This is a genomic window from Gimesia sp., from assembly GCF_048260065.1.
Classification (GTDB): domain Bacteria; phylum Planctomycetota; class Planctomycetia; order Planctomycetales; family Planctomycetaceae; genus Gimesia.
On sequence record NZ_JBLXHC010000025.1, the window covers coordinates 1 to 57671 of the forward strand.

Consider the following 57671-nt stretch of genomic DNA (forward strand, 5'->3'; position numbering starts at 1 on the left):
AATAGATGATTGAGCGTACCGCTTGATTAAGTCTCAGAAAGGTACCCATGCGCGAAGAATAAAACCACTTGACAAGATGCTCTTCATAGATAAGCCCGAATATAATTCGGGCCGAGCGTAGCGAGCAGGAGGTCGCAGCTCCCGCGTTCAATCAACACCAGTCCGTCCCATCCCAAAACTCAATCAGCCGCAGAGCGTTAGCTCCGGTTGTCTCCGAGATCTCCGTGAACCGCGGCTAACGCCGTACGGCTAATACAATAAAAAAGGGTGCCCCGGATGTAATCCGGGGTTGTCGCAGACAACAGGAAACTGTCAGAGCCATCCCACAATCCAGGGCTACACTTCCCCCGCACACCTCACCATTTTCCCACTGAAACCTACGAACTGCCCACTCGATCCGTTATCATATCCCCAGAGATACTCATGGATTCACATACCTGAATCCGCCACACTTTGACCACCAGAAAACAGAATACGACCATGAATCGAATCCTTTCCGCGGCCTGGCTCACCATCACAGTCCTATCGACCTTTCCAGCTTCTGCCGCAAATCCGGAAGCCACAGATACACCTAGTCGCCTCTACGACGCCGGCGTTCCCGAGACCGGCTACCTGACGCTCAAGACAGACAACTACACTGTGCCCCTCGACGCCGCCAGTGGCTGGACCATCGAGAAGATGCTGTTTCGCGGGCAGGAGTTCGGGCTGAACAACGGCCACTACGGCACCGTGCTGCGTCCCAAAGGGGAACAGTGGTGGGGCACCGGCCACCAAGAGGGGGGCCGCGAAGTCGTCCATCGCCTGCAGCTGTTCGTGGACGGCACAAAAACTCCTATCACAAAAACCGATGAAACCATCACCGGCAAACAGATCAGATTCATCAAGGAATCCACGATCTGGAAATTCATCGTCCGCGCCGAGATCATCCTGACCGACTCAGAGATTTATGAACGCACACAGATGGTGGCTCAGGCAGAAGTCGACCTCGACCTGCTTTATTACTTCATGCACTGCTTCCCGCCCACCTCAACAGAGTGGATGGCCCAGCTCCCCGACGGCACCATCGAAACCGGTCCCCTCTCCCATTCCAAGAAGATGGCGATCAGCAAAAATACAACCTGGGTTGCCCAGTTCAATCCGGAACAGCAGCTCAGTTCGCTCTGTTACACGCCCCGCGTGATCCGAGGCGAAGGCAGCACCAGTATGATCTGGGACCTCGACCGTTACCACAAATACTACCTCCGCCACAACAACGGCCAGTCCTTCAAAAAAGGGGACCAGCTCGACTTCACAGTGATCGTCAAAGCCGTCCCCGACGAAACCGGCAACTGGCAAGCCACAAAAAAAGCCGCCGCGGAATTAATGAAACAGTTCCCGGCGGAAAAACAAACACGTGAAATAAAACCATCTTCATCTGCCAAATGAATTGATTGGGTTCCTGACACTTTATTCTCCTCGATTTCTGATCCCCCTGATAATCTATGAAAGTGTAAGAGATGATTGAAGGTATCGAACGGTTTTATCAAGAAATTGCAGAATCAATTCAGGATGCAATCCCGGAAGAATGGGCAACAGCCAGGATGGATGCAGTATTCTACCCTGATGGGAGTCGATACTTTGGAGAATTTACTCGCAAAGCAGACGGAGTAGCACGAAGCTTTACTACAAACCGTCAAGGGGAACGTGCTTTTCGAGAAATTAGGAAGCTGTTTAAGAATGCAGGACAACCTCTATGGAGCAAAGCAAGCTTTGAGCTTAATGCTGAGGGTAAGTTTGATATGAAATGGGAGTATGATGATAGTGATGAAAATGGGTACGCCATTTTTGATGAAGAAAGGGAGAAAAAAGAATTCGAGGAGCGATACAAACGCCTCACAAGATAGTACAGCAATCAGGGAATAAAAAGAGGGCGGAACTCTTTTTATAATGAGACCTGGCACTTATTTCCCTTAAAAATAATAGAATAATTGGCCTTCTACCATGGCGATTGAGATCGAGATAATCCCCACTGTTAAACATTATTTAACGTGGAGTACGCTAAAAAGTCGGCTTATTGATTTACGACCTGACTTGTTTTCAACAATATCTGGCAAATCTCTGAAACTGTTTCAAATAGAGAATGGTATTGAGCACGAAGTATTTGGCGATGAATTGATTTGTCCTTCTAAAAGTTACCGTTTTGATATAAACAAAAAATATGGCTTGTTTCTCGGCGTATATTCAAATGTTGCAACATATACCAATGAAGAAGAATATATTGACGACTTTAGTTGTAATCTTAATGAATGTATGCAAATAGAACTTGCCGAAAAATGGAGAACTGCAGGATACAGTTTTGATGTAGTTTTGCGAGGAATACAGTTTAACCCAACCTTAGATGATTTTATTGTGATAGCAGTAGCTGCAGCACAATTATGTGATGGTTATATACTTTTAAAAGACAAAAACATTTTTGATATCCCGCCAGGAGCTTATTTACCAGGAGAATTTATTTTAGCTAAGTCTCGCTTTGTATGATTCATTGTGGAATCAGAAAAAGGTATCAGAGAAGTTAAAGGAGTCAGGTACCTTCAAATATATGGTTCCCGACACCTTTTAACTCCAAAGTAATCTTTTTCTACTAATAAAATAATTTTAAGATGAGTCTGACTGGAAGGTGGACCTGGGGCAATATTTCCCAATCCAGTCAATCAGGGTTTATGCCTACTCCTGGCAGTTGATTAATAATTTGTCTATTTCTGAGGAGAAAAACATGCATCAAGGATGGTATGCAGGCAGCAATCAATTGACTTCGCAAGCTCGATCAGTCCAATTTAAGTTGCCGATTTTTCTCATTTTCGGATTCGTTGCCGTCATGTTCTCTCCGCTTTCAAAAAGTTGGGGGCAGCCGTGGAAAGACAGTCTTCGTTCGCATCAGATCAGTCCTGAAAAAAAAGAGACTTCTAATCGAACTTCGTCGGTGACTACTGCTGGTGGTTCTGCCCTCACCCTGCCAGCGAAAGTCAAATATATTAAATATTCTCAGGCCAAGGTTCCCGGCGAAGTTGATGGCTCCATAAAGTCAATTGATGATCTTCCGCCAGAGAAAAGAAAGCAGTTTGATCAGGCTTACGAAAACTGGCAATCGGCCCTGAAACATGAGCGTGAGTTGGAGCATAAAATTCTGGAAGAGAATCCACTTCCTGAAACAGCTGTCATAATACTGAATGGCGAATTATCGACGAGAGAAGCTCAGCTCAAACAGGAGATAAGGAAGTTGCCCGCCGGCTGGAACACCATTCTTCAGCGAAAGAATTCTCCAGAGAGACAGCGATGGGTGATTGCATTCCATCAAGCCAATCTGAGTAAGTGTTACCAGGAATCAGCAGAAGATAAGCAGTTTCGACCGTTGCTTGCCTGGTGGGCCAAATTCGTATTCACCAATGAGAATCTGAAATCATTTGTATTTGAAGAAGACCTCAAAGGTTCGATTCTTGAGAAGAGAAAAAACGATTCCACTCTCACAAACGAAGCATATTTAAAAGAACTTTTGGCAATGTATGCACGGCACAGCAATCGCTATCAGGAAGAGTTGCATGCTGCTCAAAAAGACTTACAGGTCCCAGACGAGTTACCGAAGTTGCTGACGGATTTAACCAGAATCGATATACAGCATCTGGTTTGTTCCACTTACAAACGGCTGAGTGTTCAACCACCTGAGCTGGTTACTGCCAGACAGAACAGGGAACAGGCCTCTCAGGAACTAACACAAATCTGGCCTCATTGGCATCTCTATCACAAAGAAAGATCAGAGCGCTTATCAGTAGAACGTGATAAAAAAAATCAGCGAACAGCAAGAGAAAATCAATATAAGAAATAGCTGTCAGGAACCTTAATTGGAATCGCCGCGGAATTGATGAAACAGTTTCCGGCGGAGAAATGAAATGGTAAATATTCGGAGCAGGATTAACGCGAAAATTTTCAAAGATGGCACGCATACAAGATGAATTCTTAGACAAGAGCGTGATAGACGGGTTCCCCCCCATTCTGAATCCTGAGGATGCGATAGCCCTCGTTCGAAGCTGTCGAACAAGCAAGGCGAAGGTATTGGGAATCGATGGCTTTCATATTATTGACAGCAAAATGCAACCTGATATGGCAGAAAGTATCGACTTCTCTACTAATCGAAAGCTTGTAAATGACTGCCGGACTGAGGCAGAGCAGTTTCTACAAGCACGTATCAAGAGCGAATTGGTTTTTGAAGTCGTTGTCGATGAGTAGAGGGGCTGCGAAATGCCAGAAAAAGAGTCCAGGCAACTTTTTTCTCTTCAAGTCCGGGCAAGTATATCGGGACGCATTGCTGGACGAACTCTATCAGCTTAGGAGAGAGATTCTGAACGGCGATTTGGGCGACTTGTTGCGAGCACCCGCATCACAGGCTGACGTTAGAGGAAACTTTTAGGATGCATTACTATCAACTTGTGATGGCAACCGACGACCGTTGGACCCTCTCGATTTGCCGAGAGTTCCCCGATGGTTCACCGGTGGATAAATGGGCGTATACACGCTGCCAGACATTGGCATCGCCTTCACCTGTCCCCTTTCAAGTGCGGGTGCAAGGAGATGCCGTTGACTACAATTCAACTGCATTTGGGTGCTTAGTCGTGTCCACTCGAATGGGACAAATCATCGAAGAGATTTCGCCGGACGAAATCCAACGAATCCCTGCGTTGGTGGACGCCGAGGGTGACTGGGAAGTGCTTAACCTACTTCACTGCGTGGACTGTATCGACTTTGAGCGATCAGATATTCAGTTCTACCCCGACGATCACCCAGAGAAGGCTGGTAAGCCGAGAGGAGTGAAGAAGCTCCGAATCAGCGGAGCTTCAGTAGGAAGCTGCCACATTTTTCGTCCCCGAGATTGGACGGTTGCAGAAATCGTCTCTGAGAAGGTCAAACAGGCACTTGAAGGAAATGGAATTAAGGGAATCGAGTATTGGCCGGTTACGGAGTGAATTCCCTTTGCAACTCTCAGCTACTATGATTTTGTTCTACAATTCAGAAGATAAATACCATGAGTTACTCCATAGAAATCGCAAATTGCCTCTGTACAGTTTTTGACAAAGCGTCTACGTTGGAGGCAGCAGATCTGGCAGGATATAGAGAGAACATACTGTTCTGGGATAATGAATACATACATTGCATGGAGGTATTAAAAGGATACAGCAGACGGTTCCAGACTATGAAAGAGGGAATTAATAATTTCCAGCAGACCAGGGGACTGATTTCCGATTCATTAGAGCATGGAAGAGGTCTCTGGAGCGAAGCATCATTGAACCCTAAGAAACCATTAAAAAAAGCAATTAAGAATTCACAAATAAAAGATTCAATCTCAGCCCTTTCGAACGCTTATGAGCGTTTTTTAAATCGACTGGAAAAAGAAGAACTTTTAAGTACAAACGAAAGAAACGGCTTACCCAGTTGTACTCAGGAATAATAAAAAGTGGGCGAGTATTTTTTTAGTGAAACCTGACCTCTATTAGTCCCCCCTGTTTGTGAAGAATGCCACGATAATGAATTCTTTTCCAAGAGGCTAAAAGATGAATAGAAAAATATTCGCCGCAATGTGTGTGGTTTATACTCTAGTCGGGTTCTTCGGGTGTGAAGGGATAACGGAAATTTCAGGACGAATCACTGATTCTCGTAATATTCCAATTAAGGATGCACAAATTGAGCTATGGTCCGGAACAAAAGGAGACTCTTTTTCGTCAAGTGATAGTGAACTATCAGATGAAAAAGGAAACTATTCAATCTACTTGACTCATGCTCCGACTAGAGATGTACTCAATCTTAAGGTCTCAAAAGATGGGTATAAAAGTCACAATGATAAGATCAAGGCAGGTACTAATGACAAATCATTGAATATAACTTTAGAATCCGAAAAGTAATTCTTGGGGGGAGGAGAAAAAGTGATGCGTATGCACATATGCCGCTTTCTATTATTTTTTGTATTCATCGGAGGTAGATTGCAGGCAGAAGACTATCTGCTTCGTGTGCAGCCTGTTTCTACTGTTAAAACGGTGGCAACAAAAATGAATGGTACACTCGAATTCAGTGTGACCCCAGAGCGACCGTTTTTTGTGAGATCGACACTCGGCGGGGACTCTCAGATTATTTTCAAAGGTAAGCTTCACAAAATCGATAACAGCACATTTGAAATCGAGTATGATGGCCAGATCACAGAACTGCGGGCCGATCCGAATCCACGGCTGACCCGAAAGGGTAAAGTCAAGGTTGAAGTCTATGGTGAGGAAAACCTGATCTCAAAACTGTCGTCTGCAAAGGATTCGTCACCACTCGATTTTATTATCTCGCTTAAGCCTCTACGTTCATTTGGAGCAATGGAGAAGACATCTGGCTTTGCGGTTCGTCTTGTTGACCCCTCTGGCAAGCCGGTTGCGGACGCCCATGCAGGGTTGTACGGGCCAATGTCTGAATCCCCCTGGGAGTCCGTGATTAAGGGAAGGACCGATGCAGACGGAATCATTAAATTCACAGAAGGAAGAGAAGATCTCCCGACACGGATATTCTATGCAGAGCATAAGGGACGGAAGTTATATGCAGCAGAAAATCTCAATGTCGATAAGATTCGTGCAAAAGATTTTAAATACTTCACCATCACGATGACGGATCAGTTTATACTATGGAAGAAGCCCCAAGAAAATAATTAACCTGAAAAAAAGAAACCTGATCCCTGCTTACTCAGCCATCACATGAACCATGCACTGGAACAACGTCTTAAGCTTCTCGTGGTGTCTGACACGTCATTACAGTTTGTAATCGAAGAACTGCGCCAGATGAAGAGCGAGGGCTTTCAGCAGGAAGTCGTTCGAAAGACTTTGGAAGAACTTCGACTAGAGTGTAAAACCGAAAAGGAAGAAGATCGCACACTCGAAGTGTTGGACTTCGTTTCAGGATTTTGCGCACCTGATAATCAAGTCTGGGAAAACTGATCCCGCATCAGATGATTCGTGCGCTGGAAATTTGCATGGACCACCCGTGGACTGTTTCACTTTCGCTTTCTGAGATTACGATCTGAACGATACAGTCATTTGCTTTCAGGATTCGCACAACCGGCGTGGTGCTCACCTTACTTAATCAGTTCTGAAATCACTTCCACATAATCATGAATAATCATCCTACAGACGTTGATGGAACTCAGGCATTTGATCCATGGCCGGACACTCAGGTTCACATTGAATGGGGGGTCCCCGGTGCGGCATTAGCTATGGAACGAGGAGATTATGTCGTACTGGTCGATATCCTGTCTTTTTCGACCAGTGTTTCGATCGCTTGCAGTCGAGGGGCTCGCGTGCTTGTCTATTCGCTTGAAGAGATTGAGTCGATGGGAGGGAGAGAACAGACCACGAAACTCCTGAATGCTGATATTGTGACGAAATCTCGGCACGCTTTACCTGGAAGATATTCGCTTTCCCCTGCCTCCCTGATGGATTGTAAACAGAATGAGCGTCTGATTGTGACTTCTCTGAATGGCGCCCAATGTGTCGCAGCTGCTGGAAGTGCCGGCCGCAGTATTATTGGGTGCTTTCGAAATCGTCGTGCCACTGCCGATTATCTCTCTCAGATTCTTAAGTCCAACCCATCTGACAACAAAAGGATTACGCTTGTTCCGTGCGGTGAAATGTGGTCATCCATCGCCAGTCACGTCGGATGGCGTCCCAGCATTGAAGACTGGCTGGGAGCGGGAGCAATCGCGGAGCGTCTCGTCGAACAGGGGTTAACCTCATCCACCGAAACTAACGCAGCGATCGCCGCATTTGTTTCGTGCTCTTCAGATATCCATGACGCATTGTTAAATTGCGTGAGCGGCAGGGAGCTCATCACCAGATCCTTCTCCAAAGACGTCAAGCTTGCTGCGGAGATTGACGTTGAAGCTTCGACGGTTGTCGAATGCAGGGAAGGAACGCGAGAGTTTCAGAGCCACCAATAAAATCCGTTTCAAGGCTGGAAAAAGGTACCAGAAACAGTAATTTGACCTGTGTAAGTTCGAGAGCAGGAAAAGCCAAAATGCAGATAGCAGACGTTGTAAGTTTTTGGATCTGAAATGAGTGGAACCGGTTAATTTTCAGCGAGCTACTTTAAAAGCAGTAAAAAGTTCCTGACACGAATGGTACTGTCGAGTTGTAACATGTTCCGGCAGTTTCTGCTGTCGTCGATGTATCCCATGGCCGCCGACTGGCGAGCGCACTATTGTTTTGCACTGGGTATCGCCATGCAAGACAAGCTTCCCAACCGACCGGGACGCAAATATCTAAGTGAAGCGTATCGACATCGTACCAAGTCAACTCACTTCAAAAAACGCGAAAAAAGATCAGATGCATAAGCAGAATGAAGTAAGTGCTATTTGGATTGCCCCCCTCATTATATTTACTTGTTTCGAATTCTATAATCAGGGTTTCTTTTACTCACCTGGGTAAATAGAATTTAACGCACTCACCCAGCTCTGCATTCATGTGTGCTGATTATATGTAATCAAGAGAGCGAGCACCGCGGTTGCCCGGCGCCAGCAACCCTGTCCTGAGGTCCATTCTTCAATGAACAGTCAAGAACCGTCTGATACTTTTAATCCTTATCACGTGTGGCTGGGAATTCCACAGCAAAAATGTCCGCCAACGTTTTATGAGCTGTTGGGAATCTCTCTGAATGAAGACGACCGCTTTGTCATCGAATCTGCGGCAGAGCGACAGCGGTCGCATGTGGAACAGTACCTGGGAACGAAGTGGAATCAATTTGCCAATCAGCTCATCAGCCAGATTGACGAAGCCGAGATCACTCTGTTAAGCCCTGAGTTGCGGCGCGAATACGATCGCAAGGTGAATCTGTTTAAAAAACGGCGGAAGAATCGGCAGATCGATCCGACTGCAGCTCCCGGTGCCCTGATGCCGGGGGGCACCCGGTCTGTCGGCGAAGGAAGTGGTCTGGCCCGTGAATATGCGGGGATTGTTTCGGTGCTGGCGATCGCGTTTATCGCCATGGCGGCGAGTTCCTTCTTTTTGCCCTGGAAAAAGCTTCTGCCTGACCCCGAACAGAAACAGCAGGCCGAAGAACAAACCGCGGTTGCTGAAAACAGTCGCCCTGAAGAACCAGGAACAGTAGAGAACAACAACACAGAAACGACGTCTGCTGCAATGCAGTCAGAGGAATCCGGGGAACCTCTCCTGGGAGTCGGCATCCAATTCAAACGGCTTCCCGGCGGCACATTCACGATGGGCGCAGCCAACGAGCGAGGCAGCAGTAGTCCTCCCCACTCCGTCACCATCACGAAGCCATTCGAAATCGGCATTCATGAAGTCACACAAAAACAGTACGAAGCCGTCATGGGGACGAATCCGAGTGTGTACGCAGGCGAGAACCATCCGGTAGACAGCCTCAATTGGAATCAAGCCACGGAATTCTGCCGGAAGCTGTCAGCCATGCCGGCTGAAAAAGCGGCCGGGCATGTCTATCGTCTGCCGACGGAAGCGGAATGGGAGTACGCGTGCCGGGCGGGAACGTCCTCGAAATTCTGTTGCGGCGACGATGAGTCAGAACTGGAGGACTATGCCTGGTTCAAGAATAACGCACTCACAACGACACATCCTGTGGGACAAAAGAAACCCAATCTCTGGGGGCTCTACGATATGCACGGCAATGTTTACGAGTGGTGCCAGGATTTTTATACGCGTTATCAGGAAGGGGCCGTTACCGATCCCCAGGGGGGTGAGACAGGACCGGGCCGGGTGGTTCGAGGAGGCGGCATGAGCAACATTGCCGACTACTGCCGTTCTTCAGAACGTGCCTATGTTTCTGCGGAAACCAACAGACACTCCTACGGCCTGCGGGTGGTACGCGAGATTGCTTTACCAGCGGGGGAATAAGAAACTGTCCCCTTAATTCTACTTGCTTGAAGCACGAAATGATGCACAATTATTTTCTACGATGTTAGAATCTGATGGCAGACGCAATATAAAGAATCTTCGTCAGGGATCATTGTGCAAATGGACTATCAGGAGGTAAAAGGCAACAGGACTTTGCACCTTTTAAGCCTCTCAAACGCTGCCAGACCCTCCATGCTGAGCCTGAATCCATCTTGTCAGATGAAAACAAATTCTTAAAATCAAACCAGCTGGCTGTTGGTGTTGAGAGAACCAGTCCCGTTCTGTTTCTGATATGAGGAAGCGAGTTCCCAAATGCAAATGAGGCATATTCCATTGATGGCATTCGCATTATGTATATTGACCATCACATCTCTATCAGCGATGCAGAAGCAGCCCCCCCGGTCAATCCGGGCAGGACAGAATATCAACGAAGCGATCCAGGTCATGGCACAGGCAGGTTTGAAAGAGGGCATGGGGGTGGAGATAGCGACTTTCAATAAAAATATAGAATTGACAGGGTGGCCTGTTACGAATGGTCATCTGGTAGCGGCTTTTTCCAACGTTGATGGTCGTATTAAATCCTTAACTTTATATATGGATCAGGATCGCCCTAAATCAGAACGCACGAATGACCTGGTTTTCGAAGTGAATGCGTATGCTCCTGCTACCGGACAGACTTTAATGATCGTTCCTAATTCAGGAATGAAGGTGCGACAACAGACCACTACAGGCAAAGGGAAAAAATAAGGCTGCCAATCTCTATACAAAGCCGCTGGGGCTTCCTGCAACTTAAAAATCCTGGCTTCTATCGTAGTAAGAAACAGTGCTTATGAAACTACTGGAAACCAGTAATCCTTCTGTCGCCAGAATTTTATTTCTCAGTCTGATATTGGGATTGAATGGTTGCGGAACGGAGCAGAAAGAGAAAACTGCCGGTGCAGTTGAAGAACACGATTCGCCTCCGGAGACGCCCATTGATCTTTCTCAGATGGAATGGAACGATGAACTGGCGAAATATCGAGGAAAGCCGGTCAGTCTCGTAGGGACGGCTCAATCTTCCAAAGCTTCAACCCGGGTCAACGGCGTGGAAATCTGGTCGAGGGAGGGTTACATCTGGCCCGAAGATGTGGTCGGACAAACGGTGAAGGTGGTTGGCATCCTGGACTATCACAATTTCGATCAGGAAAGAAAACGGATCAAAGAACTGCAGTCACGTGTGGGGATAATTCAGCACCGTGGCTTCCCCGAGGGCGTTGCTGGAACCTATGTGATTCGAGGTCAGTACTGGTGTCTCCAGGCGGACGTTCTCCCGCATACAAAACGGCTGTTCGAAACGGATCCGCTCTCGGATCTGGAACACAAAGCTGTCTGGGGAGAGGCGCTCCCTGCTCACGAATAATAAAAGGTGTCAGGTTAATGAATCTTGAACGCTTATCCGCCATCATCATGAAAAAGTAAATTGAAATGCGTTTACAGGGTAAAATCAGGGACTGGGATGATGCAAAAGGCTTTGGCTTTATCTCATCTCAAGACAACGGCAGTTCGGTCTTTGTGCACATCAGTGCCTTCCCTCGTTCGGCACGACGGCCGCAGGCAGGCGATCCGGTTTCGTTCGAAACGGTCCATGAAGAGAACGGGAAAGTCAGAGCGGAGAACGTCCGTTTTTCAGATCAAACCGTGGGCAAACGTCTGCGCAGCGCGCCCGCGGTTTCATTTACCGTACTGTTTGTCGGTTTTTTACTGGTCTCTGTCTATTTCCACCGCATCCCCTGGCTGGTGCTGGCGGGATACTTCGTCGCGAGCTGTGTGACCTTCATCGCCTACGCCTGGGATAAATCCGCAGCACAACGGGGAAAGTGGCGGACTGCAGAATCGAACTTACACGTCCTGGCACTGCTGGGAGGCTGGCCCGGCGCACTGGCGGCACAACGCCTGCTGCGACATAAATCCAGCAAGCAGAAATTCCTGATTGTATATTGGCTGACCGTATTCCTGAACGTGGCGGCAGTGAGCTATTTTGTGTGGCGTGGTGATACAGGTTTGTTTAATGAACTGATGAATGTGTTTGAAAAAAGAGAATATATTCCATGAGTCGATTAAGTTATTTTTTGACACCTGAATCAGCATTCGAGGCTTTGAGAAAGGCGAAACTTTCTGAGGGGAGTCGTCTCATAATCCGCCGATTTTCAAAAGATGAAAAATATGCTGGTATGAAAACCCTGGATCTGGATGATAAAAATAATGCATTAACTTATATGAGTGGAAATTATTGTGAATACTATTTAACCCTGGGTAGCGTTCCTCTCACAAGTAGTGACTGGGATTTTACTGATCGTGCTAAAGCGGAACTATTAGTGTTTGACGGCGGACGCCTTGTTCAAAATGATTTGGAAATTACAGATCTCAGAATATTCTCAAAATTCAGTCAGGCAAAAAAGAATTTCAGGGCAGTTAAGAAAGCAATCCTTGACATGTGTGACAAAAAAGGGGTTGTGACTTTATCTGGAGAGCATGATCCCGGTATTTATCTTCCAACGACATTAGAAAAAAAATACCGACTTCGATTTTCACTCAATAAAGAAACAGACAATTTCATCTGTCGACCGTCTTAAATCTGCAAACAGAAATTTACATCAGACATGGAATCAAAATATTCAATCTTCTTGACAGACTTCAAGACAGTTGCCGATACCTTTTCGTCCAACCTGTATTAGACCCGAGGGCTGGGTGATGTTAAGCTATAGAGTGGAGTTTTCTGGAGCAATTCCACGCTCCTGTCATTTCAGCCCCATTGGGAAATTCACGATTACCACAAAAAGGATGCGAGCTAAATGAACACGCCTGGTTTAATTTACGATCTTCGACAGTCCCTTCAGAGTAGATTGAAACTGGTGCTTACAGTTCTCTGCGTCAGCTTTTTGCTGCAGCCGGCTGCGATGGCTGAAGAGAATGCAGCAGAAAGTTTTTCTGTAGTACTGCTGCCCGACACACAACTCTATTCCGAAAAATTTCCCGAAATCTATCAGGCACAAACGGAATGGATCAAGGCGAACGTCGAAAAGCGTAATATCAAATTCGTCATTCACCTGGGCGATATTGTTCAGAATGCAACGATCAGAGAATTTATCGTTGCCGACAAAGCCCATGCCGTCCTTGATGACGTGGTCCCCTACAGCATGGTTCCGGGAAATCACGACATGAAGACAGTCAACAAACGCTTGACGCGCGACACTACCAACTACAACAAATATTTCCCACCATCCCGCTACAAACATCAGAGTTGGTACGGCGGAAATAAAGGCGAAACCAACGACAACAACTATTGTTTCTTTGAAGTGGGCGATTTGAAATTCATGGTCGTCAGTCTGGAGTTTGCACCTACTGACGAAACCATCGACTGGGCGCGGAATATTATCTCACAGCATAAAAACCGACGGGTGATTGTCGCAACGCATTGCTATATGCGCCCGACCATGCGTGATACATCATCGCCACGCAGATATGGCATTGAAGGGAACAGTGGCGAAGAACTGTTTCAGAAACTGATCCGCAAACATGATAACATCGATATGGTCATGTGCGGTCATGTATTGGGCGTTGGATTATTGAAAAGCAAAAACGATTTCGGCAACGAGGTGATTGAGATGCTTACCGATTACCAGGGACTACCCAACGGCGGCAATGGCTGGCTGCGGATCCTTAAATTTGTTCCCGGCGAGAACCGTATTGATGTCGAAACCTATTCTCCCTTGCTGAAGAAAATCAACTCAAGCGAAAAACACACCTATCAACTCGACTACCAGATGCAGCCTCAGAAAACGGATGTTAAATAAAAAATCTCTCAGTTCGTGCCTACCTGAAGGTGTCAAGAACAGATGGCACTGCCTGCTGTGGTGAAACCGTTTCAAAATGTATCGCTCATTGTCCTGACGGTTTTTTCAAATCAACCTCTCGCGTCGAGATTTCACTGAACAGGGTAAAGCAGGTACGCCGCGGTGCCCAGGAGTGGTTACTTCCACCATAGAAAGTCTGAAATAAAATACTGTCAACCAATATCTTATCAGTCCGCCGCCACTCCATGTCATCACGGGCAACGACGTGTTGGAATTGCTCTGTAGTACGATCTCCAATCCAGACATCAAGTCGTCCATCCGTCCGACCTGGTGTATTCATAGCCACCCGGATGCGTACCAGAATCGGCTTGCCAGTTTGAAATCGAAAGTCGGACGGGAACGAAAAACTCTCTCCGTACTTTTGGGGTTGATTCATGTGATACACGTATGCTTCGCCACGACCATCGGCCCGCCACATCAGCCGGGCGGAGAATCCATTTTTTCCATTGGCAGGATTACCACCCGTCACGGACTCGGGGCCTCCACACAAGCCCGGCAACTTCCCTCCTTTGACCCAGTCAAAATTTTCACTGAAGGTCACCTGATAAGCCAGTTCCACGGAATCCGCAGGTTGAATGGGTGAGCGCCAGCCGATGCCTCCCTTTTCCGGACCGATCTCACCGACAACATAATCAATCCGAAGAGCGGCCCCTCCGGGAGCCTTCACGATCGACAGATGCCCTTCTCGCACACCATCCTCATACTGACAACCGGGCCAGTCACGTTTCCATTGACTGACAGTACAAACGCCATACGGGGGTCGGATTTGAATCGTCCGCACCTCTTGTGCAGATAAACGATGCGTAACCAGCAACACCAGGAAGCTGAATAGAAACAGCCCGGCTCTGGTTCTATTTTGGGAAATACTCTTTTTACTGCTTACTTTCATCCTGATGATCCCAGATTCAGTAAAAAAGCTGTGTTGAATCATAATCTGGTTGAGTAACAGGTATCAGGATAGCTTAAATATATGGTTCCTGACACCTGTTATTGCTTTATTTCTACTCATATGATCTACACCTTCTGTAGCTACTCTTTTTCATTGTCAGCAGGTTTGATTGCAATCAGCGAAACAAGTGCGAGAACAAGGCCAATCAAACACGATGCAATGACATGCCAAAACAGCATCAGGAGAGTATTGTCAGAGATGATCAACTTTGGAGTCTCCCCAAAGAAAACCCGCCTGATTTCCAATTCATACCAGGTACCCAATGGGCAACCGATAGTTCCAAGACCCGATGGAAACGAACCATAAATATGGTATGAAAACCACAGAATGCAAAAAGGGACCAATGAACACAATATCCAAACCACGCGAAAACGTCTGGTTTTGATTGCCATCAGCGTAACAGGTGCGAGAACAAGGCCAATTAAACACGATGCACTGACATGCCAAAACAGCATCAGGCGAGTACTATAAGAGGCGATCGGCATTGGAGTACCCCCATAGAGAACACGCCTGAATTCCAATTCATACCATTCACCCAATGTGCACCAGATATAGTAAAGGCCCAATGTGCCATCGACAGTTTTATACTCCGATGGAAACGATGCACTAATCTTGTATGAATACAACAGAATGCAAAAAGTGATCAATGAACACAATAGCCAAACCACGCGAAAACGCTTGGTTTCGATAGCCATCAGCGCAACAAGTGCGAGAACAAGGCCAGATAAACACGCTGCACTGACATGCCAGAACAGGCTCAGGCGAGTATCATCAAAGGCGCGCATCAATTGTGTATCCCCAAAGAGGATCGGCCTTATTTCCAATGCATACAAAGTGATCAATGAATACAATATCCAGACCACGCGAAAACGTTTGGTTTTAATGAGACTCAAAATTATCTGCACGCCGCTCTTGTTAATGAGAACTGCTCCCTTTTTTAATTCCAAGGACTTGAAGAAGAATGAACACTTCCGATTATGATGACTGGCGAATCACCGGACAGGAAAAATACCTTAAGGACGCCATTTTGGAATTGCGTGAGTATTCCCCACCGAGTTCTGAATGGGAGCACGACCATTGCGAGTTCTGCTGGTCCAAGTTTTGCCGATCTGATGGGCCAGAGTGTCTACACGAAGGGTATGTCACTGAAGATGGTAGACATTGGATTTGTACTAGCTGCTTCCATCATTTTAAAGACCGATTTCGATTCTCTCTAAAATAAATTTAGTCCACCAGACTATGAATTTAAAGCACGAGATCCTGATAAGTTACAAGAAGGCATAAAAGGGGGTGTGGCAGATCGCTTGAAGCATTGGATCTGCCCCCTTAATTTATTACTTGAAGCAAAACCAACCGCCGTCAGATCAGTTCCCGAATCGGTGCCTGCTGTTCCAGCAGATATTGGGGACGACCGTTGTTGTCCGGGATGGTTGTCGTGGCGGCATCGATGCCCAGGTTATGGTATAGCGTGGCGAAGACTTCCTGCATATGCACGGGGCGGTCGACCGCGGCTTCGGCCCATTTATCTGTTGAACCAATCACCTGCCCGGCCTGCATTCCCCCGCCTGCCAGCAGGCCCGCATGCACGCGCGACCAATGATCGCGGCCTGCTTTCTCATTGATTTTGGGAGTCCGACCAAACTCACCCCACACGATAACCGTCACGTCCTGATCGAGGCCGCGTTCATGCAGATCTTCCACCAGCGCCGCCACGCCCTGATCCAGTAACGGAATCACTTTGCGGCCTCTGCCAAAGTTATCGCTGTGGTAATCGAAATCAGCGAAACTGCAGGTCACCATGCGGGCTCCCGCTTCCACTGCCCGCCGCGCCTGCAGGAAGCGGGACATCAGCGCCTGGTATCCCATCTTAGGATCAAAGCCGAGTACTTTGGGATCGTCGATTCCGTACCGGGCCCGCACTTGCGGGTCGACTTTTTCCAGGTCGAGCGCTTCCACCAGCCGGGATGACGTTAACACCCCTAAAGCCTGTTCGGTAAATTGATCGCTGGTTTCGCTGGCCAGTTTCTGATCGACGTTCCGCCGGTAGGTATCGAGTTCTTCCAGCAGTCGGGTCCGCTCGCGCAAGCGAATGGGGGTAATCTGATTCAGCGTCATGTTGCTCATCACTTCGCCATCAGGGCGAAACGGTGAATGTGCCATCCCCAGAAAACCGGGTCCTTTGATGTTGTAGGGATCATGGGCCATCTTCTGCGACAGATCGATATAAGGGGGCACAGCAGAATCAACGGGGCCCTGCAGTTTAGAGAGCGCCGAGCCCATGGACGGCCAGCCCCCCTGCGGTTTGGGATCTCGAAACTGATGTCCGGTGCAGCACTGAAATGAATCGTGTCTGCCTTCGGAACCCACCAGCGAACGGATGATCGAAAACTTATCCATCATCCCGGCGACGCGAGGCATCAACTCGCTGATCTGGATGCCGGGCACACTGGTCGCGATGGGTTGAAATTCACCTCGAATTTCGGCAGGTGCCTCGGGCTTCAAATCGAACATGTCCTGGTGCGGCGGTCCCCCATTCAGGAAGATCATGATCACCGCTTTATGAGCTTGACGCTGTGGATTCTGTTGCTCGGCCTGCAGCAATTGCGGAAGTGATAAGCCCCCCATCGCCAGCCCGCCGATCTGCAGAAAAGAGCGGCGGGGGATACGATCACAGAATTTTGTAGCAGAGCCTTCAATTCTCAACATCATTTATGTTCCAGAAAACCAGGAATTCTTCATCCCACACGGCGTTGAATGGCTCAATGATACACAGAAAACACATAAAATGATACTGATATTTCCCCCTGAACATGAACGGGGTTAGAGACTCTTTTGAAGTTTGCCCCGCGGTTTACCCTGGTCGCTGAGTGCCTGGATGCGGGAGAGTTCCTCCCCCCACTCTGATCTTATAGAACCAGTCAAAAGAGGCATTAATTGTTTGATGGCTTTGGACGCCGAGGGATAATCCTTGACGGCTGTATAAGTGGTCGCCAGGACGGAGAGTGATTCTTCCTGCTTGATCGGAGAAGCGTTCGCGATCCTGGCATATTTCACCGCCTGCTGTGCCAGGTCCGGATTTAAATCATTGGCTTCACCGAGAAGTAAACATGCCAGTTCCCGGTGGGCATCTGCATAAGAGGCGTTTTTGGAAATGGACTGTTCGAGATCTTTTCTGGCATGGTCCAGTTGATTTAATTTGATATATGCCATGGCGCGATCAAAGAACGCGTCGGGAGATTCCGGAAACAGTTCCAGCGCTTTCGAGAAATCCTGAACCGCTTCATTATATTTGCCTGACTGATGGAGCACGCGGCCACGTGCCATCCAGGCACAAAACGCTGTCTCCTCTTTTTTGATGGCTTCCGTAAATGCGGTCTCCGCTTCTGCGTACTCTTCTATGTTCTGATAACACTCGCCTAACAAAAAGTAAGTTCCAAAACTTGCGGAGTCGGGGAATTGCTCCATCGCGGCTTTCAATGCCTCCGCTGCCTGCTGATAATCTTCCGACGCCTTAAGGACGATTGCTTTCCCATAATAGGCTGAATCTTTTTTGGGGGCACATTTGATAGCGATTTCATAATCATCCAGTGCCTGCTGGTATGCGCCGCAAATCAGTTGCAAACGAGCGCGTTCTTCATAAATTTCAGATTCCCGGGCATAGACCGCAGACTGGCTGTTTAAAAAGGCAATGTCCATTTTATTAAGGGCATCGGCATAAGCGGCTTCGTCATTGAGTATCTCAGCCAAGCCCTGAGAGAGTTCATCATAGATTTTGCTTTTGCTTTTAAAAAGCTGCCAGACCATGCCCTGCTTCATGGCGGCTTTTCCCTGGTCCATTTTTTTCGTATAGGTAAACCGGTCGATGCTGCTGGGATGCGTGTCTGATTCATCAGTAGGTCGGTTGATAATTTCAACCAGCATGTATTCAATCTGATCCAGCGCGCTTAAGGACGGGCGGGCGTTCACGGGACCGAAGCTCAACGATGGCTGTTGTGTCTGAAGGATCTTCGAGATGCCTTTATTCATCCAGTAGTCGAACTCGAGAGAGCGACGGACAACATGACGCAAGCCTTCTTCAAAAGAGGCAGCGCCATAAGCTTTGACGGCCACCCGGTCGGCCAGGATCTCCTGAAGCCTGCTGGCGCCGAAAGTAATTCTGCTGAAGATGCGATAGTAAAATCTCAAAAAGTGAAATGCGATGTGCCACCAGCGAATCTGGCGTCGGTTTGTAATCGATTGTGCAAAGCGCTGCATCGCAATATCAACCCGCATCGCTGTCGCGCCGCCTGCCGTATCACGATTGAGAAAGTGACCATATTCATGAGCCAGGATACAACAGAAGGCATCGATCGAAAGACCGTCGAGGACTCCCACACCTAAATAAAGCACACGGGTTCCTTTGTCCCTGAATCGATTCAGGAGAGTCCCCTGCTCTGAAACAGCGATGGTGCAGGCACCGATGAGCCGAATCTGATCGACGGGCCGCGTGCCAACCTGCTTTGCGACTTCTTTAACCAGTGCCCACAGCTCCGGCTGCTCTGCTTTCGTAACTTTCCTGCCTGAAATCTGCTGATTCAAACCCACAAAGCAGGTCCAGATGCCACTGCAGGCTGTCCAGATCGACCCCAGACTCAGAATAAAAACCAGCGCCACCAGCCACAGGTTCAGGTAAGGAACATTGAGTAACGCATAACCCAGCGTCAGTGGTAAGGCGATGGAAACGACAACCAGTAGCGGTAAGGAAATATAGTAATACACGCTGGCAATCTGCACTAACAGTCGATAGGCAGAACGTAACAGATGATGTCCTCGGAGGGCCTGGGAAAGGTTTTCCGTTTTCAGAATACGCACGATGCGCGATGACATGAATTTGCCTGCAACGTACAACAAGGCTAATCCCGTCAACCACGCGAGCACCACGTATAACGTGATCCAGGCGTACTCCCAGATCCAGCGTTGTTGATCGATTGCCATTTTCAGCCACTTCGCAATACTCTCTTCAGGGACTCCCATTTCTCTTGCTTTGAGAAACTGCTGCTCGGCGGCTTTCCAGTTCTTATCCTTCAGGTCGGCAATTCCCTGAAAATAGTAAGTGTGTTTATCGTTGGGAAATTTCTGTTCCAGCGATGAGACGGCATTCCGAAATGCGGTATTGTTCTGGTCTTCTAACGAAAATTTGGCAATGGCGATCCAGGGAGTCGGATTCGTCACGTTCGTCCGTGTTTCAGCACGTGCCAGCTCTAATGCGCGATTCCGGTAGGTCTGGAGTAAACTGGCGGGCGCATTCCCCTGCTCTAATGTAGAAACTGCTGACATCAATTTTGAAAGCGAAGGGTTCTGCTGCAACTGTGAATCAATAATTGCCTGAGCCTGTCGGGTGTTTCCATTGCGGAGCAGTTGTTGTGCATTCTGCCATTGGCCATTCGCTGCGGGAGCGATTCCTGTATAAACACGCGTGGCGGGAGTCTTCCCGAATTCGACCCTGGGAGTGGCACGATTCGCATTTCGAAAGAGTGGGTTTCTAATTTGAGAACCCTGATTCGTCGAGCGATTCATAGAACCTGATGGGTTTTGCATCGGCGAGTTCGGCCTGCCGATGTTGGGCCCGTTAGAATTCGTCGGATATCCAGGACGATTCGTTGGCCTGGAATTATAGCCCGGATTATTGGGACGCGGATTGGGAGAGCCGGGCCGATTGCCATAATTTGGACTCGGCGAAGAGGGGCGAAAACTTCTGCCTCCCGGACTGGGTGCCGAAGGTCGCGAAAATCCGCCGCCGGAAGGTCCTGATGGAGCAGAAGGTGCAGACGGACCAAATTGAGTGTGTCCTGTATTATTCAATCCCAGCAAGAGCGCTATCGTCAACGGGATGTTCAATTTGAACGAATGAACCACTCTCTTTCTCCCACCGCTCGAGGATCCCAATAATGAATCAATGTCACCTCATGGTACCCCCGAGGGGTATGTATGTCTATCTGGCTTACAGGTTTCGGTTCCATTTTTTAAAACTGCTCAAAAAGGCGATGACAGCGAAGAAACATATCGGGTTGTACGTCAGGAACACCGCATGCGATCCAACATCCCGGCCACGCGTGGACGCCCTGTGAAAAAATCGAAGGTGACTGGCAGCGGCGCATGACAACGCGATTCAAGTCAGAAAAGCAGGATCAAGGATGGCAGGTGGAAACGGTCAACAGTATGATGAAAACCATACAGAGATCAGCGCTGCAGGCACGCTGTTACTGGTCACAATATCGTGAAACTGTTTTGAGAACCATCCCACATTACATCATGATCCTGTCGCCATACTCGATCCGTTCTACAGAGCAGTCCTGATACCTTTTCTATAACAGGAAACTCGTTATGAATGACAACATTGCCAGATTCATCAGGCTCGCGCTGTTTTGCGGTCTCATCACAGCTTCAGGGACATGCATCGTTGCTGCGGAACCGACAAAGAGTGTTGCCTCCAGCGGCTCCGTAACACCTGCTCAAAAACAGACTCCGCTGACGCACTCTGAACAGTGGCAGAACTCCAGGCAGGCAGAACGCATCACAGACCTGACGCGCTGCACCCCGGCTGACGCACTTTCAGAGGGTCGTCATCATGACAAATGGAAAGTGTTTGAATATGAGACTGCTGAGTTCTCGGGAAAATGTATCTCGGTCGGACGCGAGTCATCCGCGCCGGACCTGACCTTGAAGCTCGGTAAACAAGGCTGGCACGCCGTCTATATCGGGCTGAGTTCAATTACCGATCTCGTGCGACCTGCGAAGAATAATGTGGAGGCGAAATTCACAAGCGACCCTGCCTATACCCGACTGAGCAATCGACTCAATCTGGGTCCGCAACGCCGTGATATGCTGGAAGAAGTGTTTTTAGGTGCCGCCGACCTGACCGATAACGACCTGCAGTTCTCCACCGTGTACCAGATGCCTGCGCGAATCCATTATGTCAAAACGATTCCATTGACGGACGAGGAAGTCTCTCGATTACTGGCCGATCGTGCTCAAAAAGCAACCAAAACAGCAGTGGCTACCTTTGACGGTTATACCTGGATTCATCCCTTCCGCCCCCAGAATCGCGCCGATCTGGCAGCAACATTTTCCGCATATCGCGACAGTGATTTCAAGACCTGGTGGTTTCAGGTCGGAGGCGCTGACCTGGTCCATCACCCCAGCAAGACAGGAAACCTGATGGGAGGGCACCTTGATACGTTTCCGCGGGAAGTCGATCGCGAGTATGTCGAATCGGTTCGCCACCTGCATCAGCAGGGGATCGATCCTCTCAAAGTCGCTGTGGAGGAAGCGCACCGCCAGGATGCAGAAATTCTCATCTGCCTGCGTGCCGCCGGCTGGAAAGCAGCGCCGCCCTGGGAGGAATTTTTCATGAGCGAATTTTACGAAGCGCATCCCGAATGGCGCTGCATCGATTATGACGGTACACCCACGATGCATCTCAGCTACGCTGCCGAGGAAGTGCAGGATCATCTGATCGAAGTTTACCGCGAAGCACTGCAGCGCGGCGCTGACGGCGCAGGGTTTCTCTTTCATCGTGGCATGCCCATGATTCTCTGGGAAGAGCCGTTCTGTCAGCGGTTCATTAAAGAGTACGGCGAGAACCCCCGTAAACTGGCTGAAGATGACCCACGTGTCTTTGAGCTGCGCGCGACGATCATCACGGAGTTCGTGCGCAAGATTCGTGCGGTGCTGGATGAAACTTCCGCTCAGCGCGGAAACGACAATCGCCGGCTCAAACTGGCGGTTTCCACCTTTTCTTCCCGCGCAGACAATCAGAAGTTCGGACTGGATGTGGAACGTTGGATTGAAGAAAAACTGATTGATCAGATCGGCATTGCCTGGTTCGCTTATTATACCAGTGGCCTGAAATCGAAATCAGGCGACACCGCTTACTACGCGCGGATCACCGAGGGCACGGATGTGAAAATCTTTCCCTTTTATATTGGCTGGAAAATGGAAAGCGCAGACAGTCTGCTGAAGTCAGTCGCGCGGGACTATGACCAGGGGGCCGATGGAATCGCAGTCTGGGATCCGAATCAGTTCGTCACCTGGCAAAAAGGGCACAATCCTTATTGGCCGCTGCTTTCAAAACTTGGTCATCGCCAGCAAATTCAAAATGGCTCGTTAATCTTCAAACCCGCTGCCATTCCCCTGACCAGGCTCGGCGAAAATTACTACAGCCGCTGGTACCCGAACACCGGCTTTTAAACGTTATTGAAAAGTGATGACGTAATCATGATCGGAACACTTCCTCCGAAAAGAATGGCCATTTGTGCACATTCCCCCTAAACTCATTATCATTCACGACATGCATGCAATACAACGCATGACCTTTCCAACGTAATATAAGTCGATTTCCCCTCCACTATAACTACAAATAAAGCTTTGTTTTTATCAACAACTTCTGTAGAGTGTTATCACTGTCCCCATTTGTCCAGTTTAATTTCAAAATACCACATCACTTATGTCAATGCCTCTGGAACAATTTGTAGCCCAGCTTGAAGATAGCGGAGTCATCTCGGCTGCAGAAATCGCTGCCTTTCAAGAGTCGCATACTCCCCCTGCGGAGTCTGCCGAAGACCTGGGGAAGCTGCTGGTTAAGCATAAAAAAGTGACAAAGCTACAAGCACAGATGGTCTATCAGGGTAAAGGCGACCGGCTGCTGTTGGGCAATTATATCATACAAAAAAAAATAGGTGCGGGTGGGATGGGCGATGTCTATCTGGCAAAGCACAAACGTATGAAACGCAAAGTGGCTCTCAAAACCCTGCCCGCTAAAATGACTCAAGATCAGAGTGCGATTCGACGTTTCGAGCGTGAAGTAGAAGCAGCTGCGAAATTGTCACATCCCAATATCGTGGCTGCCCATGATGCTGATGAAGCCAATGGCATCCATTATTTTGTGATGGAGTATGTGGATGGTATCGATCTGTCAGCAGTTGTGAAAAAAGAGGGTGTGCTGCAGGTCGATGTCGCCGTCAATTATATTCTGCAAGCGGCAACAGGATTAGAATATGCCCATGAAGAGGGAATCATTCATCGAGACATTAAACCTGCAAACCTGTTGCTGGACAAAAAAGGCACGATCAAAATTCTGGATATGGGGCTGGCTCGGATTGAAGACGAAGCCCACGAGATTCCAGCGACGCAGCTGACACAAGATGGCTCGGTGATGGGCACCGTCGATTACATGGCTCCCGAACAGGCCAAGGATACGCATACCGCTGATGCCCGTTCCGATATCTACAGTTTAGGGTGTTCGCTGTATTACCTGCTCACAGGGGAATCAGTTTACCGTGGCAGCACCATGGTCAACCGAATTATGGCTCATCAGAACGATCCCATTCCTTCCCTGACAGGCAAGCACATCCTCATTTCTCAGGATGTGGATGCCGTGTTTCAGAAGATGGTTGCCAAGAAGCCGGAAGATCGATTTCAGTCGATGAGCGAAGTCATCGTCGCGATTGAAAATTGTATTCAGATGAAATCTTCTTCGACTGTCGCGACAGAACCTTCCGATCCAGAATTGCAAAAGTTCCTGCAATCGCAAAAGTTCGCATCCAGTCCAACCGTTGTCATGTCAGCGGATGCCATGGCGGCAGAGATACCGTTGACGGATACCCAAAACGAGAGCCTGACTTCTGGCTTTTTGAATAACACGCTGGGCGGCACTGTCTTTCAACCGTTACAGAAGCGAATGCAGTCCATCGGAAAATGGGGCTGGATTATTGCTGGCACTGTACTGGCATCGCTCATTTTACTGGCTGGTATTATTCTTAAGGTAGATACGTCCGCAGGGATAATCATTCTGGAGATTGACCAGCCTGAATTGGCGGGTGCTGTGGTTTCCGTTGATGACCAACAGAAAATCACCATCAAGGCGGGTAAAGGTACAGAACCGATTGAAGTGGTGGCTGATGAAAAAACACACACATTACAAGTGACCAAAGGCGGATTCGAAACATTTACAAAGCAGTTTACGGTGAATGCCGGTGGTAAAGAGACGATCAAGGTTCGGTTGATGCCGTTGAAGGTGGCTGAGAAGAAGATGCCATCTGCGGGTACTCCAGCTAAATCGCATTCTGCATTACGGTTCCAAAACCGCTCCGATCATGTGGCTTTACCGCTGAAGCATGAAACAGCAGGCGACTTGACAGTCGAAGCATGGGTCACCATTGATGAGAATACTAATCAACCATCAACTTATATTACAAATGTTAAAGAAGGGCATGGCCTCTTTCTCAGTCTTGCATCGAGTAGGGGAGATAATCAACAATGGGGTTCGACCATTCTGAATAATGGTGAATTCAGACTTATGCCTAGCCATTCCAAAGTCGAAATTGGGAAAAGAACCAATATTGCAGTCATATACAAAGGTAATGTTGCTCAAATTTATGTGAATGGTCACAAAAAAGGAAAGATGAATTTCAAAGAATTAGATATCCTAACAGATGGGCCCTTTTCCATTGGATGGGTGTCAAACCAGAATTTCAAAGGTTCCATCGACGAAGTACGTTTTTCCAACATCGCCCGCTACTCCGAAGACTTCACACCAACGGACCACTTTGAAAACGACAAAAACACACTGGCTCTCTACCACTTCGACGAAGGCACAGGTGATGTGCTGAAAGACGCTTCCGGCAATGGTCATGATGGCAAGATCTTCGGTGCCAAATGGGTGAAGGTGGATGATGAGTTGCAGGTGGCTGAGCCAGCCACGACCAGCGACAAGCCCATGACTGACCGTGAGGTTGCCGAGTGGGTGATTGGAATGGGGGGGTGGGTAAACACTGGCGGTAAGAATATCACCAAGATCGAACAGTTGCCGACCGAACCGTTTATCATCAACTTTTTAGACCTAAAAGGTACGAGAGTACAAGACGAGGATCTGAAACGCTTGGCTGGATTGAAAACCCTACCGAAATTGAATCTTGAAAATACTCTCGTTAGTGACACGGGACTTCAATATCTGAAAGACATCCCGTTAAACTATATTAGTTTAATCGGTACACAAATTACTGATAAGGGGTTCGGTTACCTCTCGAACATGCCAAGCCTGACAACTCTTTATGTTGGCAGCACCGCAATTTCCAATTCTGGTGTAGAGCAATTGAAAGACATGAAACAGCTTGAGAAGTTATCTTTCACTAATACACAAATCGACGGTGTTGGCCTTGGGCATCTCAAAGACTTGAAGAATTTAAAGATATTGGGTTTAGAATCAACGTCAATCAGTGATGTGGACCTGCAACATCTTCACGGTCTAAAGATATTGATTGTACTCGGTCTCAGTAACTGCAAGATAGCTGATTCCGGCCTTGCGTATCTCAAAGACTTGAAAAATCTAAAGGTATTGAGTTTAGATTCAACGCCAATCACTGATGTAGGCTTGAAACATCTTTCCGGCCTGAAGATGTTGCAGACTCTTGAACTCCAAAAGACAAAAGTCACCCCCCAAGGCATCGCTGACCTGCAAAAAGCCCTGCCGAACTGTAAGATTCTAAGCGATTTCGAAACGAAGCCTACAGTCTCAGCAAAAGGCAACTATGAGATACGGATTCAAAACGGTTCCGAATATGTGACCTTACCTCTGAAACATGAAACTGCAGGCGACTTGACCATCGAGGCATGGGTCACCATTGATGAGAATTCTTTTCGAGCACAAAGTTTTTTAACAAATGGATCCAATTTAAAAGGCTTCCATCTAGGTACTTCGAGACTGAGTCCCACCGGAGAAGATACTCAATGGACTACGAGTGTTTCGAATCATGGCAAATACCAGACTCTGCTAACCGATTCCAAAGTCGAATTGGGGAAAAGAACCAATATTGTAGTTACTTTTAAAGGAACTATTGCACATATTTATGTGAATGGTCACAAAAAAGGAGAATTGAATTTCAAAGGATCAGAAATTCATACAGATCAGTTCATTACAATTGGAAATCGGTTCAATAGACCCGATGGTATCCAAGGCAGCATCGACGAATTCCGCATCTCTAATGTCGTCCGCTACACTAAGGACTTTACACCAGAGAATCACTTTGAAAACGACAAAAACACGCTGGCGTTGTATCACTTCGACGAAGGCAGCGGAGATATTCTCAAAGACTCTTCCGGCAATGGACATGACGGCAAGATCGTCGGTGCGAAGTGGGTGAAGGTGGATGATGAGTTGCAGGTGGTTAAGCCAGCCACCAAAAGCGAAAAACACATGACTGACCGTGAGATTGCCGAGTGGGTAGTGAGTATTGGTGGAACACTAAGGGTAAATAATAAAGAAGATCGTATCAGTCGGTTGGAAGATCTGCCAAAGGAACCATTCTTTATAATTTCGATCAGTTTTAGTCAGAACGAGAACATGACAGATCACAGGCTTCGGTCAATAAAAGAGCTGAAGCACCTTGAGGGGCTTTATATCGAAGCAACACCTGTCACAAATGCGGGTATGCAGGATCTCGCTCAGCTCACCAGTTTGACTAAATTAGATATATCTTCCACTGCTGTTGGTGATGAGGGACTGCAATATCTGGCAGGGTTAGAGAAGTTGACCTATCTTTCAGTCCAAGCTACAAAAATTACAGATGTGGGGTTAAAGCACCTCACCAATCTACGGAACCTGACCAGCCTGAATCTTAATGTGACAATGACTGGCGATCAGGGTTTGGAATACATCAAAAACCTGATTAACCTCACTGTTCTAAATGGAGGTAAACTTACCACTGACGAGGGGCTCAAGCATCTAAGTCAGATGAAGCAGTTGCAAAGAATATCATTTGATGCTACCCGGATAACTGGCAGTGGACTGGTTCATCTACCCGATCCTGAAAAGCTGGTGAACCTGAATTTACAGGGATCTCCTGTCACTGACGAAAATCTGCAGAATGTCAGCAAATTCACGAACCTGCAAGTACTTTATCTACGTGGCACAAAAATTACGGATGCTGGTTTGAAATATCTTGAATCACTCAAACAGCTCAAAAATCTTACTCTTGAGGAAACAAAGATCACAGATACGGGTTTGAAGCATCTTGAATCGATGAAGCGATTAGAGTCATTGAATCTCCAAGAGACAAAAGTCACCCCCCAGGGCATCGCCGACCTGCAAAAGGCCCTGCCGAACTGCAAGATTGTCAGCGAGGAAAAATAAAAGGGCAGCAAATCGAAAATGGTTCACTCATCTTCAAACCCGCTGCCATTCCCCTGACCAGGCTCGGCGAAAATTACTGCAGCCACTGGTACCCGAACACCGGCTTTTAAAAAGGATCGGTCGATCGATGAGTTTTGTTCAGACTCTTGAACTTGATCAGATCTTCAATCTGGCCGAAGGGGTGCTCTGGATTTCGATTGCGTCTGTGTTTCTCTTTCGGCTGCGACACATGCAGCAAAACAGAGACTTATCGATCGCGAGTGTCATCGCGTTTGCTCTGTTTGGAGTCTCTGACTTCATCGAAGTCTCGACCCGTGCGTGGTATCAACCCCTTTCGCTATTCATTCTGAAAGCCTGCTGCGTTGTGACGCTGGTTACTGTATTCATCCTTTACAGCAGACGTCAAAAAGCGAAGTAATGCAGCAAACCGTATCAGTGAATTAAATATACCATACCGTCTGCGGCAGCGTCCAGTGGCGCAGGAAAAGCGAATCCGAAACAACCATAGTGAGCCCTGCCCCTCGATGGTCAATTAAATGCAACAACCGGTTACTCCGCATACGACTTCAGCAAACCACATTCGGGGCAGCGATAGGTGAATACTTTTCTGGTTCTGGAATCTTCCACTTCGACAAACTTCGTTCTGGTTTTTGTCTTCATCCCGAAAAATGTCCCCCCCAGGCTTTCAGGATCGTCAGGATGCCACAAAATCTGCAGCGCCCCCAGAAAGGTATTATCAGGGATGAACCCTTTTTCCATCTGCATATTACAGTCAGAACAATGCGGTGTTACGTTCATCAATGTCTCCAGAAAGTGATATTTCAACAGCTCTGACTGAATGAAACGCATCTGGCTCACATCAAGATCACCGAAATTTCAAAAAAACAGGAAAGACCGGGATCGGGTCCGCGAAGCTTGTCTTCTGGTCCTGCTGTTCCCGGTTCAATCCCTGGCCGGGAAACCGGGTCAAACTGAGATTTCAAAACCCGGGCGAGGTTCGCGGCTTAACAATGCATTCGCTTCCTCATCGTCCACAAATTCTTCCTTGAGCGGATCCCACTGCAGATTGCGACCAAGCAGCAGGCAGATATTTGCCAGATGGCAGGCGGAAACGGCGCGATGTTGGGTGAATACATCGGAGATGGGCTGTTGACGCGTGCGCACACAATCGAAGAAATGTTGTATATGATTAGTGGGAATCTCGCCTTCGTAGAGCTTCGCGATGGCATCATCCGGGAGCGGGTAGTCTTTCAATCTCTCGACAGGTTTACCACTGAGAACTTCACGATTTACGAAGAACCGCCCCTCTTCCCCTTCAAAGAGGATCCCCTGTCGGCCTGTGGAACTGAGATTCACTATCTGATTGTCAGCATAGCGGAATGTCAAATCGTATTGAGTGGCATTGTTGTAGCCAGCGTTTAACGGGGGAATCTCGCCATTTCCCGTAATGAAACGGGGGCCACTGTTTTCCATGCCGATCGCCCACTGAGCAATGTCGATATGGTGAGTACCCCAATCGGTAATTCTTCCCCCGCTGTATTCACGCCAGTTACGAAACAGGAGCCGTTCCCGGGCAAAGGGGACATCGGGTGCCTGCCCCAGCCACATGTTCCATTCCAGTTCCTCTGGCACATCGTTCTGTGGGAACGGGCCTCCGGACGCCCCTCCTCCAATGCTGACATTTACACTTTTCAATTGACCGATACGCCCCTCGCGGAGCAGGACAATTGCTTTGAGAAACCGATGATCGTACTCTGATCGTTGTTGAGTTCCAGCCTGAAACACCCGGCCCGTTTTTTTAACAGCCTGACAAATCTGTTTGCCTTCTTCGATTGTCAGTGAGATCGGCTTTTCGCAGTAGACATCTTTGCCGGCAGACATGGCTTCGATCGCGATTTTCGCATGCCAATGGTCGGGGGTGGCAATGATAACCGCTTCAATATCCTTACGGTCCAGGACGCGTCGGTAGTCTTTACAGGCATCGGCAGTCATACAGTTTCGCCAGCATCTGTCGAGACTTCGCTGATCAACATCACAGACTGCCACGATCATTCCGCCACGCCGCTGCAGGCACGTTTTCAGGACTTCGCCTGCCAGATATCGACCACGGCTGCCAGCTCCTATCAATCCGGTACGTACTACATCGCGCGTACCAAAATACAAGCCGCCAACCGCTAACCCGGCAAGGCCTGTCTTGACAAAAGTTCGTCGTCTCATGAGGTATCTCATCCTGATTTTCCTCAGCTGATTACATTCGTTACTAACGTATCGAACTTTCCTTCTGTCCTTCAGCAAGAACATCGTGCTTTGAGGCACCGATACAGATCAGTGATTGATCCGTGCGAATGAAGATCTGGTCGTTGGAGATCGCCGGCGATGCAAGTACCGGTTCAGCCAACTGGTTCATGGCTACCTGCGAATACTCTCGGCCCGCCTGGAACACATAGGTCGTTCCGTCCTCATTGGTGGCATAAATTCTTCCATCGGCAACAACCGGCGATGCAGTGAAATTTCCACGGAGGCGAGTTCGCCAGACAACATCCCCTGTCTTTGCATCCAGGCATGTCGCGACCCCCTGATCATGAATCGAATAAATCAGGCCATCCACTTCCAGAAGTGAAGGAACATCGGTCCCCCCTTTTTTCTTTGACCATCGTACGTGTGTCTCTGTCACATCACCCTGGCCATCGGCTGCAATGCATAGTATTTCGGAATCAGGATGCGAGGCGGCGGCGAAGACATGCTCTGCATCAAAGATCACAGTGCTTGCCGGTCGCTCAGCAACCCAACGACACGACCACAGCTCTTTTCCTGTCTCGGGATCATGCGCAATTATCAATTCGGGACCTGCTAACAGCAGCTGTGAACGATTGGCAACCCGGGCGATGACTGGAGAGTTATAACTGTCCCCATTGGAGCGACGGACACGCCAGACAATCTTTCCCGTGGTAGTATCGAGTGCAGCCAGAAATGAAGTATGAGCTAATTTTCCTATCGTCCCATAGCCTTTATGTTCGCCCGAAACGAACACCAGCGACTTGTCGACTACCGGAGAAGCAGAATAGCCATGATTAGCGTAGAATGGCCCCGTTTCTGTCTTCCATGCGATCTTACCATTCATACCTACTGCAGTCACCCAGAGCGTATCATCGACCACACAGGTCACATAGACATGAGTCCCATCACAGGCTGGTGTCGTCGACGCAAATGTATTTTTCTGGTGTTTCCTGCCAAACGATCCCTGAACCAGTTGTGTCGACCACTCACGGTGACCGTCATTCGTGTCATAACAGGCCAGAGATACTGTTTCTGCCTCATTGTCGGCTGTCACCAGAAATAACTGCTGTCCCCAGATACTGGGAGAACCATTGCCAACGCCTGACACTGACGTTTTCCAGATGATCCCTTCGCTGGTCGACCAGTTCAACGGGAGAGAGGAATGAGCAGCGACTCCATTGCCAACTGGACCGCGCCAACCTGGCCAGTCACGACTCGATGCCGGCACCGAGACAAGTGGAGGCGATGGAGTTTGCATTTGAGTTTGAGTGTGAATTTCGGGAAGACTTGTCGCAAAATAAAATGCGAATACGCAAAAGCCACAAATGCAAAGAACTGTTGCAGTCAGGCTGGCAAGTCTTTTGAATGAAAGATGTTTCACGAGAACAAACATTCCATTGATTGAACTGTTTGAAGCTTTCCTCTCCGAAACACAGAGAAAATCTTCGGGTTGGTTTTTGTGTGATACTCCGAGTGAATTGAAGTCTTCAGAGGATAATCGAGCGGGATTTCAGTCAGAAGACAGGAAGGCGGGAGACAGGAGTCTAGTGATTTCCCTGAATTACATCAACCCGAATTCTCGTGTGGCACGCTGCCATTTCCGGCTCGATTTCTGACCGGGTAACATCAATCAGAATCACACCTTGTGACAATCTGCTGAAACAGAACGCCGGGAGACGACGAGGCATTCATTCAATTCCCGGCAGTTGATTTCCCGTGCTGCTTTCATCAAACAGTTCGACGTAACCGCTGTCGTCGTGGTAGAGGGCTCCTGCGACCCGCAGGGTTCCTTCCTGGACACGTTTCCTAATCGGTTCGCTGGAATTCAGAATCAACTCGATTGAATACAGAACATGATGACGATGGACTGAGTACGACGCGTCATGCTGCGCGGGGAGCGCATGCGCTTCGGGTGGAATGGAAGACGCATCATCGATGGATTCGGTCAGTTGATTGATGACATCATCCAGGTGCGTCGCCTCATCACCCTGGGAACGGAAGCCGATAGACTTCTGATCGAGCGAACTGCGAATGGCGCGGCAGTGCGTGTGCCCCATCACCAGCAGCAGCGGTGTGTTGGCAATGATACAACCATATTCCAGGTTCGTTACCACTTCCGCATCAATGACATTCCCGGTCACCTGCACGCTGCAGGCATTGCCTGGTCGCAGGTCAAAGATCGATTCCACGTTCATATAGGAATCGCTGCAGCTCAAAATCGTGACGAACGCATTCGAAAGATTCAACGCGTCCTGAATATCCTGAATCGACTCGCCTCTGGTCAGTATGCCGGAGCGAAACCGTTTATTCCCTTCACGAAGCAGGATGATGACATCATCGGGGGTAAGCTGCCCCTGGGATTCTGCCGCGGTGTAATCAATCGTTTGAATTTCATCGATCAGATCATAACTCTTGCGAAAGCCACGCAGGCTTAAGTGAATGCCGCGCGCGGGAGCCGTGATGCTCTGAAAATCGGACAGCATCGTCAGGACATCCGGGTCAATGTAATCGGTTTTTCGCGCATCGATCACCACGTATCCCCCTTGCGGAATCTCCAGCAGGGCCCGTTCGATGGCAGCCCGATTGAAGAAACTGACCTGACTGGCCAGTTCAATCCGCATGATTTCTCCCCCCACATGCTTCTCCAGAATGCGGTGCAAGGGACTCCGCATATTGCTGTAGAGAATGAAACTGACACTCGTGGCCAGACCCGTCAGAATCCCGGTTAAAATATCTACCATCACAATTGTGATCGCCGTGAACGAATAAGGAATAAACTGATAACGGCCCGCCTGGTACATCTGTCTGATTAAGTTCGGACTGGCGAGCTTACAACCCGTCACCAGTAGAATCCCTGCCAGGCAGGCAAGCGGTATCAGATTGAGAAACTGCGGAATGAGCAGAAAACATCCCAGCAGGAGGAAACCATTCATGATGGCAGAGAATTTGGTCTGACCGCCCGAATTGATGTTGAGCGAACTGCGTACGATGACGGAAGTCACAGGCAGTCCGCCCAGCAGGCCAGCGGTAAGATTACCACAGCCCTGGGCAAACAGTTCGCGACTGCGGGGGGAATGTCTCTGTCGCGGATCGAGTCGATCGACGGCTTCCAGGTTCAACAGAGTCTCAAGCGAGGCAACGATCGCAATCGTGATCGCCGCCACATACACTTTTGAATCAGCCAGCGTCGAAAAATCTGGAAACATCAGGATTTGATCAAATTCTTCCAGGCTGCTGAAGACAGGCACCTGAACCATGCCTGCCCCCCGGATGTACCAGCCTGCCCCCAGTCTCGCAAAAATCAGCTGATTGATGGCGACAGCCACGGCAACCACGATCAAAGGGCCGGGAATGGGAAACCGCTTGAGTAACTGAATTCGATCCCAGATCAGGAGCAGAATGATCGAGAGAACTCCAATGGTCATCGCCCCCGCATGCCAGGGGACAACGGCCAGTGAGATGAGGTCATGAAAAATATTCTGGTTCACGAGCTCTGTAAAGGAGATATTTTTTCCCAGCGGGATGTCATATCCAAACAGGTAGGGGAACTGTTTCAGAATGAGCAACAGACCGATGCCTGTCAGCATGCCTTTCACGACACCGGAGGGGATGAACATCGAAACAAAGCCCGCCCGCAGCAGCCCTGCAATCACCTGGATCAGACCGGCGAGAGTGACTGCCATCAAAAAAGATTCGAAAGAGCCCAGCAGTGCGATCTGTGTGGAGACAACCGCAGTCAGTCCGGCAGCGGGTCCACTGACGCTGGTCTGTGAGTGACTGAGCGTGCCCACAACAATGCCGCCAATAATCCCGGAGATGAGGCCGGAGATCAGAGGGGCATTCGAAGCCAGGGCAATTCCCAGGCAGAGTGGCAGCGCGACCAGGAAGATGACCAGGCTCGCTGTCAGGTCGCGGCGCAGACTGTCGGCCAGGGTTGCTTGTCGAGACATGGCGGGTTATCTCCGGACAATCACCTGTATTCAAAGTGGAATTTCAGGATTGCGTTTTCAGGTTTGTATCTTGAATGCTTACAAAGCGAATCTTACAAAGTTTGTGTCCGCAGTGATATTCTGTCAGACAGGAAAGTGGGGGGACACGATGGTTCTGCGATATTTAAGACGGTCTGAATCGATTTGGGCTTGTCTCATATCGGTCACTTTTGATAGACCTCTTATTGTGGGAATTCGTATACCCCTGCGAAATAAAATTGATCTGATGGATTTCGTTCTGGTTTAAGGCGGATGATGCATGTTTCGGAAACTGGTAGACAAAATCAAAAGCCTGGTGCCCGAGGGTCCTCCCCCTTTTGACCCCACGACGCTGGACGATCCGGTTGCGCTGCAGACCGAATGGTCGCCGCTCAAAGCAGGTGGAGCGAACTTCTGCACGCGGAAACTGGTGCAAGTCTCGCCTCATCGTTACGAATTCAAAGCCACACTGGGAGCCAAAGCGTTTTACCTGATCTTCTTTTTCATCGGATCGGGGGCGCTGTTTTTTTCAACCACGGAATTCATCTCGAAGGGCACCGTGCTTAAGCCGGAAGTGCTCATTCCGGGTGGGGTCGGGCTGGTGTTTGCGCTCGCCGGCGGACTGATGTACTATTATGGCACCACGCCGGTTGTGTTCGACAAGCAGCACGACTGCTTCTGGAAAGGAAAGATCCCCGCCGACGAAATGCTGTATGCGACTGCCAATGAGTTGCTGATGCCGTTCCGAGAAATCTATTCGATCCAGCTCATTTCAGAACATATCAGCGGAAGCGACAATTCGTATTACAGCTATGAAATGAATCTCGTCTCCCGGGAAGGCGTGAGAACCAACGTCGTCGACCACGGCAAACTGGACCAGGTGCGTGAGGATGCCAGGACGCTCTCCGAATTTCTGGAAGTGCCGGTCTGGGATGGTATCTGAGTGGATAAAAGCAGCCCTGTTTTTCGCTACCTGATTTTGAATTCGTTTCAGAGAGTCAGAAGTATGACGAGAAAATTTATTGTAATCATTACTTTCATGATGCTCTCTTACGTGGTGTCATTCTTCCTGGTCGTCGCTGCACCGTGTAGAATATTTCAGGTTGACAATGATTGGGAGAAAATTCAGCTGGTTCACCGTATCTATGATCCCTTTTTCCTGATGATGCATCACTCTGACAGGATCCGTGATACAACAATTCAATTCTGCTCTATCACAGGTAACCTGGATAATTTTTCCATGTTGTACTGGATGTATGAAGCACCGTATATGGACATGGATTAACATGAAGGAATATCAAAGTGCAGTTCGTCTATTGAGCACTCTCTCCTACACTTTCTTACAGCGCTTAGCTCTTTTCTCATTCAAACAATCAGAACAACGCCATGAAACACTCAATCATCGTCCTTCTGGCTTTACTCCTCATCAGCATGAGCGCCAGTTGCACTTCCAGGGGAAACGAAACGCTTCGCACGATCTCGATTAACATTCTCCCCGAATCTCACTGTGCGGTCATTTTGCATGGGCCGGATTCCAATGGTCGCTACTACTACAGCATTGCGAATACGGCAGAAGGCGCGGTGGAACGATATGATACCTGGCCGTTTGGCACAGGCACGATTGATCCCGAGGCAGCGCCGATTATCCGGCAGGAAGGCCCGGGGACATACAGAGTCACCCTGGCAAAAGGTCCCGATGCAGAGTTTGTTGTGGTCGACACGCTCCAGAAACGCATCATCAAAGACTCGAATCCAGAGAACGCACCAAACCGTCCCTTTAAAACAGAAAAGCAATAAAGGCAAAACGAAATCAGAACGAACTCTTTTTCTCAAGGTTCATCTTCTGCTTTCCGTATGAAGGCCGCACCCTCTTCAACACCGTATAGTTGGACTGATTTGCAGCCATCAGCTCCGGTTCCACCCATTTCAAAGACGCATTCTAATCAAGAAACACAAGCCATACATGCTTGCTCCCTGTCAGGCAGAGGTTTAGAATCGAATTCTCTCGATAGATTGTCCGAACACAGATTGACCGAGGAAGAAAAATGCGCATGCGTTGTCTTGTATTTGGATTAATTCTCCTGACTGTTTGCGTTTCTCCTTCACATTCACTCTGGGCCTGGGGGAAAGGGCATCGGCTGATTCGACTCTGGGCGGTCGCCCGGCTGCCGGAATGGCAAACCGAACTGATCGGACAGGAGAATCTCACCCGCCTCTGTCGAGATTACACCTCGCTGCAGGACAAACACGCCGGCGGAAAAACGCCGCAACTGGATCCCTATTGCGTCGTGCCAGGCGTGCGGCTGTCGCTGCATGATGTCAACCCGCCGACACAGTCTGCGACCGCCATCCAATGGTACCTGGAGCAGATCGCCGACAACCTGCAGGCGGGCAACACGGATGAAGCGATGAAGTTCCTGGGAGTCCTCTGCCACTGGAATGAAGATCCGGGTTGTCCCTCAGCGCACAGCAGCCCTGTCACAGAGTTGCAACTCAAGACACTGCTCCCTCCCCCCAAAGACAAGGCACGCCTCAATTATCTGTTTGGTGCAGGAGGCTTCATGGATGCGGGAGATTATCAACTGGCGGAGGAAAAATACACGCCCCGGCTGCTGGGACGGACGCGAGCCGAAGCGGCGCTGCGCATCTATGAACATCAGAAGTTGCTGCGTCACCATGCCGCGGCGCACATCATTCCCATCGTGCAGGACACGATGCAGGGAGACGGAACCAAAGCGGACGAACACCGGGCAGCAGCAGCCCTCGCCAACGGAAGGCACACAGCGGATGTCATCTTCACCGCAATCTGCCTGGCAACAGATCACATTGACGACCAGGAGTTTCTGTTCGAAGAACAGTCACTCACCGACTGGCTACCTGACTTCCGGGGACGGATGATTCCCCACCCCTATTATGTGAAGCCGTTCCTGGTGAACCAGGCGATGGACGTAAAGCGGCAATTGCATCCCCTGCAGATCGGCACAACCGCATACAAAACCGGCTATGGTATGGGAACTCCATTCGAACTCGACTTCGTCCTCGCCCCGGGAAATGTCTTCACACGTTTCACCTGCGATGTCGGCCTGCATCCCACCGCGGGAAAAAACGGGGAGGTGATGTTTACGGTCGAAGCGAACGGCAAAGAACTGATCCGCACCAAACCGGTTCGCGTCGGAGATGAGCCGATCCAACTGGACGTCCCCCTGCCCTCGTCTGAGGTGTTGAAACTGTCTCTGAAAACGATTGCAGCTGAAGGTTCCGAACCGAGCCACAATCTGACAGTATGGGGCAAGCCGACGTTGAGGACTGACTAAATCCAGCGCTAAAACTGCCCGAGGCTCACCATTCAAGTTGAATGGGATATGCGAAGGCGAATCGGCCCTGCGTAATTGGTTCCGGCTCCCGCTTTTTGGCCTGTTGACGAATCAGCAACCAGCGGAGACTGGCATGAAACGTTCTGATCTGAAACAATCACCACTGACGCCCCCTGGTTTGCAGTCGATTCCCTGAACGTCTGCTTCAGCCGGGCGGGCCCTGAACCGGAAACGCTGGCTGGTGTCCCTGTTACAGATGCCCTCCCGTATCCGGATCAGATTCTTCCTTTATGAAGCGCCCTGCTGAGAGATCGCTTTTCAGATAGATACGACGTGTGATGACAATGACAACCCGACAGGAAACCCCGCCTGCCTCACAAGCGGGAGAAGGAAACTCCGCTCCTTCCGCCCCACGTTTAAGTAAAAGTATGACCCTGCTCATGGCGACTACGGTCGGCATGGTGGTCGGCAACATGTATTACATGCAACCTCTGTTGGGTTTGATCGCCATAGACCTGGGACTGACCGAAGGCGAAGTCGGCAGTGCCGCCACCTTGTGCCTGATTGGTCAGTCCGTGGGCATGCTGCTGGTTCTGCCTCTGGGAGATATCTTCAATCGCCGTCCCCTGATTCTGATCTCGGTCTTCCTTTCAATCTGCGCGCTGCTGTTCGTGGGAACCTCTCACGGAGTCGTTTCGCTTTCACTTTCCTGCCTGGCGCTGGGACTGGCGACCACGGGCACGCACATGACGATTTCCCTCGCCGCCAGTCTGGCCAGCCCGGAACAACGCGGGCAGGTTGTCGGCACCGTGGTAGGCGGACTCCTGACTGGCCTGCTGCTCTGTCGCACAATCAGTGGATTCCTGGGAAAGCTGATCGACTGGCAGTTCATCTATTTCCTCGCGGCAGGCATGCTCGTCTGTCTGTTCATTCTGCTCTGGCGTTACCTGCCTGGCACGCAGCCACAAATCCGCATGCACTATTTTCGCCTGCTGACTTCGATGTGGAAGATCTTCCGTACACAACCCGTGCTGCGGGAATCGTGTCTGTTCGGCAGTATGAGCATGGCGGCATTCTGCGCCTTCTGGATGACGCTGGCATTTCACCTCGAACGCCCCCCTTTGAACTATGGAAGTGATGTGGCCGGTCTGCTGGGACTGTTGGCCATCGGTGGCGCGATCACCGCCGGGCTGATCGGACGCCTGGCAGACCGGTTCGGGGCCCGGCCGATCATCGGGCTGTTTCAGCTCTTCACCCTCTCCTCGTTCGGCATTTTTTATCTCTGGGGAGAATCCCTGCTCGGACTGGGCATCGGCGTTGTGGTGATGGACCTGGGCATCCAGGCGGTCCACGTAGGCAATCAGTCACGGATTTACAGCCTGGCCCCGGAGGAACGCAATCGCCTGGGCACGATCTACATCGTCACCTACTTCGCCGGCGGATCACTGGGCGCCGCCGCCAGCGTCTGGAGCTGGACGCATTACGGCTGGTCGGGCGTCTGTGCCATCAGCGCCCTGTTTCTGGTCGTTTCAACCCTCTACTGGGCCTTCACGGCACGACGGTATGCCGAGTGACGGGTAAATAATTCCTTACACCTTTATTTTCTATGAGGTTAGTCATGCGTGAAGACCAGGTGATTCAGCTGTGTAAGGAATTGCTACGGGGATGTTCTGAGGAGTCCCTTGACAATAACTCATCGCCCATGCCTTCCTACCTTCTTGACATTTACTTTCGAGTAAACTTTGCCAAAGAATTAGCTAATCACCCCATGTCAATTATGATCTCGGCGACTTTATTGCGATCTGCTTTAACAGCGAATGAGGACGATCGTATTCGAATTGAATCTGTGCAACAGTTATTAAACACTGACAGTCCATTTGTCGAGCTGGTTCTCTTTGGCTTATTGTTCGATGAAGATGAGCTGATGAGAGAGACCGCTGTTGAAGGTCTGGCTGTAATTCGTAGTCAGAATCTGGAACTGGCGTTATCAATTATATCTGATGATGAATTTACTGAGATCCCTGACACATTACGGAAAGCGCTAGCGGGAGAATATGATTCCATAAAATTATATCACATCGATCCACCACCCGACTGCCAGACATCAGACTGAGGTATAAAAAGGGTGGTTAGGACTCATGATAAATTATATCATTCCAGAAAACTCCTGAAATAGAAATACTGCGCTCGAAAGTGAACGACATCTAATGAAATCTTCAACGAAATATTCGAAACGCTCCTGCACACTGCTCCTCACATGGTTACTGACTTCACTCTCTGCAGTCCCTGCCGCTGAGCCTGTTACGCAACCTGCTCCCAGTGGTGTCGAACAGGCGCATGCGGAATTGTGGGGCCGATTCGTTGATTCGTACGGCATCATTCATGACTTTGTGGGGGATCTGCCGACGCCGGAAGATTGTCGGCTGGGCAAACCCAACGCGATTGGCTGGTGGAGTCCCATTGAAGACGGTCCGATGTTTACGGGCCTGTATCTGCCCGCTCTCTGTGAACGGGCTCGACGTACTGGCGATCCGGTTGATAAAGAACAGGCACGGCGGCTGGCACGCGGGTTGATAAAGTGTGCGTCGGTCTCAGAGGTGCCGGGCATGATCGTGCGCGGCGTGGGAACGGACGGCGTCTGCCATTATCCACTCGGTTCCGACGATCAGACGCATCCCTGGTTTTACGGCCTGCATGTGTATGTGATGAGCGATCTGCCCACTGCCGACGAACGGCGGGAGATCATCGCGAAAATGGAGAGCGTCGCGAACGTGCTGGAGTCGACCGGCTGGCGCTGTCCCGGCGATGGCGCGTTCAAAGGTCAGTTTCGCGGCGGTTACACAGGCCACCTGTTCCGCGATGCCGTTCGCTATCTGTATCTACTGCGGGCCATGCATGCCGTGACCGGCGATCAGATCTGGCTGGACCGTTATCAGGCAGCACAGGCGGCGTTCCCCGAAAATGCGAAGAAATCACGGGCGGAAATCTGCGCAGAAGGTTATGCCAGAGACCGCGACGCCATTCGTCACATTGACACACACCAGCTCTGGATCTACGTCGGCTCCCAGGCTTCGCTGGCACAACTTGTCGCGATGGAAACAGACGAAAAGCTGCGGGCACTCTATCAAACAGGCTTAAAACTGAACGCCACGCAGGCCCTTGAATCGCTCAAAGCCTATGCGAAGTTCGACAACCAGGACACGAAAGTCTTCGGCAATGCGAACTGGCGGGCCGTTTACAATACGTGGTTCTCGCAGAAGACCCAGGCGGACGCCGAACGTCTGGCCCGTACAGGCGATAAAACTCTACGCGGCGAACGCAAGTCGTACGAACAGGCCTGGATGCAAAACCCGCTCGCAGCAGCAGCGATTGTCGCCCTCGCCGATGACGGTACGCAGCGCCCTCTCATTGAAGCCGCCATCAAGCATTATGATTATTCCAAAATCAACATGGCCACCTTCTTCTTCGCCGAATGCGCGGCTTATGCCCTGCCCGAACCGAAGTGAGAACTAACTTTACATCCTCATCCGGAACTCATCTAAGCGGCCTCTGATCTCTGTCATAACCAGTTGGTCAATGTACTATTCTGTGATCGCGTGCTAAGATGCAGTCGTGAGGATCACCGCCTTCAAGCCGGGCAGGCTCCGTGAATCATTTTCGGAGGAAACCATCCGCGCACGCCGCTGCACGCTCCGGTCAGCCGACGCCATCAGAACCGGACGCGCTTTCCCTGAATTGAATCATATGAGGATTGAACGAATGAGTCTGCGTATTGTCGTCCTGCTGTTACTGCTGTGCACTTCAAAACTCTCTGCCCAGGATCGCTGGCCCGGTTTTCTGGGAGCGGATGCCTCGGCTATCAAAGCCGATTCCGTTCCCACCAGCTGGTCGCCTGAGAAAAACCTGGAATGGAAAGCCGACATTCCCGGCTATGGTCAGTCGAGCCCGGTCATCTGGGGCGATCAGGTGTATGTCACCTCCGTGGAAGGCCCCAACAAAGAAAAACTGCACGTCGTCTGCTACTCCCTGCAGTCCGGCAAGCAGCTCTGGGATCATGTGGAACCTTCAACGTACCCTGAGAAAAACAGCGTGTATATCAGCCGGGCAGCCCCCACTCCGGTTCTGGATGAGAATGGAATTTACGCCTACTTTGAAAGTGGCGACATCGTTGCGGTTTCGCATGCCGGAAAACGGAAATGGGCAGCCTCACTCACAAAACGTTACGGTGCTCCGCAGAATAAATTCGGACTCTCCGCCTCTCCGGTGCAATGGCAGGATCGGCTGATGATTCTGATTGACGACGAAGGCCCGTCCTATCTGACCGGGGTCAGCAAAGCCGACGGCAGCGAACTGTGGAAGACTGACCGTAAGAGCCGCGTCAGCTGGAGTTCCCCCATGCTGGTTCCGGTGGATAAAACTTTCCAGGTCGTCTGCAGTTCCGCCGGTTCTGTCGATGGCTATGATCCCCAGACAGGGAAACAACTCTGGACCTACGAACAAGTGGGGGGTAACAACAAAACCAGCCCCCTCCCGGCTGGAAATGGACAATTTCTGATCGGTGCTTCCCCCGGACGGGAAGGCGATAACAACGAACTGGCGAAAAAGTCGAACGGCCTGTTTGAAGTGAAACAGCAGGATCAGACCTGGCAGCCTCAGTTTGTCTGGACCAACGCAAGCCCGGTCCCTTCCTGGGCGACTCCCATCGTCTACCAGGGAAATGCGTACTGGGTGAACCGGGTCGGCGTAGTCTACTGTCTGAACGCCACCGACGGCAAAGAAGTTTTTACCAGCCGCATTAAAGAATCCTGCTGGGCCACACCGGTCGGCCTGGGAGATCACATTTACTTCTTTGGCAAAAACGGAGTCACCACGATCTTGCAGGCGGGCAACGAATTCAAAGTCGTTGCAGAAAACGAACTCTGGACCGAAGACGCGCCCCCTGTGAACAACATTCCGACCGCCACTGAAGACTCAGAAGAACGCCGCCGCTCTGCAGCCATGTTCTCCCGCCCGACCCTCTACGGTGCCGGCATTGTGAACGGTTACCTGGTGCTGAGAACCGGCAGCCAGCTGTATTGTATTCATCAGTAGAACCGGGGATCGAAACTTAAGCCGCAGTCAGCCCCTCTTCCCGGAATCAGGGCACCCAGAGTGCCCAGGCGGCAACCAGTAGAATGGTTCCGGCGAGGGCTGTCAGCAGTCCTTTGGTGCGGCGTTTCTTCAGATAAAACAACAGGCCGAATCCGGAAACTGACAACAGAACCGTGATGATCGCAGAGATGTCGATAACCCAGCTCCACTGCAGCCCCGAGTCGCGACCTTTGTGCAGATCGTTTAATACCGAAATCACGCCGGTTGTGGTCTCCGTCAATGTGTACTGGTTCGCCGTCGGATCGATAAAGATGTCCGCCGAATAGCCGGGGCCTTTGAAGACCACCATGATGTCATATTCATTGATTTCAAATTCGCGCACACGACCTTTCAGTCCATGCTCGCTCCGTAACCACTCGGCGATCCCCAGTTTGTCGACCTGAAAAGGGGAGCCGGCTGACTCGGCGTCTTCTGCTTTGGCATTCGGTTGACCGGCAACGATGGCAAGTTCGCTGGGTAACTTCCCGGAAACATCACGGACCGACTGTTCGCTCGCACCGAACCAGGTCGGATGATTCAACGTGATGCCGGTCACCGCAAAGAAGATCAGCATCGTGAATCCGAGCATGGAAATATAGATATGCAACCAGCGAAACAGAGCTGCGCTGGTTGCATACCACGATCGGTTGCGCCGTGGCGGCGCGGAAGGCTTACTCATCTGAGAGGTAGACTCTTACTTCGTCGCCCAGGGAATGTATTCGAATGACGCGTTTCCGATTTCGACATTGCCTGGCAGTCCCTGTTTACTGATCGGATCGGCCCGCAACTCTACTGGTTTGCGGATGATCTGATAGGTACCATGCTCCCGTGCGACCTCGATGTATAATGTATACTTCCCGTGAGGCAGCGGTTTGCCCTGGTTATCGGTGCCGTCAAAACGGGCCTGATATTGACCAGGGCCCCGAGTGGCTGCGGAAATGGTGCCGATCAGTTCTTTGTCTTCGGCCAGTTTACGAAAACGATCATTCCGATACCAGCGTGTCAGGTCGCGATGCCAGCGGGGGCCAGGCTGTTTCGTCTGCATCCAGAGCAGCGCGGTTTTGACCGGGAAGCCATCTTCGTCTTCCAGCCAGATGGCCACATAGGGACGTCGATAGCGGCCTCCTTCAGGGCGATTCAATGCGAAGTCCACTTTCAGACCAGCGGCTGGCTTGTCGTCAGTTTTCCCCTGCACCTCAGCGGCAACCAGAGCTGCCTGCCATTCCGCATTGCCTGCAGGCCAGCCGGCTGATGCCTGAACGGCCCCGTTGTTCGCCAGCAGCAGACACTCGAATCCGTCCAGCGATTCGATCAAAGCCAGTCCTGCGGTGATACCCAGCACCGAGACGGCTGTCGCAGCGGCATCCGCGTCCATCGCGGTGGGAGCGATCACAGAGGCACTTTGAATCTGATCGGCGGGAAATCCGCTGCGCGGGTCGATGAGATGCGAATACCGGCGCCCTGCAATTTCAACAAAGCGCTGGTAACCCCCACTGGTCGCCAACGCGAGTTCGCCTGACTTCCGGAAAGTCATGAGCGGGGCTGCGTTTTCGGAGATATCGGCGGGGTTGGCAATCGCAAACTCCCGCGACGCCGTTCCCACCTGACGAAGATCACCACCAATGTTGATCACCAGCCCGGTGATACCGGGACACTCTGACTGAATCTTCTGACAGACGGCATCGAGAATATACCCTTTGCCCAGAGCATCCAGGCTGACCGCCAGCGTATCATTTCGTTGAATCGTTCCCGCAGCAGTGATCTTCCAGGGTGCTTGTGTGAGCGCGACTGCAATCTGGCGTCGTTCTTTTTCTGACGGCAGCTGCTGTTGCTGTGCTGCCTGTTTCCAGAGTTCGGAAAATGCACCGGCACGGACATCAAAAGCACCGCCGGTCAGCTGTCGCCATTTTTCAGCTCTGTTCAGAACGATCAGCAGGTCTTTTGAAATCGAAGTCTGTTTTGAACCGTTCTGCCACTGCATTAATTCACTGGCGGGATTGTGCCGACTGAGAATCTTCGCCAGCCGATCGATTTCTTTTAACGCCGCTTTTTCGGCCTGTTCTGCCCGTTCTAGAGAATCCGCATTCACACGCAGTTCGAGTGAGGTCCCCAGAACATGTTCGTGTTGAAATCGATATTCCCCTGCATTTGCCTGGCTCATGAAGACCAGGCTGACCTGCGCGATGACTGCCAGCAGCAGCTGTTTTGAAACGTTCATTTATGGAAATCTTTCCTGAGTATTCTTATGTGTGATGAATCCGGGTTGAATGTGAGCGTCAAGGTACGGCCAATTGCCGATCAGGGTGTTTTTGTGTTCGCGGTCTCCTGCTCCGTTTTGTTCTCATCCGATTTTTTCTCATCGGTCTTGTTGTTAGCATCGCGGGAGGGGCGTCCTGGTCTTCCGCGTCCCGTTCGACCATTCTCAGGAGTCTCGGACCGGCGCTCTTTTTCGATGACGGCAGCCGCTTCTTCCACCGTAACAAAACCGTCCGCGTTCTGATCTGCCTTCTTCACAAAGTCAGCCATCCGTTCTCCCAGTTCTGCGCCGCTGAGCTTGCCGTCTTTGTCGGCATCTTTTCGCATCAGGCTCATCGCTTCCTGTTTCGCCTGTTGCGCCGGATCACGACGTCTGCCACTGAAACTCATAGAAGCCACCTCTTCCGGCGCTGTCTCAGGAGAAGGATCCAGCAGTACGAAGCGTGCCAGTCCATCCTCTGTTTTATCAATGCCATAAAACAGCAGACGACCATTCAAGTTAAACATCGTCATGGAAGGATCAACGCCGTTCAGCTCCTCGGCGACCACTGTCCACTGATCCGTCTGGGGAACGTACACTTCGAGCGACCGGGCAGGAGAGAAATGACCATCGACGTTCGTAAAGCCTCCGAACAGAAACAGCTTGTCTCCTGCTGCAACCAGGCTGGGAAAGACGCGGGGCGTCTTCGGAGCAGCTGCAGTTTTCCATGTCCGTTCTTTGAAATTGAAGACATCTACGGTCTTTGCAATTCCGGCAGCTTGCGACAGACCACCTACCAGATAGTATTGATCATTCAGTACCGCACCTCCGAACGAACGTCGTGGTGTGGGGAGACTGACGCCAGGCAGTGGAGCCGGTTTGGAATCGTCGCCCCACCAGTGCACGATGGTTTTCAACAGTTCGCGATCTTTGCCTACCATACTGCCGCCAAAGCTCCAGATGGCATCTTCATAAGTCACGGCATCAAACATGGCACGCGGCTGGGGCAACTGCACCGGGCTCTTGCTCCAGGCCTGGGACTCAGGATTAAAGCGGTAGATTGATTTGAGTGAAGTAAACTCATTCCCCTCAAAGCCCAGTCCCCCGGTAATAAAAATAGATTCGTGCTTACTGGTCTGCGAGAGAGAGACCGCACTGCCACTCTGCAGTGCCTGAGGCATCCCCGGCAGCTTTTCGACAGTCTGCCGGGCAATGTCGAAGACAAACGCTTCATCGACCAGGGTTTCTTTCGTAAAGTTATGCGGTGCGCGGCTGTTATTCCCGCCGAACGCATAGAGCTTGAGTCCGTCCAGTACCAGCAACTGGCTCTGCTTTGCCTGGCCTCCAAAATTGACCGACCACGAAACCTGTTTGGTAAAATTGTTTTTGTCCGAATCCACGCGTAACGATTCGACAATGCCGATCCGTCCTGCAGTCATTGAGGTTCCCCCCAATGCGACCAGCCGCTGCTCTGATAGAGGCAACAGTCGTAAGAACATGCGGGGAAACAGCAGACGATCTGCCACTTCCCATTTACTGTGATCGGCACTCAGGCGATAGACGATCCCCGAACCACCGGTGTAATAGAGGTGTCCACCGGTAGCAAAGGAACTGGTAGCGAAGCCGGCGGTGGAACTGTCTGCTTTTAATTCGGGACCGGCGGACCAGCTGTCGGTCTGTGGATTGTAAACGGAGACTTTCCGGGAAATGCCCCGTTCCCCGATTCCGCCCAGCAGATAGATCCTGCCGTCAAAGGCCGCCAGTGAGATGGCCCGCGTGTTATATCCGGGTCCTTTGATGGTGTGCCAGCCCGCTTCGGGATGGTCCAGGTCAAACCGCAGGATGTCTTCATGCCAGGGCACATCGCGCGATGATTTTCCCTGCAGATTCCAGCCCCCCGCGACATAAATGGATCGACCGAGTACGGCGGCATCGAGTGAAGAACGGGGTTCCGGCAGAGGCGCCAGTTCCGTCCACTTGTCTTCATCAACGTCATAACGCGAGAAAAACTGAGTGGAGTTAAAGTTGGTCTCTTCTCCACTCGTGTTCAAGAAAGAAAGCCCGCCAATCCGGTAGAGATATTTTCCATCGGTCACCAGTGCCGTACTTTGAGCCGGATGATGTTTCGCCAGTTCTTCCCAGTTTGCATCAGGATCATCCACTTTGATACGACGGAAGTGATCCGCCAGCAGATCGCGGCCTTCGCCATGAGCATCTCCGTTATGTCCGCTGAACACGTATAAATAATCGCCCAGCACGGCGGCACCAAAACTGGTGAGAGGCTCCAGCAAGGGCTGATGCAGAACCGCCCGTTTGCTGTCAGTTTCGGACTGTGCAGCGGGTTGTGCATCCTGCTTTGATTTCTTTTCCTGCGGCGTACCAGCCTGCGTCAGTGGGGACGTAGACAGGAACAGAGCCAGTATCAACATCCACACACTTCTTATTTGAATTCTCACCGCATTGACTGAGTCAGACATCGTTTCAAAGCCTTCAATTGTTGAATTTAAACGAGGACAAGGACCAGTGACGATCCTTCCGTTATATATTTTACCGTTCCGCAGAACAAATCTGAAATTCAGTGGCTGATCTTCAGTGGCCGGCGTGGCTCCCGTACTGCCGGGACATTTTACCGGGTGAGCTCTGAAACAGTCGCGCGACCTCTTCAGAACGACGCAACCAGTTATGCAGCCGAGTCAGGATCTGATTCAAAACCATAATCAGCACCAGCAAAAAACCGATGGTGCAAAACAGAGCAACGTGGATTACAAACAGTTGCATCAGATTCATGAAACCCCCTCCTCTGCGACCTGCTGTGGCGGCAGACATTCTTCGACGAGATACGCATCCAGAAACACCAGGCTCTCTTCGCCGGAACAGGAGAAGTCCACTTCCAGGAAGCCATCAGCGCGGACGGAGCGGATGCGGCCGGTCTTTCCCTGGCAGGATTCGTATCCGGCGACTCCTGCCTGCAGCTTCACGTAATAAGGCTTATTGACCGGTTCCGTTTTGACAGAACGTTCACTCTTCATCATTATTGACACACTTCCCTTTTCTCTGTGCGCGTTTTACTTCTTCGACTCTGTCCATGCAGGCAAGCAGACGTCGATGGTCGCCTCCTGCATGAAATACTTTGATCAGCCGCTCCAGACAACACTCACACTGCAGCCGAGAGATCTCCCGCAACGACAGTCTGGCGACGTACTGGTAACCTTCTTCGGCGCGATGCAACTGGCTGAGAAATCCTGCCAGTCCGATGCGGTACTCCAGGCATTCCGGCGCGAGTTCAATTGCGCGCAGGATTTCCTGTTCGACACAATTCGGGGGATAACCCAGATAGCCCATCGAATGCGCCAAGTTGTAATGATGCTCGGCAGTCAGTTGCGGACCGCGGTCTTCTGACGAAACCTCACGTTCATCCTGTGGTTCGAAGTCAGCCAGTTTCTGGAAACGGTCTTTGAGCTCCGAGCGAAACCGGGAAGAAATCCCTTCTTTCGCATACAGGAACCGGAACATTTCTTCCGCCAGTTCTCTCTGACCAGAGTGCAGATAACAGTCAGCCAGTGCCAGCTGTGCGCGGTCGGAGAGAGGAATCAAAGTGGTAGCCGTCTCCAACGCGTTCTGGGCCAGTTTGAAACTGGTCAGCTCGCGAAACAGCATACCGCTCAATTCCCACACACGACCATCGTGGGGAAACTGCTTCAGCAGTGCCCGTGACAGACAGAGTCCTTCATCCCAGCGCTCAGTTTCATAACAGCGCGACAGTTTGTTCAAGTCTTCTTCCGTGGCATACATGATTAGCGATTCCTGCAATCAACGGCCGGAGTGACTTGAGGGAGACGTTCCATCAACGAGAGTATGGTGGAATCAGCAATGTGAAATGCCATCAAAAATACCTCTTTAACTTACGGGTTGGTGTGAGGTGCTTGCTGGCAAATAAGCTGGCGGGCGACACGATTTAATTGAGACTGAGTCTCAGTATCTAATGTTTCAACCAAAATTGCAAATCAAATTGAAAGCAAAATCTGAATTTTTCCCATTTCGAAAAACGGCGGAAACGCTGGAAAACCCGTGATAAAATGACCTTTTTGTCACATATCACCAGGAAGAAAACGAGAGGCGGCGGTCTTCCTGCCCGTTTCGCAGCGCTTCATCCCTGAATCGTTTGCCTGGATCACTGCAAAACCAGCCGGTTTTAAATTCGCTTACTTATTAAACACTTGACAAAACAGGGACGCCCCAACAGGATCTGGACTTTTAACCAGATGTGTACACTTGGAGGGATAAAGTGCTCAACTCAGTAAAAGCGTTAGTCTGCGTCCTGTTTTTTCTCACACTGATCTCAGTGCCTTTGATGTTTGAAACCGACGCGCGAAAAACGGCCAGATCAATCGAACTCATCAGGAAACATGCGCAAACCGCCGCGGCCCACAAAGGTGCCATCGCAACAAACAAACAGGAATTTTCCGATGCCTGGGACCGGCCCATTATTTATGAGTTTGGCCCCGATGTCATCGTCGGAACGTCATCCGGCTTTGATGGAAAAATAGGGTCTGACGATGACATTGTGATCGTGATCAATACCAGCAAATTAAAAAAGATGCCCACAAACTTCCCGAAAGCGGAAAAGTAAAAAGGCCTCTTTCTAACTGCGCCTCATTTCAAAGGGGCCTTCCTCTCGGTAATGGGGGGTGTCTTGGCCGCCATCTCTGCATTGAGTTGGATAAATTCCTGCCACTGGTCCGGGACCTCGTCTTCGTGAAAGATGGCGCCGATCGGGCATTCAACGCGACACGCATCACAGTCGACACACTCATTCGGATCGATATAGAGCATCTGATCCCCTTCGCGGAAACATTCACAGGGGCAAACGACGACACAGTCTGTGAATTTGCAGCCATCACAGGGGGCAGTCACAACGTAGGCCATTCCGGGTCCTTTCTCAATGAATTTCGAACTTACAGGAGCGATCTGGCGTCTCTCCTCTTAAGTGCATCCGGTTTACTGATATGATTGGCCAGAGAATCTCTGAAAAAATTCGAAAGTCGCTCGGGACATCTCCTGAAATTTGATAAGTCGAACTAAGGGAATCGTTTACAAAAGTGTCGAACCTGAATTCACAAGAGCTGCTGCAGATGTACCTGGCAGGCCAGGGCGAAGCGGCGACCGCCATTTTTGACCGCTACGTCGCCAGGCTGATTGCCCTGGCGCGCAGACGCATCGGTTCGAAACTGGGGCGTCGCGTCGACGCCGAAGACATCGTTCAATCAGCTTACCGCAGTTTTTTTGTGCATGCCGGCAACGATGAGTACCAGTTGAACAAAGCGGGTGACTTATGGCGGCTGCTGGCCAGCATCACACTTCACAAGCTGTACGGACAGATTGAAAAACACACGGCGGCCAAACGAAGCCTCAACCGGGAAGCCCCCACAGATCTCGCCACAGCTGCAGCAAAAACGCCGGAACCTTCCGCAGAAGAAGTTGTCGCGATCATCGAAGAATTACATCTGGTGATCCAGGAGCTTCCGCCGGAAGAACGTCTGGTCCTGACGGCAAGTCTGCAGGGACAGGAGAACCCCGAGATCAGCCGATCCCTCAATAAATCGGAACGAACGGTCCGCAGACTACTGGCGAATGCCCGACGGAAAGTGGAGCAACGATTATCGCAGAGTGACTCCACGGATGATGTCTCCCGTAGACCCGAAAGGGAGCCTGAAGCCCCCCTGCTCTATTCGGATTATGTTTTAGAACAGCTGCTGGGTTCGGGTGGCATGGGAAAAGTATATCGCGCCAGAGTGAAAGGGACACAACAAACAGTGGCAGTCAAGGCGCTGCACAAAAGTCGTCAGTCTGATCAGCGCGCGGTGTCCCAGTTCGTTAAAGAGGCACAACTGCTGACCAGATTGCATCACCAGAATATTGTACGCGTTGCAGGTCTGGGTCGATTCCCGGGGGGAGGCTACTTCATGGTCATGGACCATATTGATGGCATCGACCTGCAATCACAACTGGATGTACAACCCTTTTCAATCCAGGCTGCTCTGAAAATTCTTAACAACGTGACGGACGCAATCGGCTACGCGCACGATCAGGGAATCATTCACTGCGATCTCAAACCGGGAAATATCCTGCAGGACAAACAGGGTAATGTGCGGGTGACGGATTTCGGCTTCGCGTTTCTGATCGCCGGTGATGCAGCAACAAGCGGAAATCACATTGGAGGCACAACGGGATTTATCGCTCCGGAGATTCTGAGTGGCCTGAATCTGCCAGCGCCAACAACAGACATTTACAGCCTGGGCGTCCTGTTGTGGAGTTTGGTCACCGGCAGACTGCCCGAGAAACCGTTCGCACTAAGCAATGTAGATAAGAAACTGACACCAGTTGCCCGCATCGTCAGTCGCTGTCTGTTCGACGATCCTCGGGAACGCTATCAGACAATTACCGAATTGCAGCAGGAGTTGCTCGCGTTAGAATAACCGGGAAAGCGATTCCTTCCAGGAATCGATTCGCTTCTTTTTCCACCAATGTTATCACGAATCAGAAACTATCGATCATGAAACTGAGTAATGACTTCAGTGGAGCTTTACGGACATTCGCTTATTTTATGGCAAGTGGGACACACTACATGCTCGAGGATGTGGACTACATAGAGCTTTATGGAAATGAACCCGGTTCCATAGAACAGGCATTCGCAATTTTTACTAATGTGCTTGAGCTTGATAAAAATGGACAGGTCCTGAATTTTACTTACGCACAGAAACGAGCTACCGATTATCTACGGTCGTACTGTGATCCAGGCTTTTCCGTGACGCCACCGTTTGAGGACTGGGAAACAAAACTATATGGTCCACCCGCCAGTTAATCACCCTTGGCGTTGCAATTGGTACGTCCTCTGTCGGATAATTGAGAATTCACATTCATCATTATAGAGACCAGTCGCATCTGCACCGCAGAGACGACTGTTTGATAAAGGACGCTCACCATGCTCACTCGTTTTTCTGTTTTCCTGTTACTCTGTTTCGTGATCACTCCCGCCTGGGTTCAGGCAGAACAGCAGCCCAATATTTTATTCATCCTCACTGACCAGTGGCGGGCGCAGTCGCTTGGTTATGCGGGAAATGAGCAGGTCAAAACGCCGAACATCGACGCGCTGGCCCGAAAGAGTGTCAACTTTCAGAACGCGGTTTCCGGCTGTCCGGTCTGCTGCCCCTTCCGCGCGTCACTGATGACAGGACAACGTCCCTTAACGCACGGTGTCTTTCTGAACGACGTGCAATTGCCAGCGGAATCGGTCACGATTGCCGAAGTGCTGGACAAGGCGGGTTACGAAACCGGATTCATCGGGAAGTGGCATCTGGACGGACGGGGGCGCACGTCCTTCACACCTCCCGAACGTCGACAGGGATTTGAATTCTGGCGGGCACTGGAATGCACGCATAACTACAACAAATCATTCTACTATGCCGACTCGCCCGAGCGACAGACCTGGGAAGGCTACGATGCCTTCGCCCAGACGCGCGTCGCCCGGCAGTTTATTCGCAACCAGTCGAAAGCGGGACAGCCGTTTCTGCTGGTGATGTCGTACGGTTCGCCTCATAATCCGTATCATACCGCTCCTCCGGAATACCAGAGCATGTATGATCCCGAGAACATCAGGTTGCGTCCCAATGTACCAAAAGATCAGCAGGCCGCCGCGAAAAAAGAACTCGCCGGTTACTATGCCCACTGCAGTGCGCTCGACGACTGCGTCAGCGATCTGCTGGCCACACTCAAAGAGACCGGCATCGACGACAATACAATCATCGTCTTCACCTCCGATCATGGCGACATGCTGCATTCCCACGGACAGATCCGCAAACAGAAACCGTGGGACGAATCGCTGCGGGTGCCGATGCTCTTCCGCTTAAACGGAGCAGAACATGACAAAGGTCGCACCGTCGATGCACCGATCAATTCCGAAGACCTGATGCCCACGCTTCTGGGACTTTGTAAAGTATCGATTCCCGAAACCGTCGAAGGGCTGGACTATAGCGGCTATCTGCGGGGCGGGAAAAATCCCTCGGATGGTGCCACGGTCATCACCTGCCCTTCCCCCTTCGGTGAATGGCAGCGGAGTCGAGGGGGAAAAGAATACCGGGGTCTGCGAACGACCCGTTATACTTACGTCCGCGATCTGAAAGGTCCGTGGCTGTTGTACGACAACCAGGCGGATCCATTTCAACAGCGAAACCTCTGTAACGTACCAGCAGCTGCAGAGATCCAGGCCGAGCTCGATGCCCTGCTCAAGAAAAAAATGGCCGCCCAGAATGATCAGTTTCTGCCCGGCGGAAAGTACATTGCCAAGTTCGGCCACAAGGTCGACCCGAAAACAGGAACCGTGCCTTATACGAATTGAGGAAAGCAGAAGCAGCGCTTACTTCAGATAATCCTTCATTTTGAAGTGCACGAAAGGGCGCTGATATGCTTCATTCTGCTTTTCGGCATAGGAAACCCAGAACTCGAGCGCGGTGGCATCGTAAACCACGTCCAGGATATTTCCCCCTTTGATGGGAATCTGGCAGGCGATATCAATCATTTCCGGGGCGCCAATTTTACCATACACTTTTTGCAGCGGCTGAAACGCACCGCGGCCCTCGTCCTGGTACACCAGGTTTTTCATGACTTCCGGCGCCAGTTCATCTTTCGGGTCATTATCATTCCAGATAACGAGATCAGGTGCATGGGCCAGCATCTTCACGGCTCGCAGATTGGCACCATCGCCGACCACATAGTGATACTTTTTCATCCGTTTCGCATTTTTAAAAATGTCAATTGCGGGCTCCAGGCCATCCGCATCGTACATCACCTGTCGAAACAGCGTGGTAAAATGCACGCCATTCATGTCAAAGGGATACTCTTTCCCGGGGGAATCTCCCATCTCCGACAGCACAATTCCTTTCGCATTCATTCCCGTATTGGCGCCGATGAACCCCGCGAACGTGATATTCACGTGCGGAATTCCTTCCGCAGGAATATAGACGGTAATGCAGGGGTAGTCCTGCGCACCCAGTTCCATTGACCAGTCCAGGTTTCTCGTCTGATAGAGATGACCATCCTTTGTGGCAGCGCCCCAGGCGGCGATACTGCTGCAGGAATAATCCATCACCACAGGCAACGCATGTGCCCGCTGCAGCAGGGTCAATGACATACCCGTCCCCTCTGCAAAGCCACGCAATTCTTCTTTAAATCGAGTATCGGTATGCGGTGCGATCGCTTTCCAGGCTGCATCGAGACTGGCGTTTGAACAACGTTCCGGCGCTGCGGTCTGAATTTTTTTCAACAGGGAGTGAATCATCTGAGTCGCGTCGGCTTTGATCAACTCCCCCTGCTGCTTCCCCATCTCATAAGGCGTGCCCTTGACCACGACAACAGGAATTCGATCTGCCCCTTTGCCGATCGATGTCAGATAACCTTCCGCCCGTACGACCTCAGAGAGACTCAAACAGGCAATGGCAAAAACGAAAACAAGCTGACAGTATCTGATCATTGTGAAATTTCCCAATAGAGAGCATGTTGGAAGAACCGTTCACAAAAGTCGTGTCTATAAAAATCATCAGGTTTCAATCAGGTAAGCCCCTTTGATGATTTGGATTCCCGCTGCGGTGATGATGGCTGCTTCAGGAGGCTTATTCTTCGGACCACGAATCGCGAAGCAGCCGGCTTCCCCATTTTTATTGATGGCGACGATCTTGTCATTGAAGTCGACTTTGTCCGGACCGCCGTTGATTTTCACAATCCGCTCGCAAAGTGCCTGACAGGCTTCGCGGGGACTTTTGCCGGCCCGCATCTGTTCAACGACGAAAAAGCTGCCGCAGGTCCTTAAGATTTCTTCCCCCCGCCCCGTCGCGCCCGCGGCTCCGACTTCGTTATCCACATACAGTCCCGCACCGATGATGGGAGAATCGCCGATCCGGCCCGGCAGCTTGCCGAACAGTCCCGAGGTCGTCGTACAGCCGGCCAGATCGCCTTTGCTGTCCAGTGCCAGAATATTGATGGTCCCCGTCGGCCGTTTGTCGAGATCGTAATTTCCGTCTTTGGGAGGCAGCCAGTCGTCTTTGTCGCTCAGATTCTCCTTCCAGCGGAGCCACATCTTGCGCGATTTATCGGTGAGCAGATTCTCCTCTTTAAATCCGTGAGCCCGGGCAAACTGACGGGCGCCTTCGCCGACCAGATGAATATGATCGGTCCGCTCCATGACCAATCGCGCCACGGAGGACGGCGTCTTAATATTCTCCAGCGCCCCAACCGAACCGCAATTATGGGTCCGGCCATCCATGAACGAGGCATCGAGCTGCACGACCCCGTTTTCGTTTGGAAGTCCGCCATATCCGACGGACTGATCTTCCGGATCCAGTTCGGTCACCTGGGCTGACTTCTCAACCGCATCGAGAATGTCGCCTCCTGCTTCCAGCACATCCCAGCCGGGCTGGAGTACCTTTTCAGCCCACTCTTCGCCGCGGCTGCAGAGGATCAGAGGGCGACGGGGAGCGGGTCTCTCCTGCGCACGCGCTTTGAAGGATGCGAATAATGAAAGCGAGGCACCCAGCCCCGCTGCCGATTTGATGAAGGATCTGCGATTTGTCATGCCCCGATTATACGGACTCCGATTTCGGGGTGCCAAACAATTTCTGAGGGTTTTGTGGTCGGTTTCCCCCTTTCGATTCCGCCTGCTGTCTGGCTCTGATTAAGGCTTGCAATCACGTTCGACTCGTTCAAAGTGTTCGTCAATCACATTCAGGCTCAACAGTGATTCACGCACCAGTTGCACGGAAGCAAAGACAACACAGCCGATGCCAATGATAATCAGCCCACCCACGAACCAGAGGGATTGCGGACGCCAGAGATTCACGACACCGCCCAGGAGACTCCCCAGCGAGAACAGTCCCACGCTGATATACAGACTGGCCAGCGCATCGCGAAACAGACGGGCTCGTTGCTGCAGGTTGCGGGAAAGAATTTGAGAATGGGCATCGGGATGATCGAGCAGATGATGAAACTCGGTATGAATCTGACCATAACGGGCCGACGTCGAGACAATCAGCAGCGCGACCCCCGGCAGCAAAATCAAAGGTGTTAACCAGAATTCAGTGCTCGTCATGTTTGTTGGATTCTCTTTCAATCAGTGTGAAGCGAACAGGGTCTGCTCGGCGGCGAACTCACGAGGAAGTCGACTACGTGCCCTGGTCCAGTTGGTCATCCAGCCAGGAACGATACCATTTCAGAAATGACACGCGCCTGTCTGACTCCGTCGTGACAGGGTAGATCCCCTGCCAGTCAGCACGATCGTCTAACCAGATAGTCCCCTTTTCCGACCCGTTTACAATCAGAATGAATCGTAGATTATCGCCAGCATCACAGATCGGAATGGCACCATTCACATGCTGAGGACTCCAGTATTGATCCTGCCGTTGATATTGTTCTTCAGTCGAAAGATCTTTGCTGAGGCTGTCTTCATTCCAGCGATCTGAAAAAGGGAAAGGAGCAGCCAGGTCTCCCACGAGCCCCGGAACTTCCTCCCAGGGTATGCCGGCAAATTCTCCCAATCGAGAGATGCCATAACAGGGACCAGCGCCGCCATTCCCGACCTGCAACAGGAACTGGCGGTACTCAATCGGTAATTGTATTCCGTGCTGCTCTTCAAACTGACCGACTTCAGTTTCTGTGAGCCGGTCCTGCAGCTCAAACTTATGCTTCTGCGTTCCACACGCCTCAAGACCAGAGTCGGCTCTGCTCAGAGTATACAAGTCGTGAAGGATTGTTGCGAATGAACCGTTCATTGTCATATCGTTCTCAAATAGGGTCGCCTGTACCTCATTCCATCATCAACTTAAAACTCACTTCATTTCGACACTGATCTCCCGGGTGGTACACCAGGCTTGCAGGACGTCCAGTTTGCGTTGCGTCGCTTCGTTCCGAACCAGATTGATCGGCATTTCCGTAATCACGCCGTTCTGCTCGTAACAGATGGTAAGCAATCGCGAACGTGCCCACTCAGATAATTTCAGCCGGGTGATCTCCGACACAGCAATGCGGCTGCTGCCAATGACAACCTGGTCTTTCTCGAAAACAACGGGCGGTACAATCAGTATCGCAAACAATCCAAACAGTGAGAGCAGCAGGGCACTGCCGCCAATCACAAACAGCAGCGTTTTGAACACCTTCCAGGCCCCCAATGGTTCGGTGGGCAATTGAATCACCCCCGAAACAAGCCCCGCGATCAACAGCACCATCACAATCATTCCGGGCAAAGTGCCCATGAGTCGCAGGCACATCCAGCAGGATAAAATGACAGACAGATAAATTGTTTTCAAAAACTGCCCGAGGACGATCCCCAGGCTCAACTGATCTTCCCGCAGAAAATCCACGGCCGCATCATCCACCGCTTTCATGTTCGTCTCTGTCACTCGTTCAATCCATTGAATATTTCATGTCTCGTACTTTAAGGGGTAGCATCCACTTAACAGCAATCACTATTTTGTTTTGGTTTTGCGTTTCTGTCTGTTTTTCTCTCCCGGTATGCCCGGTTTCTGATCCCATTTTTGTGGCGGGTTCTTCTCGTATCTGGGAGCACCGTCTTTTGTGGGAAATTGTGCCGCGATGGTGGTCAGCCGCTGGAGCGCCGCTTTGTCGTCCGCATCGGTCGAGTTTATCAGATTCTGTTCTTCCCACTGATCTCCGCTGATTTTAAACAGTTTGATCGGCTTCCGGTCGGAGTCGATCCACAGTTTATAATGTTTGTCGCGGATCACGCGGTCGTCGTAGTCCAGCGCAGGTTGCACG

53 protein-coding genes (1 of these 53 running past the window's edge) are annotated in these 57671 nt (G+C 50.5%); 32 read left to right on the forward strand and 21 right to left on the reverse strand.

Annotated elements, in window-relative coordinates:
• The first annotated feature begins 480 nt into the window (after window positions 1-480).
• The 18 genes from ACN0YN_RS28635 to ACN0YN_RS28720 all read left to right on the forward strand — a co-directional run bounded on the left by ACN0YN_RS28635 (window position 481) and on the right by ACN0YN_RS28720 (window position 13750).
• Window positions 481-1425 carry a hypothetical protein gene (locus ACN0YN_RS28635; RefSeq protein ID WP_417388317.1) on the forward strand — a complete coding sequence of 315 codons (945 nt, stop codon included), beginning with the start codon at window positions 481-483 and terminating at the stop codon, window positions 1423-1425.
• A gap of 71 nt (window positions 1426-1496) precedes the next feature.
• Window positions 1497-1883: an immunity protein YezG family protein gene (locus ACN0YN_RS28640; protein WP_417388318.1), complete on the forward strand. Its 387-nt coding sequence runs from the start codon at window positions 1497-1499 to the stop codon at window positions 1881-1883.
• 97 nt (window positions 1884-1980) lie between these two features.
• On the forward strand, window positions 1981-2517 hold the full coding sequence (locus ACN0YN_RS28645) for a hypothetical protein (RefSeq protein WP_417388319.1): 537 nt from the start codon (window positions 1981-1983) through the stop codon (window positions 2515-2517).
• 235 nt (window positions 2518-2752) lie between these two features.
• Window positions 2753-3859, forward strand: coding sequence for a hypothetical protein (locus ACN0YN_RS28650; protein WP_417388320.1), 1107 nt, complete (start codon window positions 2753-2755; stop codon window positions 3857-3859).
• Window positions 3860-3966: 107 nt separating this feature from the next.
• The gene (locus tag ACN0YN_RS28655) at window positions 3967-4260 is read left to right on the forward strand and encodes a hypothetical protein (RefSeq protein ID WP_417388321.1); all 294 of its coding nucleotides are present in this window, start codon (window positions 3967-3969) and stop codon (window positions 4258-4260) included.
• 182 nt (window positions 4261-4442) lie between these two features.
• On the forward strand, window positions 4443-4994 hold the full coding sequence (locus ACN0YN_RS28660; protein ID WP_417388322.1) for an imm11 family protein: 552 nt from the start codon (window positions 4443-4445) through the stop codon (window positions 4992-4994).
• A 59-nt stretch (window positions 4995-5053) separates the two neighbouring features.
• Window positions 5054-5476 carry a hypothetical protein gene (locus tag ACN0YN_RS28665; RefSeq protein ID WP_417388323.1) on the forward strand — a complete coding sequence of 141 codons (423 nt, stop codon included), beginning with the start codon at window positions 5054-5056 and terminating at the stop codon, window positions 5474-5476.
• A 127-nt stretch (window positions 5477-5603) separates the two neighbouring features.
• Window positions 5604-5927: a carboxypeptidase regulatory-like domain-containing protein gene (locus ACN0YN_RS28670; RefSeq protein ID WP_417388370.1), complete on the forward strand. Its 324-nt coding sequence runs from the start codon at window positions 5604-5606 to the stop codon at window positions 5925-5927.
• Between the two features lie 24 nt (window positions 5928-5951).
• Window positions 5952-6710: a hypothetical protein gene (locus ACN0YN_RS28675; protein WP_417388324.1), complete on the forward strand. Its 759-nt coding sequence runs from the start codon at window positions 5952-5954 to the stop codon at window positions 6708-6710.
• Window positions 6711-6752: 42 nt separating this feature from the next.
• Window positions 6753-6992, forward strand: a complete 240-nt coding sequence (locus ACN0YN_RS28680; RefSeq protein WP_417388325.1) for a hypothetical protein — start codon at window positions 6753-6755, stop codon at window positions 6990-6992.
• Window positions 6993-7165: 173 nt separating this feature from the next.
• Window positions 7166-7990, forward strand: coding sequence for a 2-phosphosulfolactate phosphatase (locus ACN0YN_RS28685; RefSeq protein ID WP_417388326.1), 825 nt, complete (start codon window positions 7166-7168; stop codon window positions 7988-7990).
• 198 nt (window positions 7991-8188) lie between these two features.
• The gene (locus ACN0YN_RS28690) at window positions 8189-8383 is read left to right on the forward strand and encodes a hypothetical protein (RefSeq protein ID WP_417388327.1); all 195 of its coding nucleotides are present in this window, start codon (window positions 8189-8191) and stop codon (window positions 8381-8383) included.
• A gap of 211 nt (window positions 8384-8594) precedes the next feature.
• Window positions 8595-9917, forward strand: coding sequence for an SUMF1/EgtB/PvdO family nonheme iron enzyme (locus ACN0YN_RS28695; protein ID WP_417388328.1), 1323 nt, complete (start codon window positions 8595-8597; stop codon window positions 9915-9917).
• Between the two features lie 312 nt (window positions 9918-10229).
• Window positions 10230-10664, forward strand: a complete 435-nt coding sequence (locus ACN0YN_RS28700; protein ID WP_417388329.1) for a hypothetical protein — start codon at window positions 10230-10232, stop codon at window positions 10662-10664.
• An 82-nt stretch (window positions 10665-10746) separates the two neighbouring features.
• Window positions 10747-11316, forward strand: coding sequence for a hypothetical protein (locus ACN0YN_RS28705; protein WP_417388330.1), 570 nt, complete (start codon window positions 10747-10749; stop codon window positions 11314-11316).
• Between the two features lie 65 nt (window positions 11317-11381).
• A complete protein-coding gene (locus tag ACN0YN_RS28710) occupies window positions 11382-12008 on the forward strand; it encodes a DUF1294 domain-containing protein (RefSeq protein WP_417388331.1) in 627 nt (208 codons plus the stop codon).
• Entirely contained in the window at window positions 12005-12529 is a 525-nt protein-coding gene (locus ACN0YN_RS28715; protein ID WP_417388332.1) for a hypothetical protein, read from the forward strand. The genes ACN0YN_RS28710 and ACN0YN_RS28715 overlap by 4 nt, the downstream gene beginning before the upstream one ends.
• A 324-nt stretch (window positions 12530-12853) precedes the next feature.
• The gene (locus ACN0YN_RS28720; RefSeq protein WP_417388333.1) at window positions 12854-13750 is read left to right on the forward strand and encodes a metallophosphoesterase; all 897 of its coding nucleotides are present in this window, start codon (window positions 12854-12856) and stop codon (window positions 13748-13750) included.
• Between the two features lie 85 nt (window positions 13751-13835).
• On the opposite strand, the gene ACN0YN_RS28725 is transcribed toward ACN0YN_RS28720, so the two are convergent.
• From ACN0YN_RS28725 to ACN0YN_RS28740, 4 genes are all read right to left on the reverse strand, one after another.
• Window positions 13836-14699, reverse strand: coding sequence for a polysaccharide lyase (locus ACN0YN_RS28725; RefSeq protein ID WP_417388334.1), 864 nt, complete (start codon window positions 14697-14699; stop codon window positions 13836-13838).
• A 140-nt stretch (window positions 14700-14839) separates the two neighbouring features.
• On the reverse strand, window positions 14840-15544 hold the full coding sequence (locus ACN0YN_RS28730) for a hypothetical protein (RefSeq protein WP_417388335.1): 705 nt from the start codon (window positions 15542-15544) through the stop codon (window positions 14840-14842).
• A gap of 574 nt (window positions 15545-16118) precedes the next feature.
• The gene (locus ACN0YN_RS28735; protein WP_417388371.1) at window positions 16119-17465 is read right to left on the reverse strand and encodes a DUF1501 domain-containing protein; all 1347 of its coding nucleotides are present in this window, start codon (window positions 17463-17465) and stop codon (window positions 16119-16121) included.
• A 114-nt stretch (window positions 17466-17579) separates the two neighbouring features.
• Entirely contained in the window at window positions 17580-20315 is a 2736-nt protein-coding gene (locus ACN0YN_RS28740) for a tetratricopeptide repeat protein (protein WP_417388336.1), read from the reverse strand.
• Window positions 20316-21122: 807 nt separating this feature from the next.
• Between ACN0YN_RS28740 and ACN0YN_RS28745 the strand changes: the two genes are divergently transcribed.
• From ACN0YN_RS28745 to ACN0YN_RS28755, 3 genes are all read left to right on the forward strand, one after another.
• Window positions 21123-22988 (forward strand): family 10 glycosylhydrolase, encoded by a 1866-nt coding sequence (locus ACN0YN_RS28745; protein WP_417388337.1) that lies wholly within the window; start codon window positions 21123-21125, stop codon window positions 22986-22988.
• 256 nt (window positions 22989-23244) lie between these two features.
• Entirely contained in the window at window positions 23245-27927 is a 4683-nt protein-coding gene (locus ACN0YN_RS28750; RefSeq protein WP_417388338.1) for a protein kinase domain-containing protein, read from the forward strand.
• Window positions 27928-28054: 127 nt separating this feature from the next.
• Entirely contained in the window at window positions 28055-28345 is a 291-nt protein-coding gene (locus ACN0YN_RS28755) for a hypothetical protein (RefSeq protein WP_417388339.1), read from the forward strand.
• Between the two features lie 131 nt (window positions 28346-28476).
• Here ACN0YN_RS28755 and ACN0YN_RS28760 read toward each other — a convergent pair whose 3' ends face one another.
• The 4 genes from ACN0YN_RS28760 to ACN0YN_RS28775 all read right to left on the reverse strand — a co-directional run bounded on the left by ACN0YN_RS28760 (window position 28477) and on the right by ACN0YN_RS28775 (window position 34154).
• Window positions 28477-28725, reverse strand: coding sequence for a PF20097 family protein (locus ACN0YN_RS28760; RefSeq protein WP_417388340.1), 249 nt, complete (start codon window positions 28723-28725; stop codon window positions 28477-28479).
• A gap of 168 nt (window positions 28726-28893) precedes the next feature.
• On the reverse strand, window positions 28894-30144 hold the full coding sequence (locus tag ACN0YN_RS28765) for a Gfo/Idh/MocA family protein (RefSeq protein WP_417388341.1): 1251 nt from the start codon (window positions 30142-30144) through the stop codon (window positions 28894-28896).
• Window positions 30145-30187: 43 nt separating this feature from the next.
• A complete protein-coding gene (locus ACN0YN_RS28770; RefSeq protein ID WP_417388342.1) occupies window positions 30188-31462 on the reverse strand; it encodes a PQQ-binding-like beta-propeller repeat protein in 1275 nt (424 codons plus the stop codon).
• A gap of 430 nt (window positions 31463-31892) precedes the next feature.
• Window positions 31893-34154, reverse strand: coding sequence for a bifunctional SulP family inorganic anion transporter/carbonic anhydrase (locus ACN0YN_RS28775; RefSeq protein ID WP_417388343.1), 2262 nt, complete (start codon window positions 34152-34154; stop codon window positions 31893-31895).
• A 298-nt stretch (window positions 34155-34452) separates the two neighbouring features.
• Here ACN0YN_RS28775 and ACN0YN_RS28780 point away from each other — a divergent pair, with 298 nt between their 5' ends.
• The 7 genes from ACN0YN_RS28780 (at window position 34453) to ACN0YN_RS28810 (ending at window position 42577) form a co-directional block, all read left to right on the forward strand.
• Window positions 34453-35115: a hypothetical protein gene (locus tag ACN0YN_RS28780; RefSeq protein WP_417388344.1), complete on the forward strand. Its 663-nt coding sequence runs from the start codon at window positions 34453-34455 to the stop codon at window positions 35113-35115.
• 443 nt (window positions 35116-35558) lie between these two features.
• Window positions 35559-35969, forward strand: a complete 411-nt coding sequence (locus ACN0YN_RS28785; protein ID WP_417388345.1) for a hypothetical protein — start codon at window positions 35559-35561, stop codon at window positions 35967-35969.
• Between the two features lie 254 nt (window positions 35970-36223).
• Window positions 36224-37486, forward strand: coding sequence for an NPCBM/NEW2 domain-containing protein (locus ACN0YN_RS28790; RefSeq protein WP_417388346.1), 1263 nt, complete (start codon window positions 36224-36226; stop codon window positions 37484-37486).
• Between the two features lie 338 nt (window positions 37487-37824).
• The gene (locus ACN0YN_RS28795; protein WP_417388347.1) at window positions 37825-39060 is read left to right on the forward strand and encodes an MFS transporter; all 1236 of its coding nucleotides are present in this window, start codon (window positions 37825-37827) and stop codon (window positions 39058-39060) included.
• Between the two features lie 44 nt (window positions 39061-39104).
• A complete protein-coding gene (locus tag ACN0YN_RS28800; protein WP_417388348.1) occupies window positions 39105-39599 on the forward strand; it encodes a HEAT repeat domain-containing protein in 495 nt (164 codons plus the stop codon).
• Between the two features lie 94 nt (window positions 39600-39693).
• The gene (locus ACN0YN_RS28805) at window positions 39694-40992 is read left to right on the forward strand and encodes a hypothetical protein (RefSeq protein WP_417388349.1); all 1299 of its coding nucleotides are present in this window, start codon (window positions 39694-39696) and stop codon (window positions 40990-40992) included.
• A gap of 253 nt (window positions 40993-41245) precedes the next feature.
• On the forward strand, window positions 41246-42577 hold the full coding sequence (locus ACN0YN_RS28810; protein WP_417388350.1) for a PQQ-binding-like beta-propeller repeat protein: 1332 nt from the start codon (window positions 41246-41248) through the stop codon (window positions 42575-42577).
• A 46-nt stretch (window positions 42578-42623) separates the two neighbouring features.
• On the opposite strand, the gene ACN0YN_RS28815 is transcribed toward ACN0YN_RS28810, so the two are convergent.
• The 6 genes from ACN0YN_RS28815 to ACN0YN_RS28840 all read right to left on the reverse strand — a co-directional run bounded on the left by ACN0YN_RS28815 (window position 42624) and on the right by ACN0YN_RS28840 (window position 48644).
• Window positions 42624-43295: a PepSY-associated TM helix domain-containing protein gene (locus ACN0YN_RS28815; protein WP_417388351.1), complete on the reverse strand. Its 672-nt coding sequence runs from the start codon at window positions 43293-43295 to the stop codon at window positions 42624-42626.
• Between the two features lie 15 nt (window positions 43296-43310).
• A complete protein-coding gene (locus tag ACN0YN_RS28820; RefSeq protein ID WP_417388352.1) occupies window positions 43311-44834 on the reverse strand; it encodes a DUF2271 domain-containing protein in 1524 nt (507 codons plus the stop codon).
• 80 nt (window positions 44835-44914) lie between these two features.
• Window positions 44915-47281 carry a hypothetical protein gene (locus ACN0YN_RS28825; protein WP_417388353.1) on the reverse strand — a complete coding sequence of 789 codons (2367 nt, stop codon included), beginning with the start codon at window positions 47279-47281 and terminating at the stop codon, window positions 44915-44917.
• A gap of 160 nt (window positions 47282-47441) precedes the next feature.
• A complete protein-coding gene (locus tag ACN0YN_RS28830) occupies window positions 47442-47639 on the reverse strand; it encodes a hypothetical protein (RefSeq protein WP_417388354.1) in 198 nt (65 codons plus the stop codon).
• Complete coding sequence (locus ACN0YN_RS28835) at window positions 47636-47884, reverse strand: hypothetical protein (protein ID WP_417388355.1); 249 nt, start codon at window positions 47882-47884, stop codon at window positions 47636-47638. Before ACN0YN_RS28835 ends, ACN0YN_RS28830 begins: the two co-directional genes overlap by 4 nt.
• Window positions 47871-48644: a tetratricopeptide repeat protein gene (locus ACN0YN_RS28840; protein WP_417388356.1), complete on the reverse strand. Its 774-nt coding sequence runs from the start codon at window positions 48642-48644 to the stop codon at window positions 47871-47873. The genes ACN0YN_RS28835 and ACN0YN_RS28840 overlap by 14 nt, the downstream gene beginning before the upstream one ends.
• A gap of 493 nt (window positions 48645-49137) precedes the next feature.
• Between ACN0YN_RS28840 and ACN0YN_RS28845 the strand changes: the two genes are divergently transcribed.
• Window positions 49138-49482, forward strand: coding sequence for a hypothetical protein (locus tag ACN0YN_RS28845; RefSeq protein WP_417388357.1), 345 nt, complete (start codon window positions 49138-49140; stop codon window positions 49480-49482).
• 23 nt (window positions 49483-49505) lie between these two features.
• Here the strand turns inward: ACN0YN_RS28845 and ACN0YN_RS28850 are convergent, their stop codons facing one another.
• Window positions 49506-49778: a DUF3470 domain-containing protein gene (locus ACN0YN_RS28850; protein ID WP_417388358.1), complete on the reverse strand. Its 273-nt coding sequence runs from the start codon at window positions 49776-49778 to the stop codon at window positions 49506-49508.
• A gap of 173 nt (window positions 49779-49951) precedes the next feature.
• On the opposite strand from ACN0YN_RS28850, the gene ACN0YN_RS28855 reads away from it, so the two are divergent.
• The 3 genes from ACN0YN_RS28855 (at window position 49952) to ACN0YN_RS28865 (ending at window position 53247) form a co-directional block, all read left to right on the forward strand.
• Complete coding sequence (locus tag ACN0YN_RS28855; protein WP_417388359.1) at window positions 49952-51328, forward strand: sigma-70 family RNA polymerase sigma factor; 1377 nt, start codon at window positions 49952-49954, stop codon at window positions 51326-51328.
• A gap of 77 nt (window positions 51329-51405) precedes the next feature.
• A complete protein-coding gene (locus tag ACN0YN_RS28860) occupies window positions 51406-51714 on the forward strand; it encodes a hypothetical protein (RefSeq protein ID WP_417388360.1) in 309 nt (102 codons plus the stop codon).
• Window positions 51715-51834: 120 nt separating this feature from the next.
• On the forward strand, window positions 51835-53247 hold the full coding sequence (locus ACN0YN_RS28865) for a sulfatase (protein WP_417388361.1): 1413 nt from the start codon (window positions 51835-51837) through the stop codon (window positions 53245-53247).
• Window positions 53248-53265: 18 nt separating this feature from the next.
• On the opposite strand, the gene ACN0YN_RS28870 is transcribed toward ACN0YN_RS28865, so the two are convergent.
• The 6 genes from ACN0YN_RS28870 to ACN0YN_RS28895 all read right to left on the reverse strand — a co-directional run.
• Window positions 53266-54378 (reverse strand): C45 family autoproteolytic acyltransferase/hydolase, encoded by a 1113-nt coding sequence (locus ACN0YN_RS28870; protein WP_417388362.1) that lies wholly within the window; start codon window positions 54376-54378, stop codon window positions 53266-53268.
• 66 nt (window positions 54379-54444) lie between these two features.
• Complete coding sequence (locus tag ACN0YN_RS28875; RefSeq protein WP_417388363.1) at window positions 54445-55476, reverse strand: N(4)-(beta-N-acetylglucosaminyl)-L-asparaginase; 1032 nt, start codon at window positions 55474-55476, stop codon at window positions 54445-54447.
• A gap of 99 nt (window positions 55477-55575) precedes the next feature.
• Window positions 55576-55989 carry a DUF2721 domain-containing protein gene (locus tag ACN0YN_RS28880; protein WP_417388364.1) on the reverse strand — a complete coding sequence of 138 codons (414 nt, stop codon included), beginning with the start codon at window positions 55987-55989 and terminating at the stop codon, window positions 55576-55578.
• Window positions 55990-56062: 73 nt separating this feature from the next.
• Window positions 56063-56668 carry an SMI1/KNR4 family protein gene (locus ACN0YN_RS28885; RefSeq protein WP_417388365.1) on the reverse strand — a complete coding sequence of 202 codons (606 nt, stop codon included), beginning with the start codon at window positions 56666-56668 and terminating at the stop codon, window positions 56063-56065.
• A gap of 57 nt (window positions 56669-56725) precedes the next feature.
• Complete coding sequence (locus ACN0YN_RS28890; protein WP_417388366.1) at window positions 56726-57295, reverse strand: hypothetical protein; 570 nt, start codon at window positions 57293-57295, stop codon at window positions 56726-56728.
• Window positions 57296-57361: 66 nt separating this feature from the next.
• On the reverse strand, window positions 57362-57671 hold the 3' end of the coding sequence (locus ACN0YN_RS28895) for a sulfatase-like hydrolase/transferase (RefSeq protein WP_417388367.1). 1136 nt of this gene lie beyond the right edge of the window; 310 of the gene's 1446 nt are visible here — the last part of the coding sequence; the start codon falls outside the window, past its right edge; the stop codon is at window positions 57362-57364.

Bases quoted from the DNA above. Each gene is read 5' to 3' on its own strand.
- ACN0YN_RS28830 (WP_417388354.1), bottom strand. From the start codon at position 47,639: ATGAATCTGATGCAACTGTTTGTAATCCACGTTGCTCTGTTTTGCACC.
- ACN0YN_RS28720 (WP_417388333.1), top strand. From the start codon at position 12,854: ATGGCTGAAGAGAATGCAGCAGAAAGTTTTTCTGTAGTACTGCTGCCC.
- ACN0YN_RS28775 (WP_417388343.1), bottom strand. From the start codon at position 34,154: ATGTCTCGACAAGCAACCCTGGCCGACAGTCTGCGCCGCGACCTGACA.
- ACN0YN_RS28795 (WP_417388347.1), top strand. From the start codon at position 37,825: ATGACAATGACAACCCGACAGGAAACCCCGCCTGCCTCACAAGCGGGA.
- ACN0YN_RS28790 (WP_417388346.1), top strand. From the start codon at position 36,224: ATGCGTTGTCTTGTATTTGGATTAATTCTCCTGACTGTTTGCGTTTCT.
- ACN0YN_RS28875 (WP_417388363.1), bottom strand. From the start codon at position 55,476: ATGACAAATCGCAGATCCTTCATCAAATCGGCAGCGGGGCTGGGTGCC.
- ACN0YN_RS28695 (WP_417388328.1), top strand. From the start codon at position 8,595: ATGAACAGTCAAGAACCGTCTGATACTTTTAATCCTTATCACGTGTGG.
- ACN0YN_RS28635 (WP_417388317.1), top strand. From the start codon at position 481: ATGAATCGAATCCTTTCCGCGGCCTGGCTCACCATCACAGTCCTATCG.
- ACN0YN_RS28800 (WP_417388348.1), top strand. From the start codon at position 39,105: ATGCGTGAAGACCAGGTGATTCAGCTGTGTAAGGAATTGCTACGGGGA.
- ACN0YN_RS28740 (WP_417388336.1), bottom strand. From the start codon at position 20,315: ATGAATCGCTCGACGAATCAGGGTTCTCAAATTAGAAACCCACTCTTT.
- ACN0YN_RS28645 (WP_417388319.1), top strand. From the start codon at position 1,981: ATGGCGATTGAGATCGAGATAATCCCCACTGTTAAACATTATTTAACG.
- ACN0YN_RS28870 (WP_417388362.1), bottom strand. From the start codon at position 54,378: ATGATCAGATACTGTCAGCTTGTTTTCGTTTTTGCCATTGCCTGTTTG.
- ACN0YN_RS28760 (WP_417388340.1), bottom strand. From the start codon at position 28,725: ATGAACGTAACACCGCATTGTTCTGACTGTAATATGCAGATGGAAAAA.
- ACN0YN_RS28835 (WP_417388355.1), bottom strand. From the start codon at position 47,884: ATGATGAAGAGTGAACGTTCTGTCAAAACGGAACCGGTCAATAAGCCT.
- ACN0YN_RS28880 (WP_417388364.1), bottom strand. From the start codon at position 55,989: ATGACGAGCACTGAATTCTGGTTAACACCTTTGATTTTGCTGCCGGGG.
- ACN0YN_RS28770 (WP_417388342.1), bottom strand. From the start codon at position 31,462: ATGCAAACTCCATCGCCTCCACTTGTCTCGGTGCCGGCATCGAGTCGT.
- ACN0YN_RS28825 (WP_417388353.1), bottom strand. From the start codon at position 47,281: ATGTTGATACTGGCTCTGTTCCTGTCTACGTCCCCACTGACGCAGGCT.
- ACN0YN_RS28685 (WP_417388326.1), top strand. From the start codon at position 7,166: ATGAATAATCATCCTACAGACGTTGATGGAACTCAGGCATTTGATCCA.
- ACN0YN_RS28680 (WP_417388325.1), top strand. From the start codon at position 6,753: ATGAACCATGCACTGGAACAACGTCTTAAGCTTCTCGTGGTGTCTGAC.
- ACN0YN_RS28640 (WP_417388318.1), top strand. From the start codon at position 1,497: ATGATTGAAGGTATCGAACGGTTTTATCAAGAAATTGCAGAATCAATT.
- ACN0YN_RS28725 (WP_417388334.1), bottom strand. From the start codon at position 14,699: ATGAAAGTAAGCAGTAAAAAGAGTATTTCCCAAAATAGAACCAGAGCC.
- ACN0YN_RS28815 (WP_417388351.1), bottom strand. From the start codon at position 43,295: ATGAGTAAGCCTTCCGCGCCGCCACGGCGCAACCGATCGTGGTATGCA.
- ACN0YN_RS28865 (WP_417388361.1), top strand. From the start codon at position 51,835: ATGCTCACTCGTTTTTCTGTTTTCCTGTTACTCTGTTTCGTGATCACT.
- ACN0YN_RS28705 (WP_417388330.1), top strand. From the start codon at position 10,747: ATGAAACTACTGGAAACCAGTAATCCTTCTGTCGCCAGAATTTTATTT.
- ACN0YN_RS28840 (WP_417388356.1), bottom strand. From the start codon at position 48,644: ATGTATGCCACGGAAGAAGACTTGAACAAACTGTCGCGCTGTTATGAA.
- ACN0YN_RS28745 (WP_417388337.1), top strand. From the start codon at position 21,123: ATGAATGACAACATTGCCAGATTCATCAGGCTCGCGCTGTTTTGCGGT.
- ACN0YN_RS28710 (WP_417388331.1), top strand. From the start codon at position 11,382: ATGCGTTTACAGGGTAAAATCAGGGACTGGGATGATGCAAAAGGCTTT.
- ACN0YN_RS28660 (WP_417388322.1), top strand. From the start codon at position 4,443: ATGCATTACTATCAACTTGTGATGGCAACCGACGACCGTTGGACCCTC.
- ACN0YN_RS28675 (WP_417388324.1), top strand. From the start codon at position 5,952: ATGCGTATGCACATATGCCGCTTTCTATTATTTTTTGTATTCATCGGA.
- ACN0YN_RS28850 (WP_417388358.1), bottom strand. From the start codon at position 49,778: ATGGCCTACGTTGTGACTGCCCCCTGTGATGGCTGCAAATTCACAGAC.
- ACN0YN_RS28715 (WP_417388332.1), top strand. From the start codon at position 12,005: ATGAGTCGATTAAGTTATTTTTTGACACCTGAATCAGCATTCGAGGCT.
- ACN0YN_RS28820 (WP_417388352.1), bottom strand. From the start codon at position 44,834: ATGAACGTTTCAAAACAGCTGCTGCTGGCAGTCATCGCGCAGGTCAGC.
- ACN0YN_RS28785 (WP_417388345.1), top strand. From the start codon at position 35,559: ATGAAACACTCAATCATCGTCCTTCTGGCTTTACTCCTCATCAGCATG.
- ACN0YN_RS28750 (WP_417388338.1), top strand. From the start codon at position 23,245: ATGTCAATGCCTCTGGAACAATTTGTAGCCCAGCTTGAAGATAGCGGA.
- ACN0YN_RS28805 (WP_417388349.1), top strand. From the start codon at position 39,694: ATGAAATCTTCAACGAAATATTCGAAACGCTCCTGCACACTGCTCCTC.
- ACN0YN_RS28730 (WP_417388335.1), bottom strand. From the start codon at position 15,544: ATGCGCGCCTTTGATGATACTCGCCTGAGCCTGTTCTGGCATGTCAGT.
- ACN0YN_RS28755 (WP_417388339.1), top strand. From the start codon at position 28,055: ATGAGTTTTGTTCAGACTCTTGAACTTGATCAGATCTTCAATCTGGCC.
- ACN0YN_RS28665 (WP_417388323.1), top strand. From the start codon at position 5,054: ATGAGTTACTCCATAGAAATCGCAAATTGCCTCTGTACAGTTTTTGAC.
- ACN0YN_RS28810 (WP_417388350.1), top strand. From the start codon at position 41,246: ATGAGTCTGCGTATTGTCGTCCTGCTGTTACTGCTGTGCACTTCAAAA.
- ACN0YN_RS28690 (WP_417388327.1), top strand. From the start codon at position 8,189: ATGTTCCGGCAGTTTCTGCTGTCGTCGATGTATCCCATGGCCGCCGAC.
- ACN0YN_RS28885 (WP_417388365.1), bottom strand. From the start codon at position 56,668: ATGAACGGTTCATTCGCAACAATCCTTCACGACTTGTATACTCTGAGC.
- ACN0YN_RS28700 (WP_417388329.1), top strand. From the start codon at position 10,230: ATGCAAATGAGGCATATTCCATTGATGGCATTCGCATTATGTATATTG.
- ACN0YN_RS28650 (WP_417388320.1), top strand. From the start codon at position 2,753: ATGCATCAAGGATGGTATGCAGGCAGCAATCAATTGACTTCGCAAGCT.
- ACN0YN_RS28780 (WP_417388344.1), top strand. From the start codon at position 34,453: ATGTTTCGGAAACTGGTAGACAAAATCAAAAGCCTGGTGCCCGAGGGT.
- ACN0YN_RS28655 (WP_417388321.1), top strand. From the start codon at position 3,967: ATGGCACGCATACAAGATGAATTCTTAGACAAGAGCGTGATAGACGGG.
- ACN0YN_RS28735 (WP_417388371.1), bottom strand. From the start codon at position 17,465: ATGTTGAGAATTGAAGGCTCTGCTACAAAATTCTGTGATCGTATCCCC.
- ACN0YN_RS28670 (WP_417388370.1), top strand. From the start codon at position 5,604: ATGTGTGTGGTTTATACTCTAGTCGGGTTCTTCGGGTGTGAAGGGATA.
- ACN0YN_RS28860 (WP_417388360.1), top strand. From the start codon at position 51,406: ATGAAACTGAGTAATGACTTCAGTGGAGCTTTACGGACATTCGCTTAT.
- ACN0YN_RS28765 (WP_417388341.1), bottom strand. From the start codon at position 30,144: ATGAGACGACGAACTTTTGTCAAGACAGGCCTTGCCGGGTTAGCGGTT.